The following is a 55,940-nucleotide window of genomic DNA, read 5'->3' as shown; positions in this document are numbered from 1 at the left end:
AGTTGGTGACGCCGAGCACGATGATCACCACCCACAGGCCGTTGCCCAGGAACGCGACCACGGCCAGCGCGAGCAGGATCGACGGGAACGCGAGCTGGACGTCGGCCAGCCGCATCAGCACCCGGTCGGCCCAGCCGCCGCGGTACCCGGCCACGATCCCGATCACCGCGCCGATCGTGCCGGAGATCAGCGCGACCGCGAGCCCGACGAACAGCGAGATGCGGGCGCCGTAGATCAGCCGGCTGAGCACGTCACGACCGAGGTTGTCGGTGCCCAGCAGGTGGGCGCTGCCCGGCGGGCTCAGCCGGGTCAGCAGGTCCTGGGCGTTGGGATCGTCGGGCGCGACCACCGGCGCCAGGATCGCGCACAGCACGACCAGGGCCAGCAGGATCAGCGCCGGCAGGGCCAGCCGGCCCCGGAGTACGCGAACGATCATCGGCCGAGCCTCACTCTCGGGTCGAGCAGCGTGTAGGACAGGTCGACGAGCAGGTTCACCACGACGAAGACCAGCGCGAAGAACAGCACCGCGCCCTGCACGAGCGGGAAGTCGCGGTTGGCGATCGCCTCGACCGTGAGCCGGCCGATCCCGGGCCAGGAGAAGACCTGCTCGGTCAGGATCGCGCCGCCCAGCAGGGATCCGAGCTCCAGCCCGACCACCGTGACGACCGGGAGCGAGGCGTTGCGCAGCCCGTGGCCGAGCACGACCTGGCCGCGGGTGAGGCCCTTCGCGGTCGCCGTACGGATGTAGTCGGCGGACAGTTCCTCGGCGAGCGAGGTGCGCAGGACCCGGGCGACCACCGCGATCGAGTAGATCGACAGGGTGACGGTCGGCAGGACGAGATGGGCGATGCTGCCGTACCCGGCGGCCGGCAACGCGTGCAGCCGGACCGCGAACAGCAGGATGAAGACGATGCCCACCCAGAACGCCGGGGTGGACTGCCCGATCAGGACGATCCCGCTGATGATCGTGTCGGTGATCCGCCCGCGGTGGACGCTGGCCAGGATGCCCGCCGGCAACGAGATCAGCAGCGACAGGACGAGCGCCGAGACGGCCAGCAGGGCGGTGGCCGGGAGGCGTTCGCCGATCAGAGACACGACCGGCTGGTCGAAGAAGATCGACCGGCCGAGGTCGCCCTGGACGAGGCCGCCGAGGTAGTCGACGTACTGGGCGAACAGGGACTGGTTGAGGCCGAGCTCGGCAGCGAGCTGGTCGGCCTGCTCCTTGGTGGCGTCCGGCGGCAGCAGCAGCGCCAGCGGGTCGCCGGAGATCCGGACCAGCAGGAACGCCACGGTCGCGACCACGAGCAGCACGATCAGCGACGAGACGATCTTGCCGAGCACGGTCCGGCCGAGGCTGAGTGTCCGGTTCCGGCCGGTACGGCGTACGGCCGGAGCCGTCGAGGCGATCAGGTCAGTCATCGCGCACCGCGCTCTGCAGGGCGAGGTGGCCGATCACGTTCGGCGTCCAGCGCACCCGGTCGTTCGAGATCACGATGGTGTCGGCTTGGTAGAGGAACACGAAGGGGGCCTCCTGGGAGAGCAGGCGCTGCAGGGAGCTGAAGGCCTTCTGCCGGTCGGCCGGGCGGATCGAGTTCTCCTCCTGGTCGATCAACCGGTCGGCCTGCGGGTTCGACCAGCGGCTCTGCCGGCGGCCGGTACGGACGTTGGACTGCACCGGGCTGGAGCCGTCGAGCGTCCAGCCGGTGGTGGCGGCCAGGTACATCGGGCCGAGCGCCTTGCGGTTGTCGCTGGTGAGTCGCTTCGAGTACGTCGACGGGTCGAGCAGCGAGACCTTCGCCTGGATGCCGACCTTGGTCAGCAGCCCGGAGATCGCCTGCGCGGTGGTTGCGTCGGTGCTGGACGCGGTGAGCGTGGTGGACAGCCCGTTCGGGTGACCGGCCTGGGTCAGCAGCCCGCGGGCCAGGTCGAGGTCCCGCCGGTACGGCGCGATCGCGGGATCGAATCCGAACGACTCCCGCGGGATCATCGTCGGCACCTCGCGGCCGTGGCCGTTCAGCGTCGCCTTGACCAGCAGCGGGACGTCCATCGCGTGGTTGAGCGCCCGGCGTACGCGGACGTCGGAGAAGGCCGGGTCGGTGGTGTCCAGCGACAGGTACGACATCCGGAGCCCGGGGAACGAGCTGACCCGGACGCCCTTGTAGCCCTCGAGCTGCAGGGCCGCGTCCGGGACGAGCCCGGTGACGAGGTCGACCTCGTCGCTCTGCAGCGCGGCCAGCGCGGAGGCCGGGTTCTGGATGGTCTGGATCTCCAGCTCGTCGTACGCCGGTCTGCTCTCCCAGTGCTTGTCGTACGCTCGCATCCGGATGCCGACGCCGCGCTTCCAGCTCTCGAACCGGAACGGGCCGGTGCCGACCGGCGCGGCGGCGAACTTCTCGTCGCCGACATCGGCCAGGTACTTCGGCGGGACCATCACGCCGCCGAACAGCGAGAGCTTGGCCGGCAGTACCGGGTCGGGCTGGTCGAGGACGAAGTCGACGGTGTAGTCGTCGACGACGCGGACGCCGGTGACGTAGCGCAGCTCGACGATCGGCGACTGGGTCTTGGGGTCGAGCAGCCGCTCGATGCTGAACTTCACGGTCTTGGCGTCGAACACCTCACCGTTGTGGAAGGTGACCCCGCGGCGCAGCACGAACCGCCAGTGGTGGTCGTCGACCGGTGTCCAGCTCGTCGCCAGGCGGGGGACCAGCTGGTTGTGGACGTCCCGCGCGGTGAGCGTGTCGAACAGGTTGATCAGGACGTTCATCGTCGTCATCCCGCCCTGCTTCTGCGGGTCGAGCGTCGTCGGGTCGACCGATTGCGACACCCGGATCCGGCGCCCGGAACCGGCCGGCTCGGCCGTCCCGCAGCCGGCCAGCAGCGAGGGCATACCGAGCAGCGGGACGCCGACGGCGGCGGTGGTCAGCAGCCGCCGGCGGGTCAGGGGTGGTTGGAGGTTCCTCAACGCCGCAATCCTCCTCATAAATGAAACTTCGGTTTCATCTGACGAAACGCTGGTTGCTTACAATAACCTGTGATCATGACGAGCGACAGTGGTTCGGTGGAATCGCCGCGGGCAGCGGCGGTCAAGGTGCTGGATGTGCTGGTGGCGCTGTCCGAGCACGGCGGCAGCCACCGGATCGTGGACCTCGCGGCCCGGACCGACCTGCCCAAGGCCACTGTCTACCGGTTGCTGCAGCACCTGGTCGGCCAGGGGTTCGCCGTCGCCGAACCCGACAGCACGTACCGGATCGGGCCGCGCTTCCTCGGCATCGCCGCGGCGACGCTCGCCGATGCGCCGTGGCGCAAGGTCGTTCGCGCGGCCTTGGAGTCACTGCGGACGTCGACCGGGCTCAGCGCGCACTTCGCGCAGCCGTACGGCGATCAACTGGTGGTGGTCGATGCGGCCGAGTCGCTGGACCCGTTCGGGATCCCGGTGCGGCCCGGCCTGACGACTGCGATGGAGCAGACGGCGTTCGGGCAGGCGATCTTCTCTCGCGCGGCGGATGCCGTCGTACGGCTCGATGGTGGTCAACTGCGGTCGGTGGCTGCGCCGGTGTTCCACCGCAACGGCGAGGTGCTGGGTGCGCTGGGGGTTGCGGGGACGGAGTTCACGCTGGCTGATCAGGCGTCGGAGCGGATTCGGGCGTTGGTGCAGTCGGCTGCGGCGGATGCGTCGGCGGTGCTGACGGCGCCGTCCTTCGGGCATCGGACTGCTTGAGGGTCAGCTGGTCCTGGCGGTGGCGAGCAGGTCGGCGATGCGGCGGCGGGCGGCCTTCGGGTGCAGCGGTTCGCAGCCGGCGTCGAGGCAGCGTTTGACGACTCGGGGATCGTCCTTCAGCAACAGCAATCCGCGTCTGAGCAGCGTGAACGGGGGTTTGCGGTGCTCGCGCAGGTCGCGCTGGAAGCGGCGCAGGAACGTGACGATCCGGTGGTGCCGCACGCAGATCGCGGCCGCCAGCAGCCCGCGGGTCTTCAGCTCGCCGACGACCTGGTCGGCAAAGATGCCCTCGGCAACGATCAGCGGCTGCCCGGCGGTGCTCAGCCGGTGGTGCCCGACCGTCGCGTTCGCCCGGATGTCGTACGCCGGCAGCTCGGCTGTCCCGTTCGCGCACAGCGCTTCCAGCGCGTCGACCGCGCGCCCGGCGTCCCAGGAGGCGGGGTCGTCCCAGTCGACGATCCCGAGCGGCGACCGCGGCATCGCCGCGTCGTCCCCGTCCCGGTAGAAGTCGTCGAGCCGGACGACGGGCAACCCGACCAGCTCGGCCAGATGGGACTTCCCGGTCCCGGACGGCCCGGCCAGCAGGACTACACGCGCACTCACGCGGGCTATTCTCCGCCATCGGGAACTCCCGGGTAACACCAGGCATCCAATGTGCGATGAAACCGGCAGTACCAAGTTCTGACGAGCGGAGCCGCAAGTGCCGAACCGGTTGACCCGCCCAGGGGTCCTTGCGTACGCCGTGGTCGGCCTGCTGGTCGGCAGCAACGCGGTCTGGATGCCGACCGTCGACGGTGTCTGGAGCGGCGACCGCGCGTGGGCGGCGGTGATCCTCGAGGTGATCGTCGTCGCGGCCGCCGGGCTGTTCCTGGTGGCCGCCGTCGCGCGCACGCCGTTGTTCGGTGACGGCCCGCACCTGTTGACGAAGTACGGATGGTTCGTGCTGCTCGGCCTGGCGGTGATCGCACTGGCAGTCGTCTGGGTGAGTGGTGTGGAGGACTTCGGCCTGTGGCCGACCTTCCCGGCGGCGCTGGTTCCGGTCGGTGTCAGCGGGCTGGAGAGTGCGTACTTCAAGGGCCAGGAAGAACGCCGCGCTGCTCGTACGAAGTAGCAGATCTCCTTCACCGGCACCCGTCTGCTCATCTGAGCGGGCGGGTGCTCTCGTGTGCCCCGAACCCTTGACACCTCTCCGCGCAAACGCTTCACTCTAGTTTGAGCAACGCCCTGCTCAGATGAGCGAGTCCCCGGATGTGAAGGAGCAGCTCGTGCTGGAACAGCGGAAGCGGGTGGGGGCGGCCGCGCTCGCCCTCGTCCTGGTGACGACGGCCGGTGGGTGCGCCGGCTGGGGTGGTGGGGCCGGTGGCGGCGGTGCGGACAGCATCAACGTGCTGATGGTGAACAACCCGCAGATGGTCGACCTGCAGAAGCTCACCGCCGACAACTTCACCAAGCAGACCGGGATCAAGGTCAACTACACCGTGCTGCCCGAGAACGACGTCCGGGACAAGATCAGCCAGGAGTTCTCCAGCCAGGCCGGCCAGTACGACGTGGCCTCGCTGAGCAACTTCGAGATCCCGATCTACGCGACCAGCAAGTGGATCGCGCCGCTGTCGGACTACATCGCCAACGACCCGAACTTCAACCAGGACGACGTCCTGAAGCCGATGACCGAGTCGCTGAGCGGCGCCGACGGCAAGGTGTACGGCGAACCGTTCTACGGCGAGTCGTCGTTCCTGATGTACCGCAAGGACATCCTGGAGTCCAAGGGTGTGACGATGCCCGCGAAGCCGACCTGGCAGCAGGTCGCGGACATCGCGGCGAAGGTCGACAACGCGCAGCCGGGGATGCGCGGGATCTGCCTGCGCGGCCAGCCGGGCTGGGGCCAGCTGTTCGCGCCGCTGACGACCGTCGTGAACACCTTCGGCGGCACCTGGTTCACCGACGACTGGCAGGCCAAGGTCAACGCCCCGGAGTTCACCGAGGCGACCAAGTTCTACGTCGACCTGGTCCGCAACCACGGCGAGCTCGGCGCCCCGCAGGCCGGCTTCACCGAGTGCCTGAACAACCTCGTCCAGGGCAACGTCGCGATGTGGTACGACGCGACCTCGGCCGCCGGTTCGCTCGAGGCGCCCAACTCACCGGTCAAGGGCAAGATGGGCTACGCCCCGGCGCCGGTCGTGAAGACCGACAGCTCCGGCTGGCTGTACGCGTGGTCCTGGAGCATCCAGGAGGCCAGCAAGAAGAAGGACAACGCCTGGAAGTTCATCTCCTGGGCGTCCAGCAAGCAGTACGAGGAGCTGGTCGGCAAGGAGCTCGGCTGGTCCCGCGTCCCGGCGGGCAAGCGCGCGTCGACGTACACCAACCCGGAGTACGTGAAGGAGGCGGGCGCGTTCGCCGAGCCGACCAAGCAGGCGATCGAGGCGGCCGACCCGCGCAACCCGGGCGTGCAGCCGCGGCCGGCGATCGGGATCCAGTTCGTCGACATCCCCGAGTTCCCCGACCTCGGGACGCAGGTCAGCCAGGACGTCAGCTCGGCGATCGCCGGCCGGATGAGCGTCGACGAGGCGCTGAAACGCGGCCAGGAGCTCGCCGACGACGTGGCGGAGCGCTACCGCTCCCGAGAAGCGAAGTGAGGAAGCCGTCATGAGTGTCGACACCGAGGCACGCACCAGCGGCCGGCACGCCGCCAACAAGCCGCCGGGCGGCCAGTCCACGATGCTGCGCAAGACCGGCGACTGGGCCCGCCGGGCACCGTTGCTGCCGGCCCTGATCTTCATGATCGTGGTGACCCAGCTGCCGTTCGTGGTCACGATCATCACCTCGTTCATGGACTGGAACGCCTACTACCCCGACGAGCGCGGCTTCGCCGGGATCGACAACTTCCGCCGCGTGCTCACCGACGCCAACACCCGGCAGGCGATCCTGGTGACGATCCTGCTGACCGCGGCCGTCGTGCTGATCAGCCTGGTCCTCGGGCTCGTGATCGCGCTGCTGCTGGACCGGAGGTTCCGCGGCCGCGGGATCGTCCGGACGATGATGATCACGCCGTTCCTGGTGGTACCGGTCGCGGCCGCGCTGCTGTGGAAGCACGCGCTCTACAACCCGGAGTACGGGCTGTTCAACGGCCTGCTGACCTGGATCTTCGGCGACAACGCGCCGCAGCCGGACTGGATCAGCAACCAGCCGCTGTGGTCGGTGATCTTCGCGCTGGTCTGGCAGTGGACGCCGTTCATGATGCTGATCCTGCTGGCCGGGCTGCAGAGCCGGCCGCTGGACGTGATCGAGGCGGCCGGGATCGACGGCGCCAGCCAGTGGGACATCTTCCGGTACATGACGCTGCCGCACCTGCGCCAGTACCTCGAACTGAGCGCGCTGCTCGGCTCGATCTACGTCGTGCAGAACTTCGACGCGGTCTTCACCATCACCTCCGGCGGGCTCGGGACGGCGAACCTGCCGTACACGATCTACCAGACCTTCTACACCGCGCACGACTACGGCCGGGCCTCGGCCGCGGGCGTGATCGTGGTGATCGGCACGATCATCATCGCGACGTTCGCCCTGCGGTCGGTCTCGTCGCTGTTCAAGGAGGAGGGCCGATGAGCAACACCGTGACGATCGTGACCGGCAAGCGCAACCGCGGTGGCGGGATCGTGCTCAGCGGCCTGGCCTGGATCGTCGGCACGCTGTTCGTGCTGCCGGTGCTGTGGATGGCGCTGACCTCGTTCCACGCCGAGGAGGACGCGGCCAAGAACCCGCCCGACATCGCCGCGCCGCTCACGCTGGACGGCTACCGGTCGTTCTTCGACAGCGGCCCGTGGCCGTCGATCGCGAACTCGCTGACCGCGAGCATCCTGTCCACGGTCCTGGTCATCCTGCTCGCCTTCCCGGCGGCGTACGCGCTGTCGATCAAGCCGGTCAGGAAGTGGACCGACGTGATGTTCTTCTTCCTGTCCACCAAGATGCTGCCGGTGGTGGCCGGGCTGCTGCCGATCTACCTGTTCGCGCAGTTCACCGGGCTGCTGGACAACATCTGGCTGCTGATCGTGCTCTACACCTCGATGAACCTGCCGATCGCGGTCTGGATGCTGCGCAGCTTCCTGGCCGAGGTGCCGGTGGAGATCCTCGAGGCGGCCTCGGTGGACGGCGCCGGACTGCTCCGGACGTTGCGCTCCGTGGTCGCTCCGGTGGTGACGCCGGGGATCGCGTCGGCGGCGCTGATCTGCTTCATCTTCAGCTGGAACGAGCTGCTCTTCGCCCGGGTCCTGACAGGTACGGTGGCCCAGACCGCACCGGTGTTCCTGACCGGCTTCGTCACCAGTCAGGGGCTGTTCCTGGCCAAGGTCTGCGCGGCCTCGCTGGTGGTGTCGCTGCCCGTCCTGATCGCCGGCTTCGCCGCCCAGGACAAGCTGGTCCAGGGCCTGTCGCTGGGAGCCGTCAAGTGACCTTGCAGAAGCTCAGTTCCGCCGCGTTGTCCGCGCTCGACCCGCAGGTCGGCGTCCCGGCGTACGACCGTACGGCGGTCCGCCCGGGCATCGTGCACTTCGGGGTCGGCGGGTTCCACCGGGCGCACCAGGCGATGTACCTGGATCGACTGATGGGCGAGGGCAAGGCGCTGGACTGGGGGATCTGCGGGGTCGGCGTGCTGCCGCAGGACCGGCGGATGGCCGACGTGATGGCCGCGCAGGACTGCCTGTACACGCTGGTGGTCAAGCACCCGGACGGGACGCTGGAGCCGCGGGTGATCGGCTCGATCGTCGACTACCTGTTCGCCCCGGACGACCCGGAGGCGGTGCTGGCCCGGATGACCGACCCGGCGACCCGGATCGTGTCGCTGACCATCACCGAGGGTGGGTACCACGTCAACCAGGTGACCGGTGAGCTCGACGCGTCCGACCCGGGACTGGCCGCGGACCTGGTACCGGGTGCCACTCCTGGTACGGCGTTCGGCCTGATCGTCGAGGCACTGGCTCGGCACCGGGCGGCGGGGACCAAGCCGTTCACGGTGATGTCCTGCGACAACATCCCGGGCAACGGGCACGTCGCGAAGAAGATGCTGACCGCGTTCGCCCGGCTCCGTGACCCCGAGCTGGCCGACTGGATCGCTGCTGAGGTGCGGTTCCCGAACTGCATGGTCGACCGGATCACGCCGGTCACCGCCGACGAGGACCGCGCGGCGCTGGCCGAGCGGTTCGGGATCGAGGACGGCTGGCCGGTGGTGTGCGAGCCGTTCACGCAGTGGGTGCTGGAGGACGACTTCGGCGGTGAGCGGCCGGCGTACGAGGAGGTCGGGGTGCAGGTGGTGGAGGACGTCGAGCCGTACGAGCTGATGAAGCTGCGGCTGCTCAACGCCAGCCACCAGGCGCTCTGCTACCTGGGCTACCTGGCCGGCTACCGGTACGCGCACGAGGTGTGCCAGGACAAGCTGTTCGTCGACTTCCTGCTCGGCTACATGACCGAGGAGGGGCAGCCGACGCTGCCCGACGTACCAGGGGTGGACCTGGAGCAGTACAAGCACCAGCTGATCGAGCGGTTCGCCAACCCGGAGGTGCGGGACACGCTCGCGCGGCTGTGCGCGGAGAGCTCCGACCGGATCCCGAAGTGGCTGGTGCCGGTCATCCGCGAGCAGCTTGCCGCCGGCCGCGGTGTCGAGCGGTCGGCGCTGGTGGTGGCCTCCTGGGCCCGGTACGCCGAGGGCGTGGACGAGCAGGGCCAGCCGATCGAGGTGGTCGACCGGCTGCGCGACAAGCTCGTCGAGCGCGCCCAGCACAACCAGGAGGACCCGCTGGTGTTCGTCTCCGACAGGGACCTGTTCGGCGACCTGGTGGACGACGAGCGCTTCGTCACGGCGTACAAGGCGTCGCTGGCGTCGCTGCACGAGCGGGGCGCTCGGGCGACGCTGGAGGATCTGGCCGGATGAGCGGGGAGGGGGGCGAGGACGACGACGAGCTGCTGGCCGACGTAGCCCGGCGGTACTACCTGGACAACACCTCCAAGGTGGACATCGCCAAACAGTTCGACCTGAGCCGGTTCAAGATCGCCCGGCTGCTGGAGGCGGCCCGGGAGCGGGGGATCGTGCAGATCCAGATCAAGAGCCCGTCGCCGGTGGACCGGGTGCTGTCCGAGCAGCTGGCGACAGCGCTGGGCATCCCGCGCTGTGTGGCGACTACCGCTACTGGATCGGCCGAACAGGTTCGGGCGCAGGTAGCGGAGGTTGCTGCCCGGGCGGTGATGCAGCTGGTCCGTGCGGGCGACCTGCTCGGGCTGACGTGGAGCCGGGCAGTGGACGCCATGGTCGACCACTTCGACGCGCTGCCGTCCTGCACGGTGATCCAGATGGCCGGGTCGCTGCATTCGCCAGCTGGTGGCGGTACGACGGTTGACCTGGCCCGGCGGGCTGCAGAGCTTGCCGGCGGTACGGCGTACGCGGTGCATGCGCCGCTCGTCGTGGACGACGTCGCCGCCGTGACCGCGCTGCGCCGCCAGCCGGGCATCGCTGACACGCTCGCGATGGCTGACGGGCTGGACATCTCCGTGGTGGCGATCGGTGCTTGGCGCTCCGGTTGCTCCACGGTGTGGGACGCAGTGTCGGAATCGGTACGCGATGCAGGGGTTGCAGGCGGCGCCGTGGCCGAGGTGAGTGGGCATCTGCTGGACGTGGACGGCAAACTGGTCGCGTCACCGCTGGAGCAGATGATCATCGCGGTGTCGATCGACCAGTTGCGTCGCCCAGCTGAGCGGGTCGCACTGGCGGCCGGCGCGCACCGGGCTCCCGCGGTCGTCGCAGCGGTCCGGTCGGGACTGGTCAGCACGCTGGTGACCACCACCGACCTGGCCCGTGAGGTACTCCGCCTGTTGCCTGCCGCCGAGAGGAACTCCGTCTGATGACACAGCCGCAACTGGTCGCCGGTGTCGACTGCTCCACCCAGGCCACCAAGGTCGTGGTCTGCGACGCCGGGACCGGAGAGGTGCTGCGCGAAGGGCGTGCGCCGCACCCCGACGCCACCCAGGTCGACCCCGCCGAGTGGCTCCAGGCCTGGCGGACCGCGTCGGACGGCCTGCTGGACGGCGTACAGGCGCTGTCGGTCGGTGGGCAGCAGCACGGGATGGTGCTGCTGGATGAGGATGGCGCGACCGTGCACCCGGCCGTGCTGTGGAACGACACCAGCTCGGCTGACGCCACTGCTGAGCTGGTGACCGAGCTGGGCGGTGCTGAGGCGTGGGCCGAGGCGATCGGGTCGCTGCCGGTGCCCAGCTTCACGGTGACGAAGCTGCGCTGGGTGCAGTCCGCCGCGCCGGAGGCTGCGGCGCGTGCTGCTGCCGTGGCGCTGCCGCACGACTGGCTGACGCACCAGCTCGCCGCTGGTCGGTCGGGGATCGCTGACCTCACCACTGATCGCGGCGACGCCTCAGGCACTGGCTGGTGGTCGCCGGCGACCAACTCGTACCGGCCCGACCTGGTTGAGCGCGCCTTCGGGCGGTCGCTCCAGCTGCCGCGGGTCGCTGGGCCTCGGGAGGTGGTCGGGGAGACCGCCTCTGGTGCTCAGATCGCTGCTGGGACTGGTGACAACATGGCTGCCGCGCTGGGCCTCGACCTGCAGCCCGGTGACGTTGCTGTCTCTCTCGGCACCAGCGGCACGGCTTTCGCCACCAGTACGACGCCAACCGCTGACCCCAGCGGCTTCGTCGCAGGCTTCGCCGACGCGACCGGCGGCTACCTGCCGCTGGTCTGCACGCTCAACGCTGCCCGAGTCATGTCAGCCACCGCGTCGCTCCTCGGCATGGAGCTGTCCGAGCTGGACGAGGCGGCGCTCAACTCCTCGGGCAGCAACGGCCTGGTCCTCCTCCCGTACCTGGACGGCGAGCGCACCCCTGATCTCCCGCACTCCACCGGCCTGCTCTACGGCCTTACCCGCGCAACCATGCAGCCCGCGACGATGGCCCGCGCCGCCGTCGAAGGCATGCTGTGCGGCCTGGCGGATGCTGTCGACGCGCTGCGGGCGCAGGGGCTTCCGGTCGAGCGGGTGCTGCTGCTGGGTGGCGCGGCGCGCTCCCGCGCCGTACAGGCTCTGGCGCCGGCGCTGCTGGGTGCACCGGTCGTGCTGCCGGAGCCCGGTGAGTACGTCGCGCTGGGCGCGGCCCGCCAGGCGGCGTGGGCGCTATCCGGCGCCGACACCCCACCCACCTGGTCAGTTGCCGTCGGCAAGCCCGAGTCCTCGATCCTCACCGCGGCCGAGGCCGCCGACATCCGCTCCCGCTACGCCACCGTCCTCCACGGCACCCGCCCGCTGCTCACCCACCCATAGGGAACTCCCGCTGCGGTTGCGGCGTCCCACCTCGCACCATGAGCCGCCGCAAACCCCACGAGGTCCGCCGAGCCAAAGCCGCCCGGCGGACCCGCCGCGTCGCCGCCCAGCGGGCCCGCCGGCCCCAGGGCCCCCGCCGTTGGCACTGGGACCCCGACGGTCTGATCACCCTCGCGTTCGCCTTCGCGGTGCTCGCCTTCGGGCTCTGGGTCGGTCGCGACACCTACTACCTCCAGCAGCGCGGCGAGATCGTCCCGGCGACCGTGCTCTCGATCGGGTCCGGCAAGTCCCCCGAGATCGAGGTTCGCTACGTCACCAAGGCCGGCCAGACCGTCGAGGACGGCACCCGCAACTACGACGAGGCCGCCACCGGCGGGACCATCGACGTGATCTACGACCCGCAGGATCCCAAACGCATGCAGGCCGCCGACTACGGCTTCGACTACGTCCTCCCCGGCCTCACCGGTGCCCTCGGCATCGGCCTGCTCGTCTACGCCACCACCCAGTTCTACCGCCGCGGCCGGCACTCGTGAGCGACTGGCAGACCCGGTACGAAGGTGCCGCCATGGTGCTGCTCGCCGTGGTCTGTGGTGTGGCCGGCGGGTTCGAGGCCGACGATCTCCGGGCGCTGCGCGAGCGCGGCGAGGTCGTGCCGGCCGTTGTGCTGGACAAGTCCGGCGGCAGGACCGAGCACATCACCGTCCGCTACGTCACCAAGTCCGGACAGACGATCGAGGGCGACACCTCCAACTTTCTCGACGCCGAGGTCGGGCAGACCGTGGACGTCGTCTACGACCGGACCGACCCGCACCGCATGCAGGCCGCGGACTGGGGAACCGACTACACGATGCCGATCCTGTGGGCGGTCGGGTTCGCGATCTTCCTGGCGGTCGGAGCCCGGCTGCTCTGGTCGGCGCGCTGAGAACCCTTTGCACGTAGCTGCAAAGGTGTAACGAACGGGCCCTCGGCAACGATAGCTCGGTGAGGCGCGCGTGGGCGGGTCCGAACACCTGCTGGGGGAAGCGTGCGGTCGTTGATGCGTTCTGTGGTGGCACTCGCGGTGGGCGCGACAGCGCTCGGAGCCGGGGTGCCGGCCCACGCGACGGCGGAGGCGGTGCCTTCGGTGCCGTCGGGTGTCGCAGCCGTGGGGACGTTCACCGGGGTGGAGCTTCGGTGGCAGCGGCCTGCCGAAGCCGAAGGGGTGACGGGCTTCGTCGTCCGTCGTTCGGTGAACGGAACCGAGACCAGCTACCCGACCTGGGGCACCAGCACCCTGACCGGTGAGGTCGCCTGGTCGCAGGTCGAACGGATCGAGGGCGCGACCTACTCGGTCGCCGCGGTGAGTGAGGAGGGCGAAGGTCCGGCCAGTACGCCGATCGCGCCCGCACCCACCCGGGAAGTGATCGGCCTGACCAACACCGTCCGGCTGGAGACCGGGAACACCCGGACGTACGCGGCGCAGGTCGGCGTCCCGGGCGGCACCGAGGTCCTGCCGCTGGCCGTCGACGGACCGACACACGTGATCGGCCACGAGATCGCGCCGTCGCCCGACGGACGGGAGATCGCCTTCGCCAGGGGGCAGGAGAGCCTGTGGCGGGTGCGGACCGACGTCCCGGGGGCAGTCCCGGTGCAACTGGTCGGCGGTTCCACCGGGATCATTCGGATGGCCTGGTCGCCGGACGGTACCCGGATCGCCTACGAGCGTCTGCAGCCGGACAGCAGTTCCTGCGTCGACATGGTCGCGGCGACCGGTGGTACGCCGGTCCGGATCGGGTGTCACCTGCTGATGCCGACCTGGCTGCCGGACAACCAGACCATCCTCGTGAAAGACCAGTTCCAGGGACTCCTGCAGCGCGTCCAGGCACGGGCGAACGGCGCGGTGCTGAGCAGCATCGCCGGGACCGAGCAGGCCACCTACCCGGCCGTCTCGCCTGACGGGCGCTGGATCGCGTACGCCGTCGGCGCAGCCCCGGCCGTGATCCCGATCGCCGGTGGTACGCCCAAGCTCGGCGCCGCCGGGGCCCTGAAACTGAACTCGGTCGCCTGGTCGCCGGACGCGACCAAGCTGCTGCTGAACCAGTCGGTGCCTCACGGTGGCAACGCGCTGCACGTCGTTCCGGTCGATGCGACCGGCCGGCCGGGCACTGCCGTCACGGTGTTCCAGCGGCCCTGGGACGAAATGCTCGGGACGGCGTTCTGGCAGGGCCCGCGCGTCGCGATCAAGCCGACCGCGACCATCAACGGCCCGAGCCTCAGCATCCCGTTCGACACCGCCGGGATGGCCTCGCCGACGGTCACCTGCCAGCTCGACAGCGGGCCCGCGACGGCGTGCACCTCGCCGTACACGAAGACCGGGGTGGCCTCCGGCACCCACGTCTTCCAGGTCCGCGCGGTCGAGCCGGGTGGGCGGGCGACGGTGGCGATCCGGTACCTGAACGTCGACGCGCTGGCGCCGACCGTCGCGTTCACCTCGGGGGCCTTCGAGCTGACCAAGGCGGCCTCGGTCAGCCTCCAGTACGCCGCGACCGACTCCAGTGGCGTCGGCTCGTACGACGTCCGCTACCGGACCGCGACGTACCTGGGGAACTTCGGGGCCTACGTCAACGCCGCTGCCGCGACCAAGGCGACCTCGATCACGCTGAATGTTGCTGCAGGCAATGAATACTGCGTGTCGGTGCGGGCGCGCGACGTCTTCGGCACGGTGTCGGGCTGGACCGCCGAGCGGTGCTTCTCGCGGCCGATGGACGACCGCGCGCTGACCGCGTCGGCGGGATGGTCGCGCGGTGCGAACGGCGTCTACTACCTGGGCACGGTGACCAGCGGCGGTGCGAAGGGCATCTCGCTGACCCGTACGGTGCAGGCCAAGCGGCTGTACCTGGTCGCGACCCGCTGCCAGACCTGCGGCACGCTGCAGGTCTACTACGGCGGCAAGTCGGTGGGCACGGTGAACCTGAACAAGGCGACCACCGAGTACCAGGCTGTGATCGCGCTGCCGACGCCGGCGACGTTTCTGTCGGGGACGGTCCAGCTGACCACTCGGGACGTGTCGATGACCAACCAGATCGACGGGCTGGCAGTACGCCGTACCTGAAGTCAGCCGGCAGTGGCTCGGATGTGGTCGGCCAGTGCGTCCGTTGCCCGGCGGGAGGCTGGGCGGCGGGTGCCGTGGGCCAGCAGGTGGCGGCGTAGCGACCAGGGGTCGGTCAGTGGGCAGATGTCGAGCTCCGGGCTCGCTGTGACGGCCCGGCGCGGGGTGATGGCCAGCCCGGCGCCGGACGTCGCCAGCGCGATCAAGGTGTGCAGGTCGGGGACCAGCGTGCGGTAGCGGGGGACGGGTGCGTTCGCTGGGAGGTGGCGGTCGATCCACTGGCGCAGCGACGAGTCCAGGGAGACGCCGACCATCGGGTGCTCGGCCGCCTCGCGGTACGTCATCCCGGTGCGCCCGCTGAGGATGCCGCCGGCCTGGCCGATCACCACCAGGTGGTCCTCGCTGAGCGGTTCGAGCCGGAGGTCGGTGTCCTCGGCCTCGTCGTGCAGCACGATTCCCAGGTCGGCCTCGCCGTCGGCGAGCATCCGCAGGCTCTCCGGCGTCCGCTGCTCCGACACGGAGACGTCGTACTCGGGGTAGGCCCGCAGGAACGTGGTCAGCGCGAGCGGGACGATCCGGTGCATCCCGGACGCACCAGCAACCAGTACGACGGGCCGCCGCGGGGCAGCGGTGTAGCTGGCGATCGCGTTGTCCAGCCGGACGGTCTCGGCGAGCACGGCCTCCGCATGGCGAGCGAGTGAGCTCCCCGCCGGGGTCGGCCGGACGCCTCTGCGTTCCCGGATCAACAGAGGCAGACCGGCCTGCGCCTCCAGCGCGCGGACGCGGGCGCTGGCCGACGGGAGGCTCAGGTGTATCCGCCGGGCGCCTGCGGTGATGGAGCCTTCGGCGACGACGTGGACGAAGAGGCGGAGATCGTCGAGGTCGTAGCGCATGAGCTCAGCCTAAGGCAGCAGCAGAGGCTGGCTGCGGGAATCGCGCATTGTGCCGGTTGGCGGCAGCGTCGATGCTCGAGAGATGGAAGAGGCCGTCGCTCGCGTCGCGTTGTCGTACGACGCGTGCCAGCTCGCGGAGACCGCCGGCGCTGCGGTCCCTGCTGGCGGTGAAGAGCTCGTCGCCGCCCGTGCGGTGCTGCAGGCGGCTGACCGGTACGTGGAGTCGGTGGTGGCGCTGGCCAGGCTCCGGGGGAGCAGTTGGCAGCAGATCGCCGCCGCTCTCGGGCGGTCGGAGGACGCCGTACGGCGTGCGTCCCGCCCGGAGGCCGGCGACTGGTGGCGTGAGCACCTGCTGGACGATCCAGCGGAAGCAGCCTGTGACCTCGACGACTGGGTGAGCCGTCACCTCGACTGCGACCCAGGACCCGCACCCGTCTCTGGTGTGCTACCGGCAACCGTCTGACCACCCCGGTCCCGCAGTCTGACGATTGAATTATGTTCCCGGGGAAATAAATGTAGGGTGACTGCCATGGCGAAGCAGGAGCTCAGTGACGGATGGGTGCTCGAGGCGGTCGAGCCGGGGCGGGTTCCGGAGGAGATCCGGGAGGCGCTGCCGGTGGCGGCCGCGGTGCCGGGGACGGTGACGACCGACCTGCTGGCGGCCGGGCTGGTGCCGGATCCGTACCTCGACGAGAACGAGCAGCGGCTGGACTGGATCGGCCGGCAGGCCTGGCGGTACCGCTGCCGGTTCACGGCCGCGACGGCCGCCCACAGCGACCTGGTCTTCGACGGGCTCGACACCCTCGCGCGGATCGAGCTCAACGGCCACGAGATCGCCAGTACGGCGAACATGCACCGCCGGTACCGGTTCGACGTCACCGGCCTGCTGCTGGACGGCGACAACGAGCTCGTCGTCGAGTTCGCCTCGCCCTGGGGCCCGTCCGAGCAGGCGTACGCCGACGGCTGGCCGGACGTCTACTCGCCGCACACCCACATCCGGAAGATGGCCTGCAACTTCGGCTGGGACTGGGGACCGGTGCTGGTCACCTCCGGGATCTGGCGGTCGGTGCGCCTGGAGCAGTGGGCGGATGCGCGGCTCGGCGCCGTCCGGCCGCAGGTGACGGTTGCCGACGGCAAGGGGCAGGTGATCGTCGACGTCGAGGTCGTCGGGGCCGACCAGGCCGTGACGGCGCGCGTCGCCGGCGTGGAGGCCACCGCCCACACAGCCAACGGCACAGCGCACCTGGAGCTGACCGTCGCCGATCCCGAGCTGTGGTGGCCGGTCGGGTACGGCGAGCAGCCGCTCTACGAGCTGGAGGTCGAGCTGGCCCATGGCGTGGACACCTGGACCCGGAAGATCGGCTTCCGCAGCCTCGAGGTCGACACGGTCCCGGATGCCGACGGCATCCCGTTCGTCTTCGTCGTCAACGGCCGGCCGATCCCGGTCCGCGGCGTGAACTGGATCCCCGACGACTGCTTCCTGCCGCGCGTCGACCGGGCCCGGATCGACCGCCGGCTCGACCAGGCGCTGCGGGCGAACGTGAACCTGGTCCGGGTCTGGGGTGGCGGCGTCTACGAGAGCGACGAGTTCTACCAGGCCTGCGACGAGACCGGTCTGCTGGTCTGGCAGGACTTCCTGTTCGCGGTCGCGCCGTACCCCGAGACGCCCGAGATGATGGCCGAGATCGATGCCGAGGCCCGCGACAATGTCGAGCGGCTGATGAGCCACCCGAGTCTCGCGCTGTGGAACGGCAACAACGAGAACTGGCTCGGCTGGGGTTTCGAGGACTGGGACTGGAAGGGCCGCGTCGCCGGTCGCGGCTGGGGCAGCACGTACTACCTGGAGACGCTGCCGACGGCGGTGGCCGACGTCGACCCGGCGCGCTACTACTGGCCGGGCAGCCCGTACTCCGGCAGTCCCGAGGCGTTCTACAACGACTCGTCGAAGGGGCTCGTGCATCTCTGGGACGCGTGGAACGAGAAGGACTACGCGGTCTACCGCGACTACCCGGCGCGGTTCGTCGCCGAGTTCGGCTGGCAGGGGCCGATGACGATGTCGACGCTGACCCGCGCGGTCCACGACGACGTCCTCGCGCCGGACTCGCCCGCGATGCTCAACCACCAGAAGGCCGGCGACGGCAACGGCAAGCTCGAGCGCGGGCTGGCTCCGCACTTCGACCTGCCGGAGCGGTTCGACGACTGGCACTGGGCGATGCAGCTCAACCAGGCGCGCGCCTTCCAGCTCGGCATCGAGTACTTCCGTTCGCTGCAGCCGCTGAACATGGGGGCGATCATCTGGCAGCTCAACGACTGCTGGCCGGTCGTGTCCTGGGCGGTCGTCGACGGCGACGAGCGGCTGAAGCCGGCCTGGTACGCCCTCCGGAGCTCGTACCGCCCGCGGCTGCTCACCTTCCAGCCCGGCCCCGACGGCCTGGCCGTGGTCACCGTGGACGACTCCGGTGCGGACTGGGCGACCGACGTCCGGGTACGGCGGATCGACCGCGACGGCACTGTCCTCGCCGAGCAGTCGGTCAAGCTCTCGACCGACGGCCTGGCGGCTGCGCGAGCGCTGGTCGAGGTGGCCGAGCCGGGCGACCCGATGCGCGAGCTGCTGGTGGCGGAGACGTCCGAGGGCGACCGTGCGTTCTGGTACTTCGTGGAGGACAAGGACTTCGCGTACCAGCCGGCCGAGCTCGACATCGCCACCGCGGACGTCGACGACGCGGTGGACGTGACCGTCACCGCGCGGACGTTCGTGCGGGACCTCGCCGTACTGGCGGACCGGGTGGCACCGGCGGCCGAGGCCGACCAGATGCTGGTGACGCTGCTGCCGGGTGAGTCCGCGGTGATCCGGGTCCGCGGGGTGGCACGGGCCGAGCTGGAGCCCGCACTGACCTACCCGGTCGTCAGGTCGGCCAACGACCTGGTCGCCAAGGACTAGGGCGCGTCGCCCAGGTTGCCGGCCCGGAACGTGCTCGGGCTGACTCCGTTGACCGCGTGGAACTGGCGGGAGAAGTACAGCGGATCGGTGTAGCCGACCGCGGTGGCGATCTCACCGACCGACAGGCCGGTGGTGATCAGCAGCTCCCGCGCCCGCGCGTTCCGCAGCCGGCGCAGGTACTCGATCACGCCCATCCCGGTGGACTGCTTGAACAACGCGGAGAAGTGCGACGTGCTCAGCCCGGCCAGCCGGGCGAGCTCGGCGACGCTCTGCCGGGTCGCCAGGTGCTGCCGCAGATGCTGCTGCACCAGCTCGATCCGGTCGTGACTCGGCGCCTGGCCGAGCAGCCGGTCGGCGGTCAGCTGGGCCAGCAGGTGCCACGCGGCGCCGGCCGCCGGGATCAGGCTGCCCGTGGTCTCGTCGCGCTCCAGGCTGGACAGAATCCGGTCGACGAGCCCTGACGCGGTGTACACGTCGCGGAGCTTCAGTGTGAGGGCCTGTTCCGGGCCGCGGACGGCGTCGACCAGCGCGGCGGCGTCCGTACCGCAGACGTGCAGCCACCAGATCGACCACGGGTCGTGCTCGTCGGCCTGGTAGCTGTGCGGCATTCCTTCGGGGATGACCGCCGCCTCTCCCGCCGAGACCCGGGCCGTGACTCCGTCGGCCGAGATCTGGCCGGAGCCCTCGGTGCAGATGATGACGATCGACTCCGGCGTACCGTCCGGGCGGCTGCGGCCGTGCCCGGCGGCACGTGGGAAGTACCCCACGTCGGTGACCAGCAGGCGTTCGGTGATCGGCTCGGAGCGCATCCGCCGGACCAGCGGCCGCGGCAGCACCTGGATGCGCTGGCCGGGGAAGCCGTCGGGGATGAGCACCCCGCCAGCTTATTCAGCCGGTCAGGTGCGCGGTGAGCAGCTCGGCACCGCCGGCGAAGGCGGTCAGCCGGAAGGCGCTGAGATCGTCGTGCGGCACGGAGACGTGATCGACGAGCGGCTCGTCCGGAGTGAGATCGGCGAGCCACTGCCGCTCGACCCGCCCTGCGGTCGCGTCGATCAGCTGCAGCCGTACGCCGGGCAGCGGCGCTGCCACCGCGAGACCGACCGCAAGGCTGCCGCCGTCCGCGGAGAAGTGCATCGCCGCGGTGGCCGTCGCCCGGTGCGCGACACCGATCCGGCGGATCGGGTACGACGGGCCGTCCGCCAGCTCGACCCAGCCGGTCTGCAGCGTGGCGTCGTACGTGCTGAGGTGCTCGTCGCCCTCGAAGGTGACCAGCGGGTCGGCCGGGACCAGCCGTAGCCGCGGCGGCCGCTGATGCTCGTCCAGCCGCGTCGACGCGGGCGCCGGAGCGCTGGAAGGGGCCATGTCTCGCACGTTAGGAACCCGCCGCGGGGCCGGGAATGGAGCGACAGCGGAACTGTATGGACATTTCTACGATCCCTCCGGCCGGGTCGGCGGGCCCCGGCTTGACAACCACGCGCCGTTCAGGCAATTTTTTGACCGAGCAAAATAATAGATGATGGGCAGGTAGATGGCGACACTCGATCAGCGGCGTGGATCACCGGCGCACCGGTACGACGCGCGACTCGCGTGGATCCTGATCGCCCCGGCGGTGCTGGGGTTCGTGGTCTTCGCGGCGTACCCGACGCTGCGCGGCATCTACCTGAGCTTCACCAGCTTCAAGGTGCTGACCCCGGCCCGCTGGACCGGCCTGGCCAACCTGCGGCACCTGGCGCACGACGAGATGTTCTGGAAGTCGCTGCTGGTGACGGTGTACTTCGTCGTGCTGGCGGTGGTGATCGGGTTGTTCTTCTCGGTGCTCACCGCGGTCGTGCTGCACCGGCTCGGCGCCTCGACGGTCGTCCGCGGGCTGATCATCCTGCCGTTCCTGGTCTCCGGCGTCGTGGCCGGCACGGTCTGGTCCTGGATGCTCGACCCGCAGTTGGGCATCGTGAACCTCGCGCTGACCAAGCTGATCGACCACCCGATCCTGTTCCTCGGCTCGCACGGCTGGGCGGTCCCGACGGTCGCGTTCATCAGCGTCTGGAAGTCGATGGGCTACAACGCGATCATCATCTTCGCCGGGCTGCAGACGATCCCGCCGTCGGTCTACGAGGCCGGGCGGCTCGACGGTGCCGGTGAGCTCGGGATGCTGCGGTACTTGACCCTGCCGCTGCTGCGGCCGATCCTCGCGCTGGTCGCGGTGCTCACCGTGATCGGCTCGTTCCAGGTCTTCGACATCGTCCAGGTGACCACCAAGGGCGGTCCGGCCGGCGCGACCAACATGCTGCAGATCTACATCTACGACAAGGCGTTCGGGCAGTTCGACTTCGGCTACGCGGCGACGATGTCGCTGGCGCTGTTCGTCATCCTGCTCGCCATCACGTTCGTCCAGCTGCGGCTGCTGCGGGCCAACGAGTCGGACACGAACTAGGAGCCGTTGGCCATGACCTCGCAGACCTCACGCCGCCGCCTTCCGGTCGGCCGCACCTTCGCCTGGCTGTACGTCGCGCTGGTGCTGCTGGTGACGATCTTCCCGTTCTACTGGATGCTGCGCACGGCGCTGTCCAACAACCTGAACCTGATCACCGACCCGTCGTCACCGCTCCCGGTGGGCTTCACCTGGGGTGCGTTCGGCCGGGTCCTGGGCTTCTCCTCGCGCGCCGAGGCGCTGGCCCAGGGCGGCTCCGGCGCGGCGATCGACCTCGGCCGCTCGGTGCTGAACTCGGTCGTCTACGCGGCGGCCTCGACCGCGCTGATCGTGTTCTTCTCGGTGCTCGCGGCGTACGCCTTCGCCCGGCTGCGGTGGCGCGGCCGGGACGCGGTGTTCGCGGTCCTGCTGACGGCGCTGATGATCCCCGGCATCCTGACCCTGCTGCCGAACTACGTGCTGATCAAGGACCTCGGGCTGCTGAACACCTTCGGCGGGATGATCCTGCCCGGGGCGCTGTTCTCGGCGTTCAACATCTTCTTCCTGCGGCAGTTCATGATCGGGCTCAGCACCGAGGTCGAGGAGGCCGCGATCATCGACGGCGCCGGGCCGGTGCGGATCCTGTTCCGGATCATCCTGCCGATGTCGTCCGGCCCGGTCACGACGCTGTCGATCCTCGGCTTCATCGGCCTGTGGAACGACTACTTCTGGCCGCTGCTGGTCACCACCGACGACAGCGTCCGGCCGCTGACCGTGGCGCTCGCCGTCTTCAAGCAGGCCTCACCCCAGTCGATGCCCGACTGGGCCGGCCTGATGGCCGCCACCTTGGTGTCCGCGCTGCCGATGCTGGTGTTGTTCATGGTCTTCGGCCGCCGGATCGTCAACTCCATCCAGTTCGGCGGCATCAAGTAACACCACCTTCACCCCTGGAGAACCACATGAAATCCACACGCTGGGTGGCCGTCGCCGCGGCTGTCGTCCTCACCGCGGGTCTCGCGGCCTGCTCGTCCTCGGACGACTCGGCCGGCGGCAACGCAACGGTCAACTGGTGGACCTGGGACCCGGTCCAGGCCGAGGCCTACCAGCAGTGCGTGCCGGACTTCCAGGCCCAGAACCCGGGCGTCGAGGTGAAGATCTCGCAGTACAGCACCGACGACTACTTCACCAAGCTGACCGCCGGGTTCGTCGGTGGCAACGCGCCGGACGGGTTCATGAACAGCGTCCAGTACTTCCCGTCGTACGTCGACCAGGGCCAGCTCGAGCCGCTCGACGACCACGTCGCCAAGGACGGCTTCGACCTGAAGGGCATCACGATCGGCACCGACGCCTGGAAGGGCAAGGACGGCAAGCTGTACGGGCTGCCGATGGACTGGGCCACCTCGGGCATCTACTACAACAAGGCGCTGCTGGCCAAGGCCGGGATCACCGAGGCGCAGGTGCAGTCGATGACCTTCGACCCGAGCGACGGCGGTACGGCGGAGAAGATCGCCGCGCACCTGACCGTCGACAGGAACGGCGTCCGCGGCGATGCGCCCGGGTTCGACAAGGAGCACGTGGCGGTCTACGGGATCGGCATGCTGGCCGCCAACGACTTCCGCGGGCAGACGTCGTGGTTCCCGTTCGCGGCGGCGACCGGCTGGACGATGGCCGAGCCGGAGTCGTGGCCGACGCAGTTCCAGTACAGCGACCCGCGGTTCGTGAGCACGATGCGCTGGGTCACCTCGATGGTCGCCAAGGGGTACTCGCCCAAGCTCGGCACCTTCACCGTGTCCGACAGCGAGCAACTCGGCAGCGGCAAGGTCGCGATGACCGTGGGAGGATCCTGGGAGGCGGCCACGTTCGCCAAGCTGCCGGGGCTGAAGACGGGCATCGCGCCGTCGCCGCTCGGCAAGGACGGGAAGACCCGCGGGGCCTTCGGCAACGCCAACGGTAATGTCGTGTGGGCCAAGGGCAAGAACAAGGAGGCTACCTGGAAGTGGATCGCTTACCAGGAGTCGGAGGCCTGCCAGACCAAGGCCGCCGCGTACAACGCCTCGTTCTTCCCGTCCAACGGCAAGGCGATGGACGCGCTGACCGCGTCCGAGCAGGCCAAGGGCGTGGACCTGAGCGTCTTCACCGCGATGGAGAAGGCCGGCCAGATCCAGCTGTCGAAACCGTTCAGCAACGGCACCGCGGTCGAGTCGACGCTGAAGCCGCTGTTCGAGTCGTACTTCACCAGCAACGCCGGCGACGACTTCTGGACCAAGGTGACCGACAAGACCAAGGAGACGCTGGCCGCGCAGGGCTGACGGGACCGACGGGGCGGACCGGGTGACGGCCAAAGAGGTGCGCAAACCGCTCGCGCTGGACTCGCCGACGGCGGTGAACGTGCTGGTCCGGATCCTGACCCGGGGCCCGATCGCGCGGATCGACGTCACCCGGCAGCTGCAGCTGTCGCCCGCGTCGGTGACGAAGGCCGTGACCACGTTGATGGATCACGGCCTCGTCACCCTCGCCGAGGACCGGACGGTCGCGCCGGCCGCGCCCGGCCGGCCCGCCCGCGCGCTGCGGGTGGTGCCGGAGAGCCTGCTGGCGCTGGGGATCGCGGTCCAGCCCGGCCGGCTGGTGGCGACCCTGACCAGCCTGCGCGCCGGCGTTCTGCACCGGACGGAGTACGGCCTGCCGGGCTCCACGCCGGAGACCGTCGCCGTGGCCGTCGGCCGGCTGGTCCGCGGCCTGCGGACCTCGCTCGGGGACGCGATGGCGAACGTCGGCGGCATCGGCGTCGTCCTCGACGGGGTCGTCGGGGACGAACGGGTCCGGTCCGGGCAGCTCGGGTGGCGCGACGTGGCCTTTCCGCAGCGGTTGCGGTCGGAGCTGCCGGACGACGTGGTCGTGGTGGCGAACGACGTCCACGCGCTGGCCCAGGCCGAGGAGTGGTTCGGGTCGGCGATCGGGATGCCGACCTTCGCCGTGGTGTCGGTCGGCGACCGGGTCCGGAGCGCGTTGTTCGCCAACGGTGGTGTCGTCGGCGGGCCGTCCGGCGATGGCGCCCTCGGCCGGATGGTGGTCGGCTCCGCCGAGCTGGACGACGTGGCGTCGACCAGCGCGATCCTCGCTGCCGTCCGGACCGCGGTCGGTGATCCCCGGCTCGGCCGGGACGACGCGCTGGCCCTCGCCCGGGACAGCGACCCGCGGGTGACCGCCGCCTTGACCGCGGCCGGTACGGCGCTGGGCGAGGCTGCCGGTGCGGTTGCCGCCTTGGCCGGTCCGGAGCTCGTGCTCGTCACCGGCGACTTCGTCACCGACAGCGTCGAGCTGCACGCGGCGCTCCGGGCGGCCTTCGCGCACCGGGTCGAGAGGCTCGGCTACAGCTGCGCGCTCGTGGTCCGTTCGCAGGGGCCGGAGGACTTCGCCCGGGCCGGATCGGCCGCCGTACTCCGGCACCTGATCCAGCACGGACTGGTTAGCCGGGTCTGACCGGGTACTTCCGCAAGCGACCGTTTGACCAGGCCACCTTCCGGCTACCAGAAGGCCGGAAGGGAGTACGACGATGACTGAGCAGCAGGTGGCCCTGGTGAAGCTGGGCTCGACGGACCTGGTTCTGGCCGATCCGGCCGACGACATCCGCGGCCGGACCGTTGTCGACGCGGCCGGGGAGAAGATCGGCAAGGTCGACGGGTTGTTCCTCGACCACGACGAGGCGAAGGTACGGCTGCTCGAGGTGGTCGACGGCGGATTCCTCGGGCTCGGCAAGGAGTCCCGGCTGATCCCGGTCGAGCTCGTCGGGTCGGTCGACGAGGACCAGGTGGTGATCGACCGCGACCAGCAGAAGGTCGTCGGCGGCCCGGGCTACGACCCGGAGCTGACCGACTCGCCGGACTACTTCACCGGCGTCTACGAATACTACGAGATCGGGCCGTTCTGGGCGCCCGGCTCGATCTACCGGCAGCCGCCGTACCAGCGCTGACACAGGCCTCGGCCCGCCGCGTGGCATGGAAGTCGCGGCGGGCCGAGGTGTTCAGTGAATCAGTCGATCAGGCCACGCACGATCGTGGTCATCCGGTCGACCGGGATCGCGAAACCGATCCCGATGTTGCCCGAGCGGCTCGACGTACCGAGCGTCGCGATGGCCGTGTTCACGCCGACCACCTGACCGGCCGCGTTGACCAGCGGGCCGCCGGAGTTGCCCGGGTTGATCGCCGCGTCGGTCTGGATCGCGGTCTGCCGCGCGCCGCTGTCGCCGAACCGGGCCTGCCGGTTCACCGCGCTGACGATCCCGGCCGTCACCGTGCCCTCCAGCCCGAGCGGCGACCCGACGGCGAGCACGGGGTCGCCGACCTTCAGTTCCGCGGACCGGCCGAGCGGGAGCGACCGCAGTCCCGAGCCCGACGCGTTCCCGGAGACCTGCAGCACCGCCAGGTCGTTGTCGGCGTCGACGCCGATGATCTCGGTGTCCAGCGTCCGCCCGTTCGACAGCACGATCGAGACATCGCGGGCTCCTTCCACCACGTGCGCGTTGGTCACCACGTGGCCCTCGGCATCGATCGCGAAACCGGAACCGGTGGCCCGGCCGGCCCGGACCGACACCACCCCGGGCAGCACGCTCGCGGCGGCCGAGGCGATCGACCCACCACCCGTGGCGGCCGACGGAGCCGATGCCTGCGGCAACTGTGTGGTCGCGGCCGGCGGGTTGTCGTCACCCCAGTTCCCGGTCACCGCCCCGGCCAGCCCACCGGCCAGGATCGACAGCGCGATCCCGGCGGCGAGCGTGCGGCCGGTACGCCGTACGCGAGCAGGTGGGACCGTCACCCCGGCCTGAGGTGCCGCAGCCGGAGAGGGGGGAGCCGGCGGGGCGGAGACCGGGGTGACGGGGAACGGGACGCCGGACTCGACCGGAGGCGGCGGTACGGCGGGCGGCGGGCCGGGCTGGTAGTGCGGTCCGCGGAACGGATGACCCAGGTGAGGACTCACAAGTGCTCCTTGATGCTCACGGGAGCCGCGAGAACCACAGCAGCGACGCCAGCCCGGCCAGCAGCGCCGCGGCCAGGGCGATTCCCGCCACCAGGTTGGTGATCTCGCGTTCCTCGGTGGTCCAGCCGATCGACGACTGGAGGTCGGAGTAGACGTCGCGCAGCTCCTGGTCGCTCTCGGCGGCGTAGAAGGAACCGCTGGTCGCCTCGGCCAGTCCCTGCAGGGACTCGGTGTCGGCGGGGACCGGCACCGGCCGGCCTTCGAGGTCGATGGTGCCGTCCGGGGTGCCGTACGCGATCGTCGAGACCGGTACGCCGGCCTGCGTCGCCTCCTGGGCGGCTTCGTCGATCGGGCGCCCGGCGGTGTTGCCGCCGTCGGACAGCAGCACGATCCGGGCCGGCGGCAGGTCGTCGGCGGCCTGGCTGTCCAGCGAGCGGACCGCCTGCAGGCTGGTCAGGACGGCCTCGCCGATCGCCGTGCTGTCGGTCAGCGTCAGCTGCCCGATCGCGTCGACGGTGGCCTGGTGGTTCGTGCTCGGCGGCGCGACCACGGTCGCGGTCCGCGCGAACGAGACCAGGCCGACGTTGAACTGCTCGGGCAGGTCGCGGACGAACTGCGTCGCGGCCTCCTTGGCGACCGAGAACCGGTCGGGGGAGACGTCGGTGGCGGCCATCGAGTTGCTGACGTCCATCGCGACCACGACGGTCGCGCGTTCGCGCGGGACGCGGACGTCGGTCACAGGTCGGGCGATCGCGATCGTCAGCACGACGATCGCGGCCAGGAAGGCGAACGCCGGCGCGTGCCGCCGCCAGCCGGGGCGCTTCGGCGCGACCTTGTCCAGCATCGGCAGCGTCGCGAAGCGCACGGCGTACCGGCTGCGGCGGCGCTGGGCGACCACGTACGCGACGACCAGCGCCGCGGCGACCAGCAGCAGCCACAGCCACAGGGGTTGCTCGAATCTCATCGGGTACCGGTCCTCCCTCGAGGGGTACGGCGGGCAGCGGCCCGCTTGCGGGCGGAGGCGAAGGCGGCGACGTCGCGCACCCAGTCGGTGTCGGTGCGCAGAACGAGGTGCGCGGCACCGGACGCGCGGATCGCCTGCGTGGTCAGCTCCCGGTGCTGCTGCATCGCGTCGGCGTACCGGCGTCGCAGCCGCTTGCTGGAGGTCTGGATCTCGCGCCGCTGCCCGGTTTCCGGGTCGACGACCGTCAGCAGCCCGACCTCGGGGAGCTCCAGCTCCCGGGGGTCGAGCACCTCGACGGCGATCACCTCGTGCCGCGCGCCCAGCCGCCTCAGGGCGTCACCCCAGTCGGTGCTGTGGAAATCGGAGACGACCACCCGCAGCCCAGGCCGGCGGTGTTCCCGGTCGAACTTGATGATCGCCGTGGCCAGGTCCGTCGCCGGGTGCTCACCTGGCGCTGCGCGGGGCAGCGAGAGCAGCGCACGGAACGTCCGCCGCAGAGCAGCGGTACCGCCGGCCGCCGGCAGCCGGTGCAAGTTGTTGCCCAGAGCAACTCGTACGCCGAGCGTGTTACCGGGCCGGTCGGCCAGCAGACCGACCGCCCCGACCACCGCGATCGCGAGGTCGCGCTTCTCACTCAGCGCCGTCCCGAAGTCCATGCTGGCCGACGCGTCGATCAGCGCCCAGGTCTCCAGCTCGCGCTCGGCCAGCGGCGCCCGGACGTGCGGTTCGAGCGAGCGGGCGGTGACGTTCCAGTCCATCCGGCGGACGTCGTCCTGCCCGGCTTGGTACGGCCGCGCCTCGTTCGGCTCGCTGCCCGGACCGCTGCGCAGCCCGGTGATCTCGCCGTGCACGAAGCCTTCCAGCTTCCGCTTCACCGACAGCTCCAGCGACCGCAGCGCCCGCTCCCGCCCGGCCAGCAGGTCGGGAGCAGGCTGCGGTGATCGGCTGGTCATGCCGCGCCACTCACGTCGTACCCAGGCGCACTGTTGATCCCGGGCCCGTCGTCGGCCGGTACGACGTGCGGCTGCTCGACCGCGTGCAGCACCCGCGACACCACCGCGCGCGGGTCGACCCCGTCCGCGAGCGCGTCAAAGGTCAGCACCAGCCGGTGCGCCATCACGTCGTGCGCGACGTCGTACACGTCGGCCGGCAGGACGTAGTCGCGCCCGCGCAGCAGCGCCAGCGCCCGCCCGGCCGCGACCAGCCCGAGGGTCGCCCGCGGGCTCACCCCGAACTCCAGCACGCCGCCGAGATCGTTGATCCCGTACTGCTGCGGCTGCCGGGTCGCGTGCACCAGCCGTACGACGTACTCCGCGACGGCGTTGTGCACGAAGACGTCCTCGGTGGCCTCCTGCAGTTCACGGACCATGTCGGGCGTCAGTACGGCGTTGGCGTGCGGCCGGTGCGAGCTCATCCGCTGCAGGATCGTGAGCTCCTCCAGCGGCGTCGGGTAGTCGACGGTGATCTTCAGCAGGAACCGGTCCCGCTGCGCCTCGGGCAGCGCGTAGACGCCCTCGGACTCGATCGGGTTCTGGGTGGCCAGCACCAGGAACGGCTCGGGCAGCGGGTAGCTGACGCCGCCGATGCTGACCTGCTGCTCGGCCATCGCCTCCAGCAGCGCCGACTGGACCTTGGCCGGGGCCCGGTTGATCTCGTCGGCCAGCACCAGGTGCGCGAAGATCGGACCGAGCTCGGTGTCGAACCCCTCCGCCGACGGCCGCCAGATCCGGGTTCCGACGATGTCACCGGGGACCAGGTCGGGGGTGAACTGCAGCCGGGCGAACCGGCCGCCGATCACCTCCGCCAGGGTCCGGACGGCGAGCGTCTTCGCGACGCCGGGAACACCTTCGAGCAGGCAGTGACCGCGGGCCAGCAGGCCCACCATCATCCGCTCCACCAGGTGGTCCTGCCCGACCACGACCCGCTTCACCTCGAAGAGGGCCCGCTCGAGTACTGCGGTCATGCGTTGCCCTGGGGGTTCGCCTGCTCAGGCTGGCTCTGCTCGGGCTGCGAGGGCTGGGCCTGGCCCTGGCCCTGGCCGCTCTTCTCGGGGCAGTCGCGCCCGTCGCGCGGCTGGGCGCTGTTGCCCTGGCCGGTGCTCGGGGACGGGCTGGTGGCGCCGTCCTCGACGGTCACGTACCCCTGCGACGGCGCCGGGTCGTTGCCGGCGGCGTACGCGAAACCACCGACGCCGAGGGCCGCGACGGCGACCGCGCTGCCGAGCAGGACACGCTTTCCGGGGAAGTTCATCTGGCACTCCTTAGATCGGATCGTGCGACCAATTCATCACCCGGCCACGAAAACGACCGGAAAGCGGAGCGAAAGCGCACCGAAAGCGCATCCCTGAGCACGCCACGACCGCCGCTACGGTTGGGTTGTGCGACTACTGGTGGTGGAGGACGAAGAAGGCCTGGTCAGCGCGCTGCGCTCGGGACTCGGCCGGGCCGGCTACGCCGTCGACACGGCGCTGACCGGCGCCGAGGCGGTCGAGAAGCTTGCGACTACGGCGTACGACCTGGCGATCCTGGACATCACGCTGCCGGACACCAACGGCCTCGACCTGTGCCGGGCGGTCCGCCGGGGCGAGATCGAGGTCGCGTCCGGGCGTGAGCTGCGGGTGCTGATGCTGACCGCGCGCGCCTCGCTGGCCGACCGGGTCCGCGGCCTCGACGAGGGCGCCGACGACTACCTGACCAAGCCGTTCGCGCTGGTCGAGCTGCTGGCGCGGATCCGCGCGCTGCTGCGGCGCGACGTGACGAACGGGTCGACCCAGTTGCACGTCGGCGACCTCGTGCTGGACTCGGCGCGGCACCTGGCGACCAGGGCCGGCCGGGAGCTTCCGCTGACGCTCAAGGAGTTCGGCGTACTGCGGTACCTGATGTCCCGGCCGGGGCACGTCGTGTCGGCCGAGGAGTTGCTCGAGCACGTCTGGGACGAGAATGCCGACCCGTTCACGCAGAGCGTGCGCGTGACCGTCGGGACGCTGCGGCGCAAGCTCACCCAGGAGGGCGAGGATCCCTTGCTGGAAACGGTGATCGGCCGGGGCTACCGGCTCAGAGGTGAGACATGAAGATTCCGCAGTCGCTGCCCAGCTGGGCGCAGACGATCCGGTTCCGGCTCACGGTGACGTACTCCGCGGTGCTGATCGCGCTGTCGGCGCTGCTGCTCGGCGGCCTGTACTTCGCGCTGTCGGCGTACCTGGATCCCAAGCCGCTGGACCCGATCACGGTCAAGAAGGTCACCTACGAGCACAACGGGGAGATCAAGCTCAAGCCTGGCTACACCGTCCAGGCGGCCGAGATCTCCAGCATCCAGTCGGCGGTGAACTACCAGACCCTGCAGACGATGCGGAACTACTCCGCGGCGGGGATGGGCGTGCTGTTCCTGGTCAGCCTCGGGACCGGGTGGTGGCTGTCGGGGCGCGCGCTGCGGCCGGTCCGGGCGATCACCGCGACCGCGCAGGACATCTCGGCGACCGACCTGTCCCGCCGGATCGCGCTGGACGGGCCGCGCGACGAGCTGCGCAACCTGGCCGACACGGTCGACGACATGCTGGTCCGGCTGGAGTCGGCGTTCGTCGCGCAACGGCAGCTCGTCGACGACGCGTCGCACGAGCTGCGCAACCCGCTCGCGGTGATCCAGGCCAACGTCGATGCCGTTCTCGCGCACGACGACACGCCTCCGGAGGACCGCGCGCAGGCGACCGCGATCGTCTCCCGGGCGATCCAGCGGATGACCCGGCTGGTCGAGGACCTGCTGGCGTCCGCGCGGCGCTCGTCGCCGGCGTTCGTCGACGCCGACGTGGATCTGGCCGGGATCGCGGGGGAGGCCGCCGAGGAGTACGCGCTGCTCGCCGCGGACCGCGAGATCCGGCTCGTCCGACGGCTGTCGCCGGGGCCGATCGCTGCCGGTGACGCGTCCGCGTTGCGACGGGCGGTCGACAACCTGCTCTCGAACGCCGTACGGCTGGCTCGGGGTGGGAGTGAGCTCGTCCTGGCTGTCGGGAGCCGCAACGGATGGGCGTGGATCGCGGTTCGCGACGAGGGGCCGGGGATCGCCGAGGAGGATGCCGACCGGGTCTTCGACCGGTTCTTCCGGTCGGGTCAGCGGCAGGCGCCGGCGACCGTTCCGTCGACGGGTCAGCGCCGGGCCGGGCTCGGGCTGGCGATCGTGCGGCAGATCGTCGAGTCGCACGGGGGATCGGTCTCGCTGTACTCCGAGGTGGGGGTCGGCAGCACGTTCGTGCTGTGGCTGCCGGAACGCTCGCTGACCAACGACACCCGGCGGGCGCCGACGCCGCCGGCGGACGAGGATCCGCTGGGGCCGCGCGCCTGAAGTACTGGGCTGCGCGCCTGAAGCAGGCGTTTGCCTGTGGACGAACCTCTCCCCGGAGAAGGCGATCCGGCTTAGGCTTTGGGCTCGCCCCCAACAGAGGAGCCGTCATGCGCCGGTTCGTTGCCAGTGTTGTCGCCGTGCTCGTCGCGGCCCTGATCGGAACGTCGCTGACGCCTGCTGCCGCAGCGCCCGTGGACGACGTCGCGGCCCGGCTCGCGACCATCCCGGGCCTGCGGATCGAGAGCAGCAGCGTGGTCAGCGGGAAGCCGTTCTTCGTCCTGCGCTACACCCAGCCCGCCGACCACCGGAAACCGAACGGTGAGAAGTTCGAGCAGCGGATCACCTTGTGGCACAGGGATTTCGCCCGCCCGACCGTCCTGCACACCACCGGGTACGGCGGGGTCGGCGGCGCGTTCACCGCCGAGCCGACCCGGCTCGTCGACGGCAACCAGCTGAACGTCGAGCAGCGCTTCTTCAACTCCTCGACGCCCGCCAGCCAGGACTGGTCGAAGCTGAACATCTGGCAGGCCGCGAGCGACCACCACCGGATCGTCCAGGCGTTCAAGAAGGCCCTGTACGCCGGGAAGTGGGTCTCGACCGGTGCCTCCAAGGGCGGCATGACCTCGGTGTACCACCGCCGGTTCTACCCGAACGACGTCGACGCCACCGTCGCGTACGTCGCGCCGCAGGACGTGTTCAACAAGGCCGACACGTACGTCGCGTTCATCCAGCAGGCCGGGACGGACCCGGCGTGCAACGCGGCTCTGCGCAACATGCAGCGCAACACCCTGCTCCGCCGGCCCGCGATGCTGGCCAAGCTGAAGGAGTACGCGGCGGCGAACGGGCTGACCTACGAGAGCACCTTCGGCTCGGCCGACCGCGCACTCGAGGCCGCGGTCCTGGACACCCCGTTCGCGTTCTGGCAGTACAGCACCCAGGCGAGCTGCCCGTCCGTCCCCGGTACGGCGGCCGCGACCGACCAGCAGCTGTTCGACTTCATCGACCAGATCTCCGGCTGGTCGTTCTACTCCGACGAGGGCACGGCCGGCTTCCTGCCGTACTACTTCCAGGCCACCCAGCAGCTGAACTGGCCGGACGTCGCCTCGAAGACCACCTGGCTCAAGGGCCTCCTGCACTACCGCGAGGCGGGCGACGCGCCGGCCGCCGTACCGGACGCGATCGAACCGCGGCACGAGCCGTTCGCGATGCTCGACGTGGACCTGTGGCTGAAGACGCAGGGCCGCCGGATGCTCTTCGTGTACGGCGAGAACGACCCGTGGAGCGCGGAGAAGTTCGCGCCCGGACCGGGCACGCGGGACTCGCACTGGTACACGCAGCCCGGTGGCAACCACGGGTCGAGCATCAGCGGCCTGCCGGCCGCGCAGCGCACCGAGGCGACGTCGATCCTGCAGAAGTGGATGGGCGTCACGGCCCAGCCGGTGACCCAGCAGACGACGATCGACCCGGGCGCCCGTCAGTTCAAGCCCCGCTGACACCTGACAAGCCTCACCCACGACCTTTCAAGTACCGGCCCCCGATCGGTGGCCGGTACTTGAAAGGTCTGCCCGCAGACGACTCTCGACTGCAGGGCGGGCGTGCTGTCCGCCGGTCAGCGGATGGTGAGGCGCTGGGCGACTTCCTTGCGGGCCTGGTGGATGCGGGCCTTTACCGTGCCGAGCGGGACCTGCAACTCCTCGGCGATCTCGGCGTAGGTGAGCGCACCCAGGTCACGCAGGACCAGCGGTTGAACGAGCTGGGGATGGTTCGACTCGAGCTGTTCCAGCGCCTCCAGCAGGTCGAGGCGCGAGCCGGCGATCACCGACGTCGTGCGCGGGTCCACCGACTCCGGTAGGACCTCCGCCGACTGCTCGACCGACCGCCGCTTCAGCGTGCGGTAGGTCTGCCGCGCCTGGTTCGTGGCGACGATCGTCAGCCAGCCCGCGAACGTCCCGGTCCCCTTGAACGTGTGGATCTTGGTGGCGACCGTGAGCAGCGTGTCCTGCGCGGCCTCCTCGGCGTCCTCCCGGAACGGCAGGAACTTCGCCACCCGCCGCTGCACCTGCGGCCGGATCGCCTGCAGCAACTCCGGCAGCGCAGCCTCGTCCCCACCCGCGGCCCGCACCGCCAACGCCTCCAACTCGTCGTTCATGCTCCCCCAGGGGTGTTCGCCATGATCCTCTCTGTCACCGACAATAGTCTCGATGGATGCCATCGGGAGGTACCGCCTGCAGTCGAAGATCGGCGCGGGTGCCTTCGCGACGGTCTGGCGCGGGTACGACGACGACCTGGACGTCGACGTCGCGGTGAAGGTGCTGGCCGACAACTGGGCGTCCCGGGCCGACGTGCGTGAGCGGTTCCTGTCCGAGGCGCGGCTGATGCGGCGGATCGCCAGCGACCGCGTGGTCCGCGTCTTCGACCTCGGCGCCCTCGACGACGGCCGGCCGTACTTCGTCATGGACTACGTCGGCGGCGGGACGCTGGCCGACGTCCTGGCCGCCGGCCCGCTCGATCCCGCCGATGCGCTGTGGTGGGGCGCCGACCTCGCGCACGCGGTCGCGGCGCTGCACGACGAGGGGGTCGTGCACCGCGACATCACCCCGGCGAACCTGCTGCTGCGGCCTTCGGGCGGGAACGAGTCCGGCGGTGGGACGCACCGGATCGTGCTCGCCGACCTGGGCCTGGCCAAGCGCGCGGCCGAGGCGTCCGGGTTGACGGAGGCGGTCGGTACGCCGTCGTACATGGCGCCGGAGCAGGGACGGGGCGACGGCGGCTTCGACGAGCGGGCCGACGTGTACGCCGTCGGTGCGGTCACGTACGCGCTGCTGACCGGGCGCGCGCCGTTCGTCGCTTCGTCGATCACCGATGTCGTCGGGCGCGACCCCGATCAGGACCCGCCGAGCCTGCAGCCGCTGCTGCACGACGCCGTCGGCCAGGTCGACGAGCTGCTGAGTCGCGCGCTCGCCTACCGCGTCGGGGACCGCTGGGCTCAGGCGCACACGCTCGCCGAACGCCTGGAGGCCGAGGCCTACCGGTTGGAGCAGGAGGCGCCGCTGCTGGCGTCGCTGCGTACGACGGTCGGCCGGCAGGACGAGATCGACACAACGCTCGGTAGTCCATCTGAGGTTCCTGCTTCTGCTCGTCGACGGGGCAAGGTCCTCAGAGGTCTTCTGTTGGTGGTGCTGGTGCCGGTGGTCTTCGCGGCCGCCGCCGTGGGTGCCTGGTACCTCGCCGGGCGCTGACGCTCACTGGCTGAGACACCAGGCGCCAATCTCGCGAATGGCTGCTTAGAGTAATTACATGACTACTCTGCGGAAGTTTCTGGCTCCCGTGATGGTTATGGGACTCGTCCTGGTGCCCCTGCCCGCCTCAGCCGCGGGATCGGCGGTCAGCTACGCCTGCCGGGCCGACACCAAGTTCGGCCAGCACCAGCTCTCGCTCCGCCAGGGTGCCGAGGCCAAGGCGCCCACGGTCGTCCGGCCCGGCGCGCACTTCTACGTCGTGGTCGACCTGAAGCCCGGCTCGCTGCCCGGCGAGGTGAAGGGCTTCAAGCTGAAGGAGGTCCGCGACCTCTCGCTGCGCATCCCGATTCCCGCCAACGCGCAGTACGTGTCGGCCTGGCTCTCCGGCGGTTCCGGGCTCAACTCGACCCCGACGATCCAGGCCGCTGGTGGGGTCGCCACCCTGCGGGTCGCCGGCCCGATCGCCGGCGGGGCGTCGTACAAGCTGCCGCAGCTCACCGTGCACCTGAAGGCCGGGCGATCGGGGGTGGTCGAGACGAAGCTGCAGGGTTCGAGCTTCGACAACCCCGGGCTCGATCTGCAGGCGACGATCAAGTGGAAGTTCGTCACCATCAAGGCGCCGGTGAAGTGCTACCCCGACCCCAATCCGGCGCTCACCCGCACGGAGATCCGCTAGTACGTCACGGTGATCCGGCCCGCCGCCGGGTCCAACTCGGCCAACCCGCCGTACGGAAGCACCTGCTGCGGATCGGTGTGCCCGATGTCCAGCCCACTGACGAAGACAGCATTCGCGTTGTACGCCGCGACCGTGCTGCGCGCGACGTCGTACTGCTCCGCGACGAACACCTCCGACTCCTCGCGCGACAGCTGATGAAGGAGCTCCCAGGACTTGGGCCGCGCCCACAGCACCGCCTCGAACCGCTCCAGCAACCCGCGTTCGCCCAGGTTCCGCAGGATGCGATGAACCTGGGCCGCCGACGGCATCTCCTCACTCGTCTCCAGGAACAGCACCCCGGAGTACTGATCGTTCGGCAACATCCACCGCCCGACCGCGAGCTGCCAGTCGAGGATCTCCAAGCACCCACCCCACAGCCGACCGCTCACCGGGGTTGATGGTCCAGACCACTGCCATCCGGTCCCCGGGAACAGCTCCGGCTCGGACTCGAGCGTCGTCGCGTCACTCCAGTCGCGATCGTGATCGGTCCACCCGGCCGCGGGGGTCAGCTCGAACGCGCCGGAGGAAAAGATTGCCGCACGCAACGATCGCTCGGTGTCCGGGTGCATCGCCCCGCCGCGCCCGAGCTGCACCATCACGCTGCCGCCGTGAAACGCCGGAATCCCCAACGAGTAAAGGAAGTTCAGCAGGTTCGTGTTGTCGGAGTACCCGAAGAACGGCTTCGGATCGGCCCGGAACACCTCCGGATCGAGATGCTTCAGCACCGTGATCTGATCGTCGCCGCCGATACTCGCGAACACCGCGCGAATCGACGGATCCGCCCAGGCCGCCTGCAGATCTGCGGCCCGCTCGGCCGCGGAGCTCCCCATTCGCCGGGTGGTCGGATACTCCACCGGCTCCAGCCCGAACCCCCGAAGCCGCTCCAGCCCCAGCTCGTACGGCGCCGGAAACAGCCCCGGCAACCCGCTCGACGGAGACACCACGGCGACCCGGTCCCCGGGTTTCGGCTTCGCAGCAAAGATCATGCGCCGACCTTAAAGCGCGGTCCAGCTTCACCGCACCGCAGTTACCGGATGGACTTGTCCGGAACCCTTCCCGCGCACCGCCGCGGGGGCATAGGTTGCAGCATGGCGAGTGGCGGGTACGACCCGGCGATCTTCGAGAAGCTCTTCGCGCTGGAGGCCAACAGCTTCTGGTACCGCGGGCGCAGCGACCTGATCAACTGGGCGCTGGACAAGTACTTCCCGCACGCCCGCTCGTTCCTCGAGCTCGGCTGCGGGAACGCGTACGTGCTCGACCGGGTACGGCAGCTCCACCCCGACTGGCACCTCGTCGGCACCGAGCTGTTCGAGGAGGGCCTGGTCAACGCCCGGGTCCGGATGCCCGCCGGCGTCGAGCTGCGGCAGCTGGACGCGACGCAGAACCCGTACGAGAAGGAGTTCGACGTCGCGGGCGCGTTCGACGTGATCGAGCACGTCGAGGAGGCCCCCGCGGTGCTGAAGGGCATGTTCCACGCGGTCCGCCCCGGCGGCGGAGTCCTCATCACGGTTCCCCAGCACCAGTGGCTGTGGAGCGCCGCCGACGTCGCCGCCCACCACGTCAAGCGCTACACCCGCCGCGACCTCACCCAGGAGCTGCAGGACGCCGGCTTCGAACCGCTCAGGATCACGTCCTTCGTCTCGCTCCTCCTCCCCGCGATGATGGCCGCCCGCCTCACGAAGAAACAGTCCGCCGACGTAGAAGGCGAACTAGGCATGGCGGCCCCACTCAACGCCGTTTGCTACAAGGCGATGCAGGTAGAGAACGTGCTGATCAAAGCAGGAGTGCCGCTGCCGGCGGGCGGCTCGCTGCTAGCCGTCGCCCGCCGACCGAGCTGAGGTCACACCCCGATCGGGTGCCAGACCGTTTTCAGTTCCAGGTACTGCGTCAGACGCGACAACCCAGGCGACTCCTGCCAGTCCTCGTCTGCCGGACGGCGCACTCGCTTGAGGTTCTCGGCGGAGGCGGCTTCCAGGTCGCGGGCCTCTTCGGGGTCCTCGATGCCGCAGAGGTCGATGGCGTTGACGTCCAGGTGGGACGCGAGCCACGGGCCGATCTCCGAGGCCGAGCCGGTGAGGATGTTGACCACGCCGCCGGGTACGTCGGACGTGGCCATCACCTCGCCGAGGGTGATCGCGGGGATCGGACGCTCGTACGACGTGACGACGACCGCGGTGTTGCCGGAGACGATCGCGGGGGCGAGCACACTCGTGAGGCCCAGCAGGCTGGAGTCCTGCGGTGCCAGCAGCGCCACCACACCTGTTGCCTCGGGCACCGAGAAGTCGAAGTACGGGCCGGCCACCGGGTTGCTGGAGCCGACCACCTGGGCGAGCTTGTCGGCCCAGCCGGCGTACCAGACCCAGCGGTCGATGGCGGCGTCGACGAGCGGGCGGGCCTTGGCGACCGAGACGCCTTCGGCGGCGGCGACCTCGGCGCTGAACTGGTCGTGCCGGCCCTCCATCACCTCGGCGATCCGGTAGAGCACCTGACCGCGGTTGTACGCCGTCCGCCCGGACCAGCCGCCGAACGCCTTGCGAGCCGCGACGACCGCGTCCCGGGCGTCCTTGCGGGAGGCCTGCGAGGCGTTCGCGAGGAACTTGCCCTTGGCATCGTTCACCACGTACGACCGGCCCGACTCGCTGCGCGGGAAGGCGCCGCCGACGTACAGCTTGTAGGTCTTGCGCACGTCCAGCCGCGCGTCGGACTTAGTGGGCAAGGTAGGCCTCCAGACCGTGGCGGCCGCCCTCGCGGCCGTAGCCCGACTCCTTGTACCCGCCGAACGGCGAGGACGGGTCGAAGCGGTTGAACGTGTTCGCCCAGACCACGCCGGCGCGCAGCTGGTCGGCCATCCACAGGATCCGCGATCCCTTGTCGGTCCAGACGCCCGCGGACAGCCCGAACGGCGTGTTGTTGGCCTTCTCGACGGCCTCGGCCGGGGTGCGGAAGGTGAGCACCGACAGCACCGGCCCGAAGATCTCCTCGCGGGCGATCCGGTGCGCCTGGGAGACGCCGGTGAAGACGGTCGGCGGGAACCAGAACCCCTGCGTGGGCAGCTCGCACTCCGGCGACCAGCGCTCGGCGCCCTCGTCCTCGCCGATCTGCGACAGCTCGCGGATCCGGGCCAGCTGCTCGGCGGAGTTGATCGCGCCGATGTCGGTGTTCTTGTCCAGCGGGTCGCCGACCCGCAGCGTGCCCATCCGGCGCTTCAGCCGGGCCAGGACCTCGTCGTACACGCTCTCCTGGACCAGCAGCCGCGAACCCGCGCAGCAGACATGGCCCTGGTTGAAGAAGATGCCGTTGACGATGCCCTCGACGGTCTGGTCGATCGGCGCGTCCTCGAAGACGATGTTCGCGGCCTTGCCGCCGAGCTCCAGCGTCACCTTCTTGTCGGTGCCCGCCACCGAGCGGGCGATCGCCCGCCCGACCGCGGTCGAGCCGGTGAACGCGACCTTGTCGACACCCTCGTGCTCGACCAGCGCCTGCCCGGTCCGCCCGGCGCCGGTGATGATGTTCACCACGCCCGGCGGCAGGTCGGCCTGCTGGCAGATCTCCGCGAACGCCAGCGCCGTCAGCGGGGTCGTCTCGGCCGGCTTCAGGACGACGGTGTTGCCGGCCGCGAGCGCCGGGGCGATCTTCCAGGCCAGCATCATCAGCGGGAAGTTCCACGGGATCACCTGCGCGGCGACACCGAGCGGCCGCGGGTCCGCGCCGGCCCCGGCGTACTCGAGCTTGTCGGCCCAGCCGGCGTAGTAGAAGAAGTGTGCGGCGACCAGCGGCAGGTCGACGTCGCGGGACTCGCGGATCGGCTTGCCGTTGTCCAGCGACTCCAGCACGGCCAGCTCGCGGGACCGCTCCTGGATCAGCCGGGCGATCCGGAACAGGTACTTCGCGCGGTCGCGGCCCGCCATCGGGCCCCAGACCTTCTCGTAGGCGCGCCGGGCGGCCCGGACCGCCTTGTCGACGTCGGCCGGACCGGCCTCGCTGACCTCGGCCAGCACCTCCTCCGACGCCGGGCTGACGGTCTTGAACGGCTTGCCGTCGGTCGCCTCGGTGAAGCTTCCGTTGATGAACAACCCGTACGACGACTTGATGTCGACGATCGCGCGCGACTCCGGCGCGGGGGCGTACTCGAATCTGCTCATGCCTCAGTCCAGCGTGAAGTAGTCGGGGCCGGGGTAGTGCCCGGTGGCCAGCTTGGTGCGTTGCATCAGCAGGTCGTTCAGCAGGCTGGACGCCCCGAAGCGGAACAGCTCCGGGTCCAGCCAGTCCGGTCCGGCCGTCTCGTTGACGGTGACCAGGTACTTGATCGCGTCCTTCGCCGTCCGGATACCGCCGGCCGGCTTGACGCCGATGTGCAGCCCGGTCGCCTCGTGGTAGTCGCGGACCGCCTCCAGCATCACCAGCGTCACCGGCAGCGTCGCCGCCGGGGAGACCTTGCCGGTGGAGGTCTTGATGAAGTCGGCGCCGGCCAGCATCGCCAGCCAGGACGCCCGGCGTACGTTGTCGTAGGTGACCAGCTCGCCGGTCTCCAGGATCACCTTCAGGTGCGCGTCGCCGGCCGCGTCGCGGATCGCGGCGATCTCGTCGAAGACCAGCCCGTACCGGCCGGACAGGAACGCGCCGCGGTCGATCACCATGTCGACCTCGTCGGCCCCGGAGGCGACCGCGTCCTTGGTGTCCTGGATCTTGATCGCCAGGCTGGACCGGCCGCTCGGGAAGGCCGTCGCGACGCTGGCGACGTTGATCCCGGAGCCCTTCAGCTCGTACTTCGCGGTGGCGACCAGGTCGGGGTAGACGCAGACCGCGGCGACCTGCGGCGCGGTCGGGTCGGCCGGGTCGGGGCGGCGCGCCTTCGCGCACAGCGCCCGGACCTTGCCCGGGGTGTCCTGGCCCTCCAGCGTGGTCAGGTCGATCATCTGGATCGCCAGGTCCAGCGCGTACGCCTTCGCGGTGGTCTTGATCGACCGGGTGCTCAGCGTCGCCGCCCGCGCCTCGGCGCCGACCTGGTCGACACCCGGCAGACCGAGCAGGAACCGGCGCAACCGGTCCTCGGACGAGGTCACGTCGGCGAGGCTGTCCACCCCTGCGCCGGGGGAGCTGTCGGTAGTCGTCACCTCTCCGAGTCTAGGGCTTACCTCTGACACCTGTGTGGTCGCAGGTCTTACTCAGAATTTGTAAGTACCTGACTGCGGACGCCAGCCGTCGGGCGGGTCCTCGCCGGTCCGGCCGTCGACGGCTTCGCGGAGCAGGTCGGCGTGCCCGGTGTGCCGGCCGTACTCCTCCAACTGGTCGAACAACAGGCGGCGCAGGCTCGCGTGCCGGCCGTCCGGCCACGAGACGTGCGCGTCCTGGTCGAGCCCGCCGTTCGCGAGCGCCTCCGCGACGACCTGACGCGATCGCGCGACGGCGTCGTCCCAGAGCGCGTACAGCTGCTCGGGCGAGTCCTGCGCCGCGGTCTCGAACTCCCAGTCGTCGCCGTCCGGGGCCAGTTCCTCCCACGGCGATCCGACCTTGCCGCCCTGGAGCTTGACCCGGGTCGTGTAGTCCTCGTGCAGCGCCAGGTGCTTCAACAGCCCGCCGAGGCTCAGCGAGGACTTGCCGATCCGCTGGTTCAGGCCCTCGGAGTCCAGACCGTCGGCCTTGAAGCGGAACGTCGTCCGGAGCCGGTTCAGCGCGCCGAGCAGGTGCTCGACCTCGGTACCGGCGATCGGCGGCTCCCACGGGGTGTCGATGTCGTGTTCGCTCATGCACAGCACGCTAAGGCCGTACCCGGACGATCCCCGTCCGTGTAGCCTCCGCTCGTTCGGCTGGGCCCGAGCGGCTACCTTGTCCGGGTGAAACCGAAGGTGTCCGAGAACGAGCAGTACCTGTCCCAGTCGAACCGCATCACCGGCGTCGTGGTGATGGTGATCGGCCTGGCCGGGCTGCTCGACATCGTGCTGGAGTGGCGGACGACCGGCGGCCTGCTGGTCGCCGCGCTGATCGGCCTGCTGATGCTCGTCGCGTACGTCGGCCTGGTGCGTCCCTCGGTCACGCTGCGTCCCGACGGCCTGCTGATCCGCAACCACATCCGCGACCACCACGTCCCGTGGCACCGGATCGAGGACGCGGACGTCACCGACATCCTGCGCGTGCACACCAGCGCCGGCCGGATCCGCTGCCCCGGCGTCCAGCTGGTGATGAAGGACCTGCGCAAGAGCCGCGTCGGCAGCCGCAAGCTCGGCGCCGAGAACTCGATCAGCCGCGCCGAGTTCGTCGTCGACCGGATCGACAACCACCGCGAACGGCACGCCGCCACCGCCGAGGGCGAGGTCGTCACGACCTGGGCCGTCCCGGAGCTCGCGATCGCGGGCGTGCTGGTGGTCGTCGCGGTGATCGCCCAGATCCTCCGGTAGGAGCCGAACCGTCCCGCGTTCCGCGACCGTCGGACCGCGGTGATCGCCCAGATCCTCCGCTCACGGCCGAACCGTCGCGAGGTCCACGGCGTCGGACCTCGTGTGACTCCACGACTGACGCGGCGCCGCGTTCTGCTCTCGCTCGCGGGTCTCGGCGCGGCCGGGATCGGTGGCCTGGAGGCCGGCGTCCTCCCGGGCCGGACCCGCGTCCACACCGCCCTCGGGCTCACCGGCGACGACGGCGTGGTCCCCGACGTCCCCGCCGGGCCGGTGATCAGCGGCACCTTCGAGTCGGCGGCCCGGCGTACGACGGTCGGCTGGTCGGTCGTCTACCCGCACGGCCGGCGCCCCGGCGCCGCGCTCCCGGTCGTACTCGTCCTGCACGGGCGCGGCGGCGACCACACCTCCGCGATCAACGACCTCGGCATCGACAAGTACCTCACCGAGACCGTCCGGTCCGGTACGCCGCCGTTCGCGCTCGCGACCGTCGACGGCGGCCGCGACTCGTACTGGCACCGGCGCGCGACCGGCGAGGACCCGCAGCGGATGCTGACCGCGGAACTCCTTCCCCTGCTGGCGAAACGCGGCCTGCTCGTCGACCGGTACGGCGTCCTCGGGTGGTCGATGGGTGGGTACGGCGCACTGCTCGCGGCGCGTGAGAGCGGTCAGCCTGGCGGCGCGGATCGCGAGAACGGTCAGCAGGGCGGCGGCGATCGCGAGAGCGGGCGCCGGGTCGTCGCCGCCGGGGCGCTGAGCCCGGCCCTGTGGGCGACCGTGGGCGACACGGCGCCCGGTGCGTTCGACGGCGCCGCCGACTTCGCGGCGTACGGGATCGAGCCCGGGCACCTGGAAAACGTTGCCTTGCGCATCGATTGCGGCCGGGACGACCCGTTCGCCGGTGCCGTCCGCGACCTGCGCGGCGGCCTGACCGCGGAAGGCGGCATCCAGCCCGGCGCGCACACCGCCGGCTACTGGCGGCGGATGCTGCCCGAGCAGCTCCGCTTCCTCGGCGGACGCCTCGGCAACCGCTGACACAGCGCAGCCATCGGCTGACGTAGTGGCAGGAAGCGGACAAATGAGGGGAACTTCACGCCGGGATCCTGCGTCGGACCCCGTGTTCAGGCCGGGGTGAACCTCTGGGTGATCCAGGATGTCTCCGGTATGTCCCCCCAGTTTTCGAGAGTGGAGCGCATGAACTATCTCTCCAGCAAGAAGCTGCGCGTCCTGGCCGGCGCCGTCGCCCTGGCCAGCTGCGCGGTGCTCGCGATGCCGAACGCCCAGGCGGCGCAGTCCTCGCCGTCCGGGGCCACCGCGGTCCGGCCGACGCCGGGCGAGATCGACACCCCGCTGATCGTGCCCGACTCCGGCCGCGACGCCGGCTGGAACGCCGCCAGCGCGCTGAAGGCGGTCAAGAACAACAAGCTCTACGGCACCGGCAACATCGCGGCGTCGAAGTGCAAGCGGCCGGCCGTCGCGCTGAACAGCGAGAAGAACGTCCGGTACTTCGAGTCCGAGCTCGTCCGCTGCCTGTACGCCGCCTGGAAGCCGAACCTGTGGCGGATGGGTGCGCGCTGGGACGTCAAGCCGGCCCTGGTCGTGCACGGCTACAACACGGTCAAGACCACCTGCGGCTCGGTCACCGGCTGGGTCTCGTTCTACTGCTCCACCGGCGGCGGCACCATCTACATCCCGTGGCGCCAGCTGGTCACCTGGTACGCGCAGAACCCGACGTACACCGTCGCCTACGCGACCAACACGATCGCGCACGAGTACGGCCACCACGTCCAGAACATGACCAGCATCATGACGGCCTCGTTCTGGCGCTCGAACCACATGACGTACGACGCGGCGCTGGCCGAGAGCCGCCGCCGTGAGCTGCAGGCGTCCTGCCTCGGCTCGGCCTACATCGGCGCCAACAAGGCGTACTACCCGATGAGCGGCGGTCTGCTGACCGAGTGGAAGTACGTCGTCTCGCACTCCGGTGACATGCCGGGCGGCCCGCGTGACCACGGCTCGTGGACCAACCACAACTTCTGGTCGCTGGCCGGCTTCACCGGCAACGGCAAGAACACCCACCCGGGCAGCTGCCAGACCTGGTCGGCCCCGGCGACCCGGATCGCCTGACCACCGACGGATTCGGTTCGGTAAAGACACGTAACGAAGGCGCCCGGAGAGCGTTGGCTCTCCGGGCGCCTTCGCGTTTTGCCGACACGTGCACGATCTGCGATCGTGTGGTTACCGTGTTTCGGGTCCGCACGCCTTAGAGTCTGGGTCGAACGTCGAACGGCAGGAGTCAAGGACAGTGAACTACGACGAGTTCAACACCGAGTACACCAAGGTGCTGGACAAGATCAAGAGCGGTAAGTGCAGCTGGTCGGAGCTGTCCGGGCATGTCACCCGGCTCCGTCAGTCGACCGCGGGCATCACGGTGCCGGTCGAGCGGAGCCAGATCGACAGCGATCTCGCCGCGCTCGGTCAGATGGTCGACCTGTCGCGCCGCACCAACGACAAGGAGGACGTCTGGACGGTCACGTCCGAGGCGATCCGCCGGGCCAGCAGCCAGGAAGGCACCGTCGCCGACCGGATCGCCCGGATCGAGGCGAGCATCAACGACATCACCGCGCTGGCCAACCGCAACCCCGACGAGCGGGACGCGCTGATGCAGTCCACCAGCACGCTGCGCATCCTGCACTCGTCCCTGCAGAGCTCGCTGCGCTCCGAGCAGGCCGAGCAGGAAGCCGCCGCGGTTCGCTAGTCCCCAGGGAGTCTCCCGCCAGGTGCTCCCTGAAACTGAACACGCAAGCCGAAGGGCCCCTCTGCGAGGGGCCCTTCGGCTTGCGTGGTGGGGCGAATGAGCCGGCGCCCCGAACGCTTCGCTGCGCTCGCTCAGGCGCTGGCTGGGCCCGCGGTCCCGGACGCTTCGCTGCGCTCGCTCAGATCCCGGCGGCTGCTGCCAGGTCCTCCTTGATCGCGGCGAGCTCTTCTGCTGCTTTCGTGCGGGCTGCTGGGACATCGTCCTGTGTGACCGGGATGACGACCTCCAGGTAGCACTTGAGCTTCGGCTCGGTGCCGGACGGGCGGACGACGACGCGGGCGCCCGCGGACAGCGTGTAGCGCAGGCCGTCCGTCGGCGGCAGGTGCTCGCTGCCCTCGCTCAGATCGTCGACGCGGTCGACGGTGTGGCCGCCGAGCGACGTCGGCGGGGTCGCCCGCAGCCGGTCCATCGCGGCCGCGATCAGGCTCAGGTCCTCGACGCGCGCCGAGAGCTGATCGGTTGCGTGCAGGCCGTACTTCTTCGCGAGATCGTCCAGCAGGTCGAGCAGTGTGCGCCCGTCGGCCTTCGCGCGCGCCGCGAGCTCGAGGACGCGGACGAGGGTCGAGACGCCGTCCTTGTCCTTCACCGCGGCCGGATCGACGCAGTAGCCGAGCGCCTCCTCGTACCCGAAGACCAGCTCCGGCACCCGGCCGATCCACTTGAAGCCGGTCAGCGTGTCCTCGTAGCGCACGCCGTACGACGCCGCGATCTTGCCCAGCAGCGACGACGACACGATCGAGCACGCGGCGACCCCGTTCGGCCCGCTCGACAGCAGGAACTCGCCGAGCAGCGCCCCGAGCTCGTCACCGCGCAGCATCCGCCAGCCACCGTCGGCCGCCGGATCCGGTACGGCGACCGCGCAACGATCCGCGTCGGGGTCGTTCGCGACCGCGATGTCGGCGCCCTCGGCGCGCGCCAGCTCCAGCGCCGCGTCGATCGCGCCGGGCTCCTCCGGATTCGGGAAGGCGACGGTCGGGAAGTCCGGGTCCGGGTCGGCCTGCGTCGCGACGACGGCCGGCGCGGCGAAGCCGGCCCGGCGTACGGCGTCCTCGACGAGCAGCCGGCCGACGCCGTGCAGCGGGGTGTAGGCGACCTTGAGGTCGCGCGGCGCGTCGCCGGGGACGAGGGTGGCGATCCGGGACAGGTAGGCGTCGAGCAGGTCGTCGCCGGCGGTCTGCCAGTCGTCGCCGCGCGGCACCTCGGCCAGCGCGCCGACCGCATCGATCGCCGCGGCGATCTCGTGGTCCGCGGGCGGAACGATCTGGGAGCCGTCGCCGAGGTACACCTTGTAGCCGTTGTCCTGCGGCGGGTTGTGGGACGCGGTCACCACGACCCCCGCGACGGCCTTCAGGTGCGGGATCCCGAACGCGACGACAGGCGTCGGCGTCGGCCGGTCGAGCAGCACGGCGTCGAGCCCCGCGCCCCGGATCACCGCGGCGGTGTCCTGCGCGAACACGTCGGACTTGTGGCGCGCGTCGTACCCGATCAGCACCGGGCCGTTGGTCAGCCCGTTCGCCTTCAGGTACGCCGCCAGGCCCGCGGCGGCGCGGATCACCACCACCCGGTTCATCCGGTTCGGCCCGGCGCCCACAGCGCCGCGCAGGCCCGCCGTACCGAACTCCAGCTTCCCGGAGAACCGATCGGCCAGCTCGGCGTCGTCCCCGGCGTCCAGCAGCGCCTGGAGCTCGGCGCGGGTGTCCGCGTCGGGGTCCTCGGCCAGCCAGGCCTCGGCAGCAGTACGAATCAGAACGGCATCATTGACGGTCACCACCGCACGATACCGCCCGGTACGTCAGTGACCTGAGGACTGGCAGGGTCTCGCGCGGATGTCCGCCACGTAGTCGTCCGGGGCGCCTGCTGCCTCCGCGGCCTCGGCCAGGATGCCGAGGTAGCGGGCCGACGGGAGGCCGCCCTCGTAGGCGTTCAGGACGTACATCCAGGCCAGCTGGGTGCCGTCGAGGGTCTGGACCCGGACCTGGATCTTGCGGTAGACGCCCTGGTCGATCCACTCCCACTCGTCCAGCCGCTCGACGTCCTTCGGGCTGACGTCGTACAGGGCGACGAAGACCTGGTTGGTCGGGTCGGCCGGGTCCTCGACGACCGTGGCCATCGAACCCTCCCAGCCGAGCTCCTCGCCACCGAAGGTGAGGCGCCAGCCGACGATCCACCCGGTCCCGCGCAGCGGGGAGTACGGGCACCGATCGGCCATCAGATTCGGGTCCAGATTCGACGCAAACGCGGCGTACAGGGTCACGAGATCACAGGATACGGAACAATGGCCTCTCGTGGCGCGAGTTGTGATCATCGGTGGCGGTCCTGGCGGGTACGAAGCGGCGAGTGCGGCCGCCCAGCTGGGAGCGGAGGTGACGGTTGTCGATTCCGACGGGATCGGCGGGTCGGCCGTGCTCACCGACTGCGTCCCCAGCAAGACTCTGATCGCCACCGCGGAGGTGATGACCGAGGTGGAGGAGGCCGGCGAGCTGGGCCTGCGGGTCGACGACGGCGACGACGACCCGGCCAACTCGGTCAGCGTCGAGTTCAACCTGGTCAACAGCCGCGTCAAGGCGCTCGCCGCGGCCCAGTCGGACGGGATCGCGCGGCGGCTCGCCGACGAGAAGATCCGGCTCATCCACGGGCGCGGCAGCCTCGACGGCCCGGAGACGGTCGTGGTCGGCGACGAGCGCCTGGAGGCGGACGTCGTACTGGTCGCCACGGGGGCGCGGCCGCGGATCCTGCCTGGATCCGAGCCTGACGGGGAGCGGATCCTGACCTGGGAGCAGGTCTACGAGCTCCAGGAGCTGCCCGAGAAGCTGATCGTGGTCGGGTCGGGTGTGACCGGCGCCGAGTTCGCCAGCGCGTACGACGCGCTGGGGAGCGAGGTCGTGCTCGTGTCCTCGCGGGATCGGGTGCTGCCTGGTGAGGATGCTGATGCTGCCGCGGTCTTGGAAGACGTTTTCCGGCGGCGGGGTTTGACGGTGCTCGGGCGATCGAGGGCGGAGTCGGTGAAGCGGCAGGGCGACGGGGTCGTCGTGACGCTCACGGACGGGCGGACGGTGCATGGGTCGCATGCGCTGCTGGCGGTTGGATCGCTGCCGAACACGGAGAACATGGGACTTGTCGAGTCGGGCGTGTCGCTCGACGACGGAGGGTTCATTTCGGTGGATCGGGTGTCGCGGACCTCTAGTCGTGGGGTGTACGCGGCTGGGGACTGCACTGGGGTGCTGATGCTCGCTTCGGTCGCCGCGATGCAGGGGCGGATCGCGATGTCGCATGCGCTGGGTGATGCTGTTTCGCCGTTGGATCAGTCGACGGTTTCGTCGAACGTCTTCACCGCGCCGGAGATCGCGACGGTGGGGTTGACGCAGGCGACGCTGGACGCGGGTGGGAGTACTGCGATGGTCGCCAAGGTGCCGCTCGCGGACAACGCCCGCGCCAAGATGCAAGGCGTCCGCGACGGGTTCGTCAAGCTCTTCTGCCTTCCCAACACCGGGATCGTCGTCGGCGGGGTTGTTGTGGCGCCGCGGGCTTCGGAGCTGATTCATCCGATCTCGCTGGCTGTGGCCGGGCGGCTGACGGTTGATCAGGTGGCGCAGGCGTTCACGGTGTATCCGTCGGTTACTGGATCGATTGCTGAGGCTGCGCGGCGGTTGCATTTGAGGAACTGATCGGCTGTACGGCGGGCGGCTGTGGCTGGGGTTGTCTGTCGGCTGACCGGCTGGGGCTGGCGCGCGTAGGTCGGGTGCGGGTGGTTCGGGCCTCGCGGCGCCGGCTGCGGGTTTGCGGTCGGGTGCGGGTAGGTGCCACCTGTGTTCTTCTTGCCTACCTCCGTTGGTTGGTCAGGTACAGGCGCGCTGTTTGGGCAAGAAGTCAGCAGGCGTCACCTTGGGGTCGGCCTTCGCCCCACACACCTTTGGCTTCGGTGCCAACCGGCTGTGGCTAAGGCCGCGTCCGACTGACCGGCGGTGGCTGAGGTCGCGTTCGACCGACGGGCTGTGGCTGAGGCCGTGTTCGACCGACCGGCTGTGGTTGCGGCCGGCGGTCGACCGCGGGGCGATTGCTCACCTGCTCGCCCCGGCCTCACCCGCGTGCTCTCGCCGCCGGCACCCGCGATCGCGCCGCCTGCACGCGGTTCGCGGCCGCACTCGGCGCCTCGACCCGCACCTCGCCCCCACGGCCCCGCGCGCTCGCCCATCGGTCCGCGCCTGGCGGCCCCCCGCCCGGCGCCGTGCCCCGCGCTCACGCCCTACGCGCTCACCTCTCACGAGTTCAGGTTCCACGCGCGTACCTCCGCGCTCACCTCCCACACCCGCATGTCTCGCGTGCGCTCGCCTCTCACGCTCACTCCCGCGCGCCCGGCCTCGCGCTCACCTCCCACACGCGCAGGTCCCACGCGCGCAGGTCCTGCGTGCTCGCCTCCCTCGCGCGCACCTCCGGCGCGCCCACCTCCCGCGCGCGGCCACGCGCGCAGGCCAGGTGTGGGCATGCCCGCGTGCCTGCGGTGTGCCCACACCTTCGCGCCGGTGCGTGCGTGCAGTGCGTGCGGCGCCTGTGTGCGGCGCATGCCGCGCGTGTGTCCGGGAGCGCGCCCTGGGCCGCGGTGCTTGCGCCTGCGTCGTACGCGTTGACGTTCGAGCCCCGTGCCTTGGGCGCTCGGCTTGGACGCGCGCCTGCGCCCGGGCCGGTGAGGGGACCGGGCCGGGCGCAGGAGTGGCGGGTCAGCTCGGGGAGTTTGCCGAGTTGGGGTCGCCGGGGGTGTTTGCCGAGTTGGTGTCGTTCGGGGTGTTGGCCGAGTCGGCGGTGCCTGGGGTGTTGGCCGAGTCGGCGGTGCCTGGGGTGTTGGCTGAGTTGGTGTCGCCGGGTGTGTTGGCGGACGTGGTGCCGGCGGGGGTGTTGGCCGATGCGGTGTCGCCGGGGGTGTTGGCTGATGCGGGTTCGCCGGGGGTATTGGTGCTGGTGGTTTCGCCGGGAGTGTCGGCGGACTGGGTTGCCGGTGCGGCATCCGTGGGTTGGGTGGGGGTGGCCTGGGTGAGGGTCGGGGTGACCTTCGCCGGGTCGTTCAGGTCGGCGGGGGCGGCGTACGCCGCGGTGCCGATGCCGATGCCGGAGATGGCGGCGACGGTTCCGACTACGGCCCACTTACGCGTTGCTCGCATGGTGGTGGTTCCTTTCCATTCGGTTGGCCCGGTGGGCGGCGTCGTACCAGCTTTCGGCCAGGGCGACGCGCTGCCGGGTGGTCTGTTGCCAGCCGGGGTCCTGCACTCGGTGCGGGCCGGTGGCGAGGGAGAGGACGACCGCGGCGGTTCGCAGGCGGAGCTGGGCCGGGTCGGTCTGGTGGTCGAAGGTTTGCTGGGCGCGGGTGGCGAAGCTGTTGATCGCCTGGGCGTGCTGGGGGAGGACCTGGGCCAGGACCGACAGGTGGCCGAGCAGGCAGGCGAGGTCGTCGAGGCGGTCGCCGGGGCCGGCGGTGTCGACGTCGAGGAGGCCAACGATCGCGCCGGTGTGGTCGACGTGGAGCTGGGCCTCGTACAGGTCACCGTGGACGGGGACGGTCGGGCCGACGGGGCTCTCGGCAACGATCGACGTGGCGAGGTCGGAGGACCAGCCGGCCAGGTCGGGGACGACGTTGCCGATCGAGCGCGCGTAGTACTGGGTGCGGTCGAGCCAGGAGGTGCGGCGGGGGTTGTCGAGGAGCTCGGGTGGCAGGCGGTCGAGGAGAGTGGTGATGTCGGCCGGATTGGTTGCCGCAGCACCGGATCGCAGCGCTGATCGGAGAGTGCGGCCGGGGAGGGACTCGAGGGCGACGAGACCGTCGTCGGTCCAGCCGAGGCTGCGCGGGGAGGGGACGCCGGCGTTGGTGAGCAGGCGGTGGCGGTTGTGGAGTGCTTCGCCTTGCGCGGGCGGGACGACCTTGAGAAACAGGCGCCCGGTGGGTGTCCACGCTTCCACGACGGCCCGGCGGAGCGGGCGGTAGGAGCGGAGCTTCAGGGAGACCGGGTGGGCGCCGAGGCCGCAGCGGTCGAAGAGCGCGGAGACACCAGCAGGGTCGAGCGCGCCGCGAAGCCCAGGAAGTGAAGGGTCGTGTGCCGCCCGCCAGACACCCACGGTATGGTTGTCGTCAGCCCCGACCACCGTCGCGCCCGCGGGGATCTCACCGCCGGCGGTGGCACCGAGGATCTCCTCGGTCTCGCCGTGCGCCCAGCGGATCGTCGTACGGTACGCGACGGTGGCGGAGTCGTTGCTGTGGGCTACTTCAGTGGAGCGCCACGAGAGCAGCTCCCCGCCGGCCGCCTCGACAGCGGCGCTGAGGATCTCGCCCGCGGTCGCCCCGGTCAGGAGCTGCAACGCCTCGTGGTCTGCCATACCCAGAACACTGCCGGGCCACCATGAGCCTCCGATGAACCAATTCTGAGAAGGCTCTCATCGACGCTGTGCCCAATCCGGGTGGCCGGTTGGGATCGGTGTCGTCTTGCCGTAGATCCACGCGTTCGCGTACGCCGTCAGGTCGCGGCCCGAGACCTCGTTGGCGACGGCGATGTAGTCCTGGGTGGACGCCGACCTGTTGCGGAAGCGTTCGAAGAAGGTGTGCTCGATCGTCTTGAAGGTTTTCGGGCCGACCAGGTTGTTGAGGTCGTAGAGGAAGAAGGCGCCGCCGGTGTTGGTGCCGGCGAGGAGGTCGATCAGGTCGGCGGGGCGGCCGGGTGGGCCGTACTCCGCTCGGTGGTCGAGCTCGAAGGCGTAGACGTCCTTCATGAAGTCGTCCAGGGTGAGCTCGCCGCGGGCGGCGCGGTAGCGGCCGGTGTAGTAGACGGCGTGGCCCTCGCTGAGCCACATGTCGTCCCACTTGCGGACCGAGACGGCGTTGCCGAAGTACTGGTGGGTGAGCTCGTGGACCATCGTGCCGATGCCCTCGCCGACCGGGCCGGTCAGGTAGTCGGCGTTGAACATCGACAGGGTCGCGCTCTCCAGTGCGTAGCCGGTGACCCCGCCGACCCCCAGTACGCCGTACGTCTCGAACGGGTAGCGGCTCCCGATCTGGTCCTCCAGCCACTGCATCTGCCCCGGCACCAGCGCGACGCGCGCCTTCGCGGCGGCCGCGTGGGCGGTGTCGACGTAGCTGCGCAGCGGGAGGCCGTGCGGGCCGCGGTCGGTGGTCCGGGTGAGGTGCCCGACGGCGAGCTGCGCGACGTGCGTCGGGATCGGGTCCCGGGTGCTGAACACGTACGTCGTCCGGCCGCCGATCGTCCACTTCGCCTTCAGCGTCCCGTTCGCCGCGGCCTGGAGGGCCTTCGGGACCGTCACCCGCCAGGTCATCCGCGCCTTGTCGGCCGGGACGTCGTTCATCGGGAAGAACAGGTGCGACCGGTCGGGCTGGCCCATCAGCGAGAAGCCGGCGTCGGTGTCGGTCCAGTGGTCGAAGTGGTCATGGTCGGGGAAGGCCTTCGACTTCGGCTCCAGCGTCCGGTCGGCGACGTAGGAGATCCTGACCCGGAACGGCAGCCCGTCGCGCAGCGCGTGCCGCGGCGTGACGACCAGCTTCTCCGCCGTGTTGTCGAGCCTGAACCTGGCCGGTACGCCGTTGACGCTGACCGTGCTGACCTTCCGCGCGACCGCGTCGAGGCTGAAGCTGGACAGCCGCTGGGTCGCGTCGGCGACGATGTCGACCGAGGACGCCATCGTCGGCTGCCCGAGGTGGAAGTCGTAGGCGACGTCGTACGAGCGGACGTCGTACCCGGTGTTGCCGAGGCCCGGGAACAACCGTTCCCCGGCATCAGGTGTCGCGGTGGCCGGTGCCACCAGCACCGACAGGCTCAGCACCACCGCGCTCGCGGTGAGTGAAACTTTCCTGGCCCGGGATCTCAACAGATTCGGCATGACGGCCAGCAAAGCAAGGTGGACGTATCGTTGGCGTATCGTTTCGGCCGTGCGGGGGAACTGGCGGTGGGCGGCGGCTCTGGTCGTGGGTGTTGCCGCGTGCATCGTTCTCCCGCTGCTCTGGCGGCACGCGATGGTGGACCTGAAGGTCTATCGGCTCGGCGGCGAGACGTTGCTCGAGCACCCCAAGGCCCTGTACGACGTACGCCTCGGCGGCACCCCGCTGCCGTTCACCTACCCGCCGTTCGCGGCCGTGGTGATGGTCCCGTTCGCGCTGATGCCGTGGCCGGTGGCAACGGTGGTCTGGACGGTCGTCACGATCGTTGCCTTGGTCGCCGTCTGGCGCATCTGCATCACGTTGCCCCCGGCAGCGATGTTCGGGGTCGTTGCCGCCTCGCTGCTTCTCGAACCGGTCCGGGAGACCCTCGGCTTCGGCCAGGTCAACCTGTTGCTCTGCGCCCTGATCCTGTACGACGTCCTGAACACCAAGCACAACGGCCGCGGGATCTGGATCGGCGTCGCGGCGGGCATCAAGCTCACGCCGCTGGTCTTCCTCGGCCTCCTGGCCGTCACCCGCCAGTGGAAGGCCCTCGCCTACGCGACCGCCGGGTTCGCCGCGACCGTCCTGGTCGGCTTTGCCGTCACCCCGAAGGCGGCCACGGAGTACTGGACCTCGCTCGTCTCCGACGCGACACGGGTCGGCGGCCTGGCCTTCGCCAGCAACCAGTCCTGGAACGGTTTCCTGGTCCGCGTCCAGGGCGACCTCGACGGCGGCGGCCCGATCTGGCTCGCCCTCGCTGCGCTGACCGCGCTGGCAGGCCTGTACTTCTGCCGCGTCCTCTGGCTCCGCGGCGACCGCATCGCGGCAACGGCGGTCACCGGCCTGATCAGCCTGCTGTGCTCGCCGGTCTCCTGGAGTCACCACTGGGTCTGGTGCATCCCGCTCGGCGTCGCCCTCGTGCAACCCTTCGAAACCAGAGCAAAGGTTGCCGTCGGCATCCTCTGGACCGCGGTCTTCGCGATCGCCCCGATCTGGTGGCCGCCCAACCACGAGAACCGCGAGCTGGACTGGACGATCGGGCAACAAATAGCCGGAAACGCTTATCTGATAGCGGCGACTCTGGCTTTCGCGCTGCTCGTCGTACGAACGGTGAAAAGTTCCCGACACGCCGTGACATCAAGCTGCCAGCCGGTCTAGCCCGGTCTGACCCTCCCCGGCTGGCACCCTCGGCAGGTGAGTACGGGGATCCTGGGGGACCCGGTCAAGCGCCGCTGGTGGCTGACCGTGGCCGTTTGTGTTGCCGTCGGCATCCTTCTGCCGTTCGTCTGGGACCACACCGGCGCGGACCTGAAGGTCTACCGGCTGGGTGGTTCGATGGTGCTCGACGACCCGTCGTCGCTGTACGACGCCCGGATGCGCGACATCACGATGCCGTTCACCTACCCGCTGTTCGGCGCGCTGGTGATGGTGCCGGTGGCGGTGATGCCGTGGCCGGTGGCGTACGGCGTCTCGATCGCGGTCTCGCTGGTCGCGCTGGCGGTGATCTGGCGGCTCTGTCTGCGCCGCCTCCCGGCCGCGCAGGGCTGGGGCCTGGCCGCGCTGCTCGCGGTCACCGCCGCCTCGCTGCTGGTCGAGCCGGTCCGCGAGACGCTCTCGTACGGCCAGATCAACCTGATCCTCTGCGCCCTGATCCTGTACGACGTCCTGGAGGTCCGCCGCCGGCGCCGCGGCATCTGGCTCGGCATCGCGGCCGGGATCAAGCTCACCCCGCTCGTGTTCCTCGGCCTCCTGGTCGTGACCCGGCAGTGGCGCGCCCTCGCCCACGCGTCGGCCGCCTTCGCCGCGACCGTCCTGACGGGCTTCCTCATCGCGCCCACGGCCGCCTGGGAGTACTGGACCAAACTGCTCGCCGACACCGGCCGGATCGGCGCCCTGGCCTACGCGGGCAACCAGTCCTGGAACGGCTTCCTGATCCGCATCACCGGCGACCCCGAGGGCGGTGGCCTGGCCTGGAAGGCGCTGGTCCTGCTGACGGTCGTCGCCGGTCTCTGGCTGACCCGCGCTCTGTGGCTGCGCGGTGAGCGCCTCGGCGCGACCGCCGTCACCGGCATGATCAGTCTGCTCTGCTCGCCGGTCTCGTGGAGTCACCACTGGGTCTGGATGATCCCGCTCGGCGTCGCGCTACTCACCGGCACGCGGGTCGGACGGCGATTCCCTGTCCCGACCGCGGCGACGTGGTTCGGGCTGATGATGCTCGCGCCGATCTGGTGGGTCCCGCGCCGCGGCGACCGCGAGTTGCACTGGAACATGCTCGAGCAGGTCTTCGGCAACGCCTACCTCTGGCTCGCCCTCACCGCCGGCATCCTGCTCGCGGCCGGCCGCCGGACCGAGAAGATGCCGTCAGCAACGACCCGGCGGCAGCACATCCCCAGCTAGAACGGGAACGGCCCCCGGGGAGCGATCCCGGGGGCCGTCCGTTCAGGCCGTCGTACCGGCGAAGCTCAGAAGTCGAAACCGCCGAAGTCGCCGAAGTCGCCGCCGCCCATGTCCCCGCCGCCCATGTCGCCACCGGCGTCGTCGCCGAAGTTGAAGTCGTCGCCGCCACCGTCACCACCGTCGGCCTGACCGGCCTCGTAGCCCGCGGCGTAGTCGCCGTAGCCACCGCCGGCGAACATGCCGCCCAGCATGGTGCCGATGAACATACCGGTCATCACACCGCCGAGCGCACCGAACATGCCCTGCGCGTACGGCGCGTACGCCGGGCCGGCCTGCCAGTACGGGACCTGCTGCGGGCCGACCATCACCTTGCGGATGTCCGGGTCGGCGCCGGCGCGGACCCGCTCGGCGTCCGCGGCGCAGGCCGGGACCTCACGCGGCGCGCCACCGGCCGGGGCCCAGGTCACGTCCTCGACCGACGGGCCGTGCTGCGGGTTGAAGAAGCAGGACGGCCGGCGCTGCGGCAGCGGCTGGTCGTTCACCCGGGCGCGGACGCAGGCCATCGCGTAGCGGCCGTCCTCGAGGATCTCGATCACGTGCTTGATCTGGTCGGCCGCGGTCACCTGGCTGAGCGACTGCTTGGCCGACTCGTAGGAGTCGAGCGCGCGCTGGTAGTCCTGGCGGGCGCCCTCGCCGAGGTCCTTGCCGACCATGTCCAGGTCGAGGTCCTGCAACTCCTCGCCGAACCGGGTGATGTCCTCGTCGGCGGTCCGCTTGACCGACTCCAGCTCGGCCGAGGTCACTTCGTCACGCTGCTTGGTCTGCAGCTGGGTCCGGCGGTAGG

55 protein-coding genes (2 of these 55 cut by a window edge) are annotated in these 55,940 nt (G+C 70.3%); 31 read left to right on the top strand and 24 right to left on the bottom strand.

All coding sequences use genetic code 11. From position 1 onward, the window contains the following. The 3 genes in view from AB0M01_RS07170 to AB0M01_RS07160 are tightly spaced (each overlapping or abutting the next) and all read right to left on the bottom strand, a layout consistent with a single transcriptional unit that may run on beyond the window. On the bottom strand, positions 1–436 hold the 5' portion of the coding sequence (locus tag AB0M01_RS07170) for an ABC transporter permease (RefSeq protein ID WP_363666443.1). 389 nt of this gene lie to the left of the window's left edge; only the first 436 of its 825 coding nucleotides appear in the window; it begins with the start codon at positions 434–436; its stop codon lies beyond the left edge, outside the window. After that, entirely contained in the window at positions 433–1,419 is a 987-nt protein-coding gene (locus AB0M01_RS07165; RefSeq protein WP_363666441.1) for an ABC transporter permease, read from the bottom strand. Before AB0M01_RS07165 ends, AB0M01_RS07170 begins: the two co-directional genes overlap by 4 nt. Further along, positions 1,412–2,962 carry an ABC transporter substrate-binding protein gene (locus tag AB0M01_RS07160; protein ID WP_363666439.1) on the bottom strand — a complete coding sequence of 517 codons (1,551 nt, stop codon included), beginning with the start codon at positions 2,960–2,962 and terminating at the stop codon, positions 1,412–1,414. The genes AB0M01_RS07165 and AB0M01_RS07160 overlap by 8 nt, the downstream gene beginning before the upstream one ends. A 75-nt stretch (positions 2,963–3,037) precedes the next feature. Here AB0M01_RS07160 and AB0M01_RS07155 point away from each other — a divergent pair, with 75 nt between their 5' ends. Further along, complete coding sequence (locus AB0M01_RS07155; RefSeq protein WP_363666437.1) at positions 3,038–3,718, top strand: helix-turn-helix domain-containing protein; 681 nt, start codon at positions 3,038–3,040, stop codon at positions 3,716–3,718. Positions 3,719–3,721: 3 nt separating this feature from the next. Here the strand turns inward: AB0M01_RS07155 and AB0M01_RS07150 are convergent, their stop codons facing one another. Continuing rightward, on the bottom strand, positions 3,722–4,321 hold the full coding sequence (locus AB0M01_RS07150) for an ATP-binding protein (RefSeq protein WP_363666435.1): 600 nt from the start codon (positions 4,319–4,321) through the stop codon (positions 3,722–3,724). A 97-nt stretch (positions 4,322–4,418) separates the two neighbouring features. Here AB0M01_RS07150 and AB0M01_RS07145 point away from each other — a divergent pair, with 97 nt between their 5' ends. The 10 genes from AB0M01_RS07145 to AB0M01_RS07100 all read left to right on the top strand — a co-directional run bounded on the left by AB0M01_RS07145 (position 4,419) and on the right by AB0M01_RS07100 (position 15,112). Then, on the top strand, positions 4,419–4,829 hold the full coding sequence (locus AB0M01_RS07145; protein WP_363666433.1) for a hypothetical protein: 411 nt from the start codon (positions 4,419–4,421) through the stop codon (positions 4,827–4,829). Positions 4,830–4,950: 121 nt separating this feature from the next. Continuing rightward, a complete protein-coding gene (locus AB0M01_RS07140; RefSeq protein ID WP_363666431.1) occupies positions 4,951–6,351 on the top strand; it encodes a sugar ABC transporter substrate-binding protein in 1,401 nt (466 codons plus the stop codon). Between the two features lie 10 nt (positions 6,352–6,361). Beyond that, positions 6,362–7,318: a sugar ABC transporter permease gene (locus AB0M01_RS07135; RefSeq protein WP_363666429.1), complete on the top strand. Its 957-nt coding sequence runs from the start codon at positions 6,362–6,364 to the stop codon at positions 7,316–7,318. Further along, on the top strand, positions 7,315–8,160 hold the full coding sequence (locus tag AB0M01_RS07130; protein WP_363666427.1) for a carbohydrate ABC transporter permease: 846 nt from the start codon (positions 7,315–7,317) through the stop codon (positions 8,158–8,160). Before AB0M01_RS07135 ends, AB0M01_RS07130 begins: the two co-directional genes overlap by 4 nt. Next, a complete protein-coding gene (locus AB0M01_RS07125; RefSeq protein ID WP_363666425.1) occupies positions 8,157–9,635 on the top strand; it encodes a mannitol dehydrogenase family protein in 1,479 nt (492 codons plus the stop codon). The genes AB0M01_RS07130 and AB0M01_RS07125 overlap by 4 nt, the downstream gene beginning before the upstream one ends. After that, positions 9,632–10,600: a sugar-binding domain-containing protein gene (locus AB0M01_RS07120; protein WP_363666423.1), complete on the top strand. Its 969-nt coding sequence runs from the start codon at positions 9,632–9,634 to the stop codon at positions 10,598–10,600. Before AB0M01_RS07125 ends, AB0M01_RS07120 begins: the two co-directional genes overlap by 4 nt. Further along, entirely contained in the window at positions 10,600–12,021 is a 1,422-nt protein-coding gene (gene xylB / locus AB0M01_RS07115; protein WP_363666421.1) for a xylulokinase, read from the top strand. The genes AB0M01_RS07120 and xylB overlap by 1 nt, the downstream gene beginning before the upstream one ends. Positions 12,022–12,059: 38 nt before the next feature. Further along, positions 12,060–12,554: a DUF3592 domain-containing protein gene (locus AB0M01_RS07110; RefSeq protein WP_363666419.1), complete on the top strand. Its 495-nt coding sequence runs from the start codon at positions 12,060–12,062 to the stop codon at positions 12,552–12,554. Then, entirely contained in the window at positions 12,551–12,943 is a 393-nt protein-coding gene (locus AB0M01_RS07105) for a DUF3592 domain-containing protein (RefSeq protein WP_363666417.1), read from the top strand. Before AB0M01_RS07110 ends, AB0M01_RS07105 begins: the two co-directional genes overlap by 4 nt. Before the next feature lie 114 nt (positions 12,944–13,057). Then, a complete protein-coding gene (locus AB0M01_RS07100) occupies positions 13,058–15,112 on the top strand; it encodes a hypothetical protein (RefSeq protein ID WP_363666415.1) in 2,055 nt (684 codons plus the stop codon). A gap of 2 nt (positions 15,113–15,114) precedes the next feature. Here AB0M01_RS07100 and AB0M01_RS07095 read toward each other — a convergent pair whose 3' ends face one another. Beyond that, entirely contained in the window at positions 15,115–16,002 is an 888-nt protein-coding gene (locus AB0M01_RS07095; protein ID WP_363666413.1) for a LysR family transcriptional regulator, read from the bottom strand. An 82-nt stretch (positions 16,003–16,084) separates the two neighbouring features. Here AB0M01_RS07095 and AB0M01_RS07090 point away from each other — a divergent pair, with 82 nt between their 5' ends. After that, on the top strand, positions 16,085–16,465 hold the full coding sequence (locus AB0M01_RS07090) for a hypothetical protein (protein ID WP_363666411.1): 381 nt from the start codon (positions 16,085–16,087) through the stop codon (positions 16,463–16,465). A 66-nt stretch (positions 16,466–16,531) separates the two neighbouring features. After that, complete coding sequence (locus AB0M01_RS07085) at positions 16,532–18,943, top strand: glycoside hydrolase family 2 protein (RefSeq protein ID WP_363666409.1); 2,412 nt, start codon at positions 16,532–16,534, stop codon at positions 18,941–18,943. Here AB0M01_RS07085 and AB0M01_RS07080 read toward each other — a convergent pair. Next, positions 18,940–19,818 carry a helix-turn-helix domain-containing protein gene (locus AB0M01_RS07080; protein ID WP_363666407.1) on the bottom strand — a complete coding sequence of 293 codons (879 nt, stop codon included), beginning with the start codon at positions 19,816–19,818 and terminating at the stop codon, positions 18,940–18,942. The two genes, AB0M01_RS07085 and AB0M01_RS07080, sit on opposite strands and share 4 nt — an antisense overlap. Before the next feature lie 13 nt (positions 19,819–19,831). Further along, positions 19,832–20,305 carry a hypothetical protein gene (locus AB0M01_RS07075; protein ID WP_363666405.1) on the bottom strand — a complete coding sequence of 158 codons (474 nt, stop codon included), beginning with the start codon at positions 20,303–20,305 and terminating at the stop codon, positions 19,832–19,834. 166 nt (positions 20,306–20,471) lie between these two features. Here AB0M01_RS07075 and AB0M01_RS07070 point away from each other — a divergent pair, with 166 nt between their 5' ends. From AB0M01_RS07070 to AB0M01_RS07050, 5 genes are all read left to right on the top strand, one after another. Then, positions 20,472–21,374: a sugar ABC transporter permease gene (locus AB0M01_RS07070; protein ID WP_363666403.1), complete on the top strand. Its 903-nt coding sequence runs from the start codon at positions 20,472–20,474 to the stop codon at positions 21,372–21,374. A gap of 12 nt (positions 21,375–21,386) precedes the next feature. After that, positions 21,387–22,283: a carbohydrate ABC transporter permease gene (locus AB0M01_RS07065; protein ID WP_363666401.1), complete on the top strand. Its 897-nt coding sequence runs from the start codon at positions 21,387–21,389 to the stop codon at positions 22,281–22,283. Positions 22,284–22,309: 26 nt separating this feature from the next. Then, on the top strand, positions 22,310–23,659 hold the full coding sequence (locus AB0M01_RS07060) for a sugar ABC transporter substrate-binding protein (RefSeq protein WP_363666399.1): 1,350 nt from the start codon (positions 22,310–22,312) through the stop codon (positions 23,657–23,659). 22 nt (positions 23,660–23,681) lie between these two features. Next, positions 23,682–24,830, top strand: a complete 1,149-nt coding sequence (locus tag AB0M01_RS07055; RefSeq protein ID WP_363666397.1) for an ROK family protein — start codon at positions 23,682–23,684, stop codon at positions 24,828–24,830. A 73-nt stretch (positions 24,831–24,903) separates the two neighbouring features. Then, positions 24,904–25,320, top strand: a complete 417-nt coding sequence (locus AB0M01_RS07050) for a PRC-barrel domain-containing protein (RefSeq protein WP_363666395.1) — start codon at positions 24,904–24,906, stop codon at positions 25,318–25,320. A gap of 59 nt (positions 25,321–25,379) precedes the next feature. On the opposite strand, the gene AB0M01_RS07045 is transcribed toward AB0M01_RS07050, so the two are convergent. From AB0M01_RS07045 to AB0M01_RS07025, 5 genes are read right to left on the bottom strand one after another with little or no spacing between them, the layout of a single operon-like run. Continuing rightward, a complete protein-coding gene (locus AB0M01_RS07045) occupies positions 25,380–26,324 on the bottom strand; it encodes a trypsin-like peptidase domain-containing protein (protein WP_363666393.1) in 945 nt (314 codons plus the stop codon). 16 nt (positions 26,325–26,340) lie between these two features. Further along, positions 26,341–27,288, bottom strand: coding sequence for a VWA domain-containing protein (locus AB0M01_RS07040; RefSeq protein ID WP_363666391.1), 948 nt, complete (start codon positions 27,286–27,288; stop codon positions 26,341–26,343). Next, a complete protein-coding gene (locus AB0M01_RS07035) occupies positions 27,285–28,241 on the bottom strand; it encodes a DUF58 domain-containing protein (protein WP_363666389.1) in 957 nt (318 codons plus the stop codon). Before AB0M01_RS07035 ends, AB0M01_RS07040 begins: the two co-directional genes overlap by 4 nt. Next, positions 28,238–29,251, bottom strand: coding sequence for a MoxR family ATPase (locus AB0M01_RS07030; protein WP_363666387.1), 1,014 nt, complete (start codon positions 29,249–29,251; stop codon positions 28,238–28,240). Before AB0M01_RS07030 ends, AB0M01_RS07035 begins: the two co-directional genes overlap by 4 nt. Next, complete coding sequence (locus AB0M01_RS07025) at positions 29,248–29,538, bottom strand: hypothetical protein (RefSeq protein ID WP_363666385.1); 291 nt, start codon at positions 29,536–29,538, stop codon at positions 29,248–29,250. Before AB0M01_RS07025 ends, AB0M01_RS07030 begins: the two co-directional genes overlap by 4 nt. Before the next feature lie 127 nt (positions 29,539–29,665). Here AB0M01_RS07025 and AB0M01_RS07020 point away from each other — a divergent pair, with 127 nt between their 5' ends. From AB0M01_RS07020 to AB0M01_RS07010, 3 genes are all read left to right on the top strand, one after another. Further along, the gene (locus AB0M01_RS07020) at positions 29,666–30,358 is read left to right on the top strand and encodes a response regulator (RefSeq protein WP_184803563.1); all 693 of its coding nucleotides are present in this window, start codon (positions 29,666–29,668) and stop codon (positions 30,356–30,358) included. Further along, positions 30,355–31,623, top strand: coding sequence for a HAMP domain-containing sensor histidine kinase (locus AB0M01_RS07015; RefSeq protein WP_363666382.1), 1,269 nt, complete (start codon positions 30,355–30,357; stop codon positions 31,621–31,623). Before AB0M01_RS07020 ends, AB0M01_RS07015 begins: the two co-directional genes overlap by 4 nt. A 107-nt stretch (positions 31,624–31,730) precedes the next feature. Then, on the top strand, positions 31,731–33,116 hold the full coding sequence (locus tag AB0M01_RS07010) for a S28 family serine protease (RefSeq protein WP_363666380.1): 1,386 nt from the start codon (positions 31,731–31,733) through the stop codon (positions 33,114–33,116). Positions 33,117–33,232: 116 nt separating this feature from the next. Here the strand turns inward: AB0M01_RS07010 and AB0M01_RS07005 are convergent, their stop codons facing one another. Next, positions 33,233–33,772 carry an RNA polymerase sigma factor gene (locus AB0M01_RS07005; protein ID WP_363666378.1) on the bottom strand — a complete coding sequence of 180 codons (540 nt, stop codon included), beginning with the start codon at positions 33,770–33,772 and terminating at the stop codon, positions 33,233–33,235. 52 nt (positions 33,773–33,824) lie between these two features. Here AB0M01_RS07005 and AB0M01_RS07000 point away from each other — a divergent pair, with 52 nt between their 5' ends. Both AB0M01_RS07000 and AB0M01_RS06995 read left to right on the top strand, forming a co-directional pair. Further along, entirely contained in the window at positions 33,825–34,862 is a 1,038-nt protein-coding gene (locus AB0M01_RS07000) for a serine/threonine-protein kinase (RefSeq protein ID WP_363666376.1), read from the top strand. Positions 34,863–34,920: 58 nt separating this feature from the next. Continuing rightward, positions 34,921–35,538: a hypothetical protein gene (locus AB0M01_RS06995; protein WP_363666374.1), complete on the top strand. Its 618-nt coding sequence runs from the start codon at positions 34,921–34,923 to the stop codon at positions 35,536–35,538. Here the strand turns inward: AB0M01_RS06995 and AB0M01_RS06990 are convergent. After that, a complete protein-coding gene (locus AB0M01_RS06990; protein WP_363666372.1) occupies positions 35,535–36,563 on the bottom strand; it encodes a S66 peptidase family protein in 1,029 nt (342 codons plus the stop codon). The two genes, AB0M01_RS06995 and AB0M01_RS06990, sit on opposite strands and share 4 nt — an antisense overlap. A gap of 102 nt (positions 36,564–36,665) precedes the next feature. Between AB0M01_RS06990 and AB0M01_RS06985 the strand changes: the two genes are divergently transcribed. Further along, positions 36,666–37,415, top strand: a complete 750-nt coding sequence (locus AB0M01_RS06985) for a class I SAM-dependent methyltransferase (protein ID WP_363666370.1) — start codon at positions 36,666–36,668, stop codon at positions 37,413–37,415. A gap of 2 nt (positions 37,416–37,417) precedes the next feature. On the opposite strand, the gene AB0M01_RS06980 is transcribed toward AB0M01_RS06985, so the two are convergent. The 4 genes from AB0M01_RS06980 to AB0M01_RS06965 form a co-directional block, all read right to left on the bottom strand. Next, positions 37,418–38,293, bottom strand: a complete 876-nt coding sequence (locus tag AB0M01_RS06980) for an aldehyde dehydrogenase family protein (protein ID WP_363666368.1) — start codon at positions 38,291–38,293, stop codon at positions 37,418–37,420. Continuing rightward, positions 38,283–39,719 carry an aldehyde dehydrogenase family protein gene (locus AB0M01_RS06975; protein WP_363666366.1) on the bottom strand — a complete coding sequence of 479 codons (1,437 nt, stop codon included), beginning with the start codon at positions 39,717–39,719 and terminating at the stop codon, positions 38,283–38,285. Before AB0M01_RS06975 ends, AB0M01_RS06980 begins: the two co-directional genes overlap by 11 nt. A 3-nt stretch (positions 39,720–39,722) precedes the next feature. Next, on the bottom strand, positions 39,723–40,658 hold the full coding sequence (deoC, locus tag AB0M01_RS06970; protein ID WP_363668087.1) for a deoxyribose-phosphate aldolase: 936 nt from the start codon (positions 40,656–40,658) through the stop codon (positions 39,723–39,725). 84 nt (positions 40,659–40,742) lie between these two features. Continuing rightward, positions 40,743–41,324, bottom strand: coding sequence for a DUF664 domain-containing protein (locus AB0M01_RS06965; protein WP_363666364.1), 582 nt, complete (start codon positions 41,322–41,324; stop codon positions 40,743–40,745). Positions 41,325–41,411: 87 nt separating this feature from the next. Between AB0M01_RS06965 and AB0M01_RS06960 the strand changes: the two genes are divergently transcribed. From AB0M01_RS06960 to AB0M01_RS06945, 4 genes are all read left to right on the top strand, one after another. Next, positions 41,412–41,972, top strand: coding sequence for a PH domain-containing protein (locus AB0M01_RS06960; protein ID WP_363666362.1), 561 nt, complete (start codon positions 41,412–41,414; stop codon positions 41,970–41,972). Positions 41,973–42,074: 102 nt separating this feature from the next. Further along, positions 42,075–43,004 (top strand): alpha/beta hydrolase-fold protein, encoded by a 930-nt coding sequence (locus tag AB0M01_RS06955; RefSeq protein WP_363666360.1) that lies wholly within the window; start codon positions 42,075–42,077, stop codon positions 43,002–43,004. A gap of 159 nt (positions 43,005–43,163) precedes the next feature. Continuing rightward, entirely contained in the window at positions 43,164–44,096 is a 933-nt protein-coding gene (locus tag AB0M01_RS06950) for a neutral zinc metallopeptidase (protein WP_363666358.1), read from the top strand. Positions 44,097–44,274: 178 nt separating this feature from the next. Next, complete coding sequence (locus tag AB0M01_RS06945; RefSeq protein ID WP_363666356.1) at positions 44,275–44,727, top strand: hypothetical protein; 453 nt, start codon at positions 44,275–44,277, stop codon at positions 44,725–44,727. A gap of 178 nt (positions 44,728–44,905) precedes the next feature. Here the strand turns inward: AB0M01_RS06945 and AB0M01_RS06940 are convergent, their stop codons facing one another. Together AB0M01_RS06940 and AB0M01_RS06935 are read right to left on the bottom strand one after the other, a co-directional pair. Beyond that, entirely contained in the window at positions 44,906–46,558 is a 1,653-nt protein-coding gene (locus AB0M01_RS06940) for a phospho-sugar mutase (RefSeq protein WP_363666354.1), read from the bottom strand. Positions 46,559–46,579: 21 nt separating this feature from the next. Next, positions 46,580–47,041, bottom strand: a complete 462-nt coding sequence (locus AB0M01_RS06935) for a gamma-glutamylcyclotransferase (protein ID WP_363666352.1) — start codon at positions 47,039–47,041, stop codon at positions 46,580–46,582. A gap of 31 nt (positions 47,042–47,072) precedes the next feature. On the opposite strand from AB0M01_RS06935, the gene AB0M01_RS06930 reads away from it, so the two are divergent. Then, positions 47,073–48,452: an NAD(P)H-quinone dehydrogenase gene (locus tag AB0M01_RS06930; protein ID WP_363666350.1), complete on the top strand. Its 1,380-nt coding sequence runs from the start codon at positions 47,073–47,075 to the stop codon at positions 48,450–48,452. 1,050 nt (positions 48,453–49,502) lie between these two features. Here the strand turns inward: AB0M01_RS06930 and AB0M01_RS06925 are convergent. Genes AB0M01_RS06925 through AB0M01_RS06915 form a run of 3 tightly spaced genes read right to left on the bottom strand, consistent with a single transcriptional unit; the run spans position 49,503 to position 52,659 of the window. Beyond that, complete coding sequence (locus tag AB0M01_RS06925) at positions 49,503–49,940, bottom strand: hypothetical protein (protein ID WP_363666348.1); 438 nt, start codon at positions 49,938–49,940, stop codon at positions 49,503–49,505. After that, positions 49,924–51,147 carry an aminoglycoside phosphotransferase family protein gene (locus AB0M01_RS06920; RefSeq protein WP_363666346.1) on the bottom strand — a complete coding sequence of 408 codons (1,224 nt, stop codon included), beginning with the start codon at positions 51,145–51,147 and terminating at the stop codon, positions 49,924–49,926. The genes AB0M01_RS06925 and AB0M01_RS06920 overlap by 17 nt, the downstream gene beginning before the upstream one ends. A 57-nt stretch (positions 51,148–51,204) precedes the next feature. Further along, complete coding sequence (locus tag AB0M01_RS06915) at positions 51,205–52,659, bottom strand: M1 family metallopeptidase (protein ID WP_363666344.1); 1,455 nt, start codon at positions 52,657–52,659, stop codon at positions 51,205–51,207. A gap of 49 nt (positions 52,660–52,708) precedes the next feature. On the opposite strand from AB0M01_RS06915, the gene AB0M01_RS06910 reads away from it, so the two are divergent. Next, the gene (locus AB0M01_RS06910) at positions 52,709–53,857 is read left to right on the top strand and encodes a glycosyltransferase 87 family protein (RefSeq protein ID WP_363666342.1); all 1,149 of its coding nucleotides are present in this window, start codon (positions 52,709–52,711) and stop codon (positions 53,855–53,857) included. Between the two features lie 36 nt (positions 53,858–53,893). Further along, entirely contained in the window at positions 53,894–55,096 is a 1,203-nt protein-coding gene (locus tag AB0M01_RS06905) for a glycosyltransferase 87 family protein (RefSeq protein WP_363666340.1), read from the top strand. 65 nt (positions 55,097–55,161) lie between these two features. On the opposite strand, the gene AB0M01_RS06900 is transcribed toward AB0M01_RS06905, so the two are convergent. Continuing rightward, a protein-coding gene (locus AB0M01_RS06900; RefSeq protein ID WP_363666338.1) for a hypothetical protein crosses the window boundary here: on the bottom strand, positions 55,162–55,940 show its 3' portion. It continues 55 nt past the right edge of the window; 779 of the gene's 834 nt are visible here — the last part of the coding sequence; its start codon lies beyond the right edge, outside the window; it ends in the stop codon at positions 55,162–55,164.

The sequence above is a fragment of the Kribbella sp. NPDC051770 genome (genome assembly GCF_040681455.1).
GTDB lineage: Bacteria > Actinomycetota > Actinomycetes > Propionibacteriales > Kribbellaceae > Kribbella.
Note: the sequence above shows the minus strand (reverse complement) of the source record. Positions and strands in the feature narration are given on the sequence as shown.

Coding starts and splice junctions, on each gene's coding strand:
- AB0M01_RS07025 (WP_363666385.1), bottom strand. CDS start 29,538: ATGAACTTCCCCGGAAAGCGTGTCCTGCTCGGCAGCGCGGTCGCCGTC.
- AB0M01_RS07165 (WP_363666441.1), bottom strand. CDS start 1,419: ATGACTGACCTGATCGCCTCGACGGCTCCGGCCGTACGCCGTACCGGC.
- AB0M01_RS07090 (WP_363666411.1), top strand. CDS start 16,085: ATGGAAGAGGCCGTCGCTCGCGTCGCGTTGTCGTACGACGCGTGCCAG.
- AB0M01_RS07140 (WP_363666431.1), top strand. CDS start 4,951: ATGAGCGAGTCCCCGGATGTGAAGGAGCAGCTCGTGCTGGAACAGCGG.
- AB0M01_RS07040 (WP_363666391.1), bottom strand. CDS start 27,288: ATGAGATTCGAGCAACCCCTGTGGCTGTGGCTGCTGCTGGTCGCCGCG.
- AB0M01_RS06965 (WP_363666364.1), bottom strand. CDS start 41,324: ATGAGCGAACACGACATCGACACCCCGTGGGAGCCGCCGATCGCCGGT.
- AB0M01_RS07135 (WP_363666429.1), top strand. CDS start 6,362: ATGAGTGTCGACACCGAGGCACGCACCAGCGGCCGGCACGCCGCCAAC.
- xylB (WP_363666421.1), top strand. CDS start 10,600: ATGACACAGCCGCAACTGGTCGCCGGTGTCGACTGCTCCACCCAGGCC.
- AB0M01_RS07005 (WP_363666378.1), bottom strand. CDS start 33,772: ATGAACGACGAGTTGGAGGCGTTGGCGGTGCGGGCCGCGGGTGGGGAC.
- AB0M01_RS06995 (WP_363666374.1), top strand. CDS start 34,921: ATGACTACTCTGCGGAAGTTTCTGGCTCCCGTGATGGTTATGGGACTC.
- AB0M01_RS07065 (WP_363666401.1), top strand. CDS start 21,387: ATGACCTCGCAGACCTCACGCCGCCGCCTTCCGGTCGGCCGCACCTTC.
- AB0M01_RS07085 (WP_363666409.1), top strand. CDS start 16,532: ATGGCGAAGCAGGAGCTCAGTGACGGATGGGTGCTCGAGGCGGTCGAG.
- AB0M01_RS07110 (WP_363666419.1), top strand. CDS start 12,060: ATGAGCCGCCGCAAACCCCACGAGGTCCGCCGAGCCAAAGCCGCCCGG.
- AB0M01_RS07015 (WP_363666382.1), top strand. CDS start 30,355: ATGAAGATTCCGCAGTCGCTGCCCAGCTGGGCGCAGACGATCCGGTTC.
- AB0M01_RS06985 (WP_363666370.1), top strand. CDS start 36,666: ATGGCGAGTGGCGGGTACGACCCGGCGATCTTCGAGAAGCTCTTCGCG.
- AB0M01_RS07155 (WP_363666437.1), top strand. CDS start 3,038: ATGACGAGCGACAGTGGTTCGGTGGAATCGCCGCGGGCAGCGGCGGTC.
- AB0M01_RS07000 (WP_363666376.1), top strand. CDS start 33,825: ATGGATGCCATCGGGAGGTACCGCCTGCAGTCGAAGATCGGCGCGGGT.
- AB0M01_RS07060 (WP_363666399.1), top strand. CDS start 22,310: ATGAAATCCACACGCTGGGTGGCCGTCGCCGCGGCTGTCGTCCTCACC.
- AB0M01_RS06975 (WP_363666366.1), bottom strand. CDS start 39,719: ATGAGCAGATTCGAGTACGCCCCCGCGCCGGAGTCGCGCGCGATCGTC.
- AB0M01_RS07100 (WP_363666415.1), top strand. CDS start 13,058: ATGCGTTCTGTGGTGGCACTCGCGGTGGGCGCGACAGCGCTCGGAGCC.
- AB0M01_RS06920 (WP_363666346.1), bottom strand. CDS start 51,147: ATGGCAGACCACGAGGCGTTGCAGCTCCTGACCGGGGCGACCGCGGGC.
- AB0M01_RS07070 (WP_363666403.1), top strand. CDS start 20,472: ATGGCGACACTCGATCAGCGGCGTGGATCACCGGCGCACCGGTACGAC.
- AB0M01_RS07075 (WP_363666405.1), bottom strand. CDS start 20,305: ATGGCCCCTTCCAGCGCTCCGGCGCCCGCGTCGACGCGGCTGGACGAG.
- AB0M01_RS06950 (WP_363666358.1), top strand. CDS start 43,164: ATGAACTATCTCTCCAGCAAGAAGCTGCGCGTCCTGGCCGGCGCCGTC.
- AB0M01_RS07010 (WP_363666380.1), top strand. CDS start 31,731: ATGCGCCGGTTCGTTGCCAGTGTTGTCGCCGTGCTCGTCGCGGCCCTG.
- AB0M01_RS07120 (WP_363666423.1), top strand. CDS start 9,632: ATGAGCGGGGAGGGGGGCGAGGACGACGACGAGCTGCTGGCCGACGTA.
- AB0M01_RS07035 (WP_363666389.1), bottom strand. CDS start 28,241: ATGACCAGCCGATCACCGCAGCCTGCTCCCGACCTGCTGGCCGGGCGG.
- AB0M01_RS07050 (WP_363666395.1), top strand. CDS start 24,904: ATGACTGAGCAGCAGGTGGCCCTGGTGAAGCTGGGCTCGACGGACCTG.
- AB0M01_RS06915 (WP_363666344.1), bottom strand. CDS start 52,659: ATGCCGAATCTGTTGAGATCCCGGGCCAGGAAAGTTTCACTCACCGCG.
- AB0M01_RS06925 (WP_363666348.1), bottom strand. CDS start 49,940: ATGCGAGCAACGCGTAAGTGGGCCGTAGTCGGAACCGTCGCCGCCATC.
- AB0M01_RS07130 (WP_363666427.1), top strand. CDS start 7,315: ATGAGCAACACCGTGACGATCGTGACCGGCAAGCGCAACCGCGGTGGC.
- AB0M01_RS06990 (WP_363666372.1), bottom strand. CDS start 36,563: ATGATCTTTGCTGCGAAGCCGAAACCCGGGGACCGGGTCGCCGTGGTG.
- AB0M01_RS07095 (WP_363666413.1), bottom strand. CDS start 16,002: ATGCGCTACGACCTCGACGATCTCCGCCTCTTCGTCCACGTCGTCGCC.
- AB0M01_RS07030 (WP_363666387.1), bottom strand. CDS start 29,251: ATGACCGCAGTACTCGAGCGGGCCCTCTTCGAGGTGAAGCGGGTCGTG.